The following is a 57,671-nucleotide window of genomic DNA, read 5'->3' as shown; positions in this document are numbered from 1 at the left end:
AACTTTTATGGTATCGGCTAATACAAAACCACTTTCCGAATTTAAGACAGGAGAGTTTGTACAAATTGAGAAGATACAATTAGAAGGAACTATGAAACGACGTTTATTAGATTTAGGATTTATCCCTGGGGCAACGATTAAAGTATTACAACGCAGTCCACTTGGAGATCCTGTCGCTTATCAAGTAAGCAACACCACTATTGCACTACGCAAGGAAGAAAGTTCCCTTATTTTCGGGGTATTAATAGGAGATGATTTCAGATGAGCAAACATCGCATTGCTTTAGCTGGCAACCCGAATACCGGGAAAAGTACATTATTTAATACTTTAACAGGCTTAAAACAGCATACTGGAAACTGGACGGGAAAAACTGTTTTAAAAGCTGAAGGGGAATATGAACATAACGGAAGTAAATATACATTAATTGATTTACCTGGAACTTACTCACTATATTCAAATTCTGCGGACGAAGAAGTAGCGAGGGATTATATTATATTTGAAAAACCAGAAGTAACTGTAGTTGTTATAGACGCAACTGCTATGGAGAGAAATTTAAATTTAGCACTCCAAGTGATGGAAATGACGAGCAACGTAGTCATTTGTATTAACTTAATTGATGAAGCTGAGAAAAAAGGCATCGTTATTGATGAAAAAAAATTAGCCAAATCACTCGGTGTACCTGTAGTTAAGATTTCTGCTCGTAACCGAGTAGGCATTGGACATTTGCTAAATGTGATCGCTAAAGTAGCAAATAAAAAACTAATTCCAACACCAATTAAAATTTCTTACAGCGAAAAAATCGAAAGCATGATTCAGGAATTAGAACCGCAAATTTATAAAGTGTTCGGTGATGCGTATCCAGCACGTTGGATTGCGTTACGTATATTAGATGGAGATAAAAATTTCTTAACTACACTTCAAAAACACCATAATGAACCACTTGTAAGGGAGGTCGTAATAAATGGAATCTCACTCAGCCAGTAAAGCTCTTCCATTGGACTATATTATTCAACATGCACAAGCACTATCAAAAGACGATATACGAGATGATATTGTCGGAGATATTTATCGAACATCTGCAAGCATATGTAAAGAGTCTGTTCAATATACAAATACTGATAAATTGTATCGTTCTGAAAAACTAGATAAAATTTTCACATCTCCCATCTGGGGATTCCCAATTATGCTCGGTATTTTATCTATTATTTTTTATCTTACAATTGCAGGCGCTAACGTACCCTCTGATATGATTGCTGAGTTCTTCGGATGGGCCGAAGGGTATTTAACATCTTGGTTCCAGGCAGCACATGCACCCGAATGGTTACATGGCATTTTAATACTTGGTTTATTCCGCGGTATCGGTGCTGTTATTAGCGTTATGTTACCACCTATGGCAATCTTTTTCCCTATGTTCGCACTATTAGAAAACTACGGATACTTACCACGTGTCGCTTTTAATATGGACCGCTTATTCAAACGCTCCGGTGCACACGGCAAACAATCTTTAACAATGGCAATGGGGTTTGGTTGTAATGCAGCCGCTATTATGTCAACACGTATTATTGAATCACCACGTGAACGAATGCTTGCAATTTTAACAAACAACTTCGTTCCTTGTAACGGTCGCTGGCCTATGTTAATTTTAATGGCTTCATTATTTATGGCTGCTGGTTATACAGGTAGTATGCAAACATTAGTTACTGCTGGCGTTGTAGTTGGAATGGTTGTAATTGGTGTTATTATGACATTAACTGTTTCTTGGGTACTATCAAAAACAGCTTTAAAAGGCGTGCCAACTCACTACACTCTTGAGTTACCACCGTACCGTAAGCCAAAAGTTTGGAATACAATTGTACGTGCAACACTCGATAAATCAATTTATGTTTTAAAACGAGCTATCGTTGTAGCTGCCCCTGCGGCTGCATTAACTTGGTTACTAGCTAATATTTTCATCGGTGACACAAGCTTACTTATGTATTTTGTAAACTTCCTAGATCCATTCGCTAAAATGTTAGGACTTGATGGATTTATTTTAGCTGCGTTCATTCTTGGACTACCAGCGAATGAAATTGTTATCCCGATTTTATTAATGTCTTACTTATCAACCGGGGCTTTAACTGAAATAGATGATTTTAACCAAATTAAAAATCTATTCTTAGAAAATGGCTGGACTTGGTTAACAGCGTTAAACACAATGTTGTTCTCACTTCTTCATTTCCCATGTGGAACAACACTGGTTAACATATATAAAGAAACAAAAAGTGCAAAATGGACATTCTTATCGTTTGCAATCCCTACCGTTATCGCCATTGTTGTAACATTCCTCTCTACACAATTGGTACATTGGTTAGGGCTTGTATAAGCAAAGCATACATAGAAGGTATCCCCCTTCACATATGCTTTGCGCGAAAGAAACCTGAGATTATTCAGGTTTCTTTTTTTGTATATCAGTATTCCAAGGCTGTGCTCCATACGTTGTGAGTTTCTTATGAATAAAGTATATTGCTCCCGGAAGAACCGCCATTAATATCGTGCAACTAATCCCTAATCCAGTAAACAACTTCCATCACCTTATTTCACTTTCTTTGGTAAAGCTGAACCTGAATGTTCAATTGTTGGATCAACATGAACGTGAATTTCAGCATTACTAAAATAATTCTGGCCTTGATCCCAATTTTTACTTATTTTTTTCCACTCTTTATAATTATGCCTCTTATATACCTCTCCTAATTCCAATACATCTACCTTATATTTTTTTTGAACAAGCTGTATAGACTTTTCAATACGCTTCGTCATTTCCTTTGAAATCTCTTTCTTTAAAAGTTTTTCATTCATCACTTGTTTCGGTTCATTAAAATGTAACTCAGCTAATATGCCTTCTGTGGACAAATGAATATCAAACTTCGGTTTTGTAGCATTTTCAGTAGAAACCTGGATCTTTCGGCGCAACTTATGAATTTCATATGTAATGAGCTGATTCTTTTTACGAACAGTAAAGAAACCCCCAATTTTTTTACCTATTATATAGTTCATTCCTAATGTTTGTTCTCCACTCAAAGTTCCAACGCACTTATTATCCTTTCCACGAACCAATGCCGCTCCTTCCATTTGCACACCTTGTTTTGTTAGCCCTAAAAGAGGTAATGCAAAACTTCGATTTGCAATCATTTTCCCCTGCACTTCACCAATTCTCGCCGCCTCAATCATTTGAGCGTTTTTCGGAGGATGTTCAGCTAACATATCAATATACTGTGCCGGTAAATTTTCAGGTTTTGCACTCTGTTTTAAAATAGATTCTGCATCTTTCTCAGAAACAAACAAACGAATATTTCTTCTCATTTCATGATCACGAATATATACATCTAACGTATTTTGCAAAACATACGGATTCGCCAGTAATTCTTCCGAAAAAATAATCACTTGTATATGTGGAAAAAATAATGTTCGACTAATTTTTTTAGCAATAATTCGGATTTGCTCAAAGACACTATCTGCTTTTGCACTCACATTAATATAATTTTCACTACCTCCATCGCCCTGTCCACCTTGTTGTGCTAACTTACTGGGAAGTACCATCTGATACGTCCCTTTCATAATCGGATTTGATTTCTTTTTTTTCACAATATCGTAAGCTGCGCCTACTACAAATCCTCTTTCTTCTATTTCTTCTAGTTCAGAGCACCCACTTATAGATCCAGCTAAAACCATAACCATTATAATTTTAAGAAGGTGTTTCATTTCTACCATTCCTTCTTTTTATTTTATATACAATCAAAACTAACAAAGGAGCTAATACGACAAACCCCATATCTATCCACGCTAAATACGTTCCGTAACTTGATAACGTATCTAAATTACCAGGGAGCATATTCACCATAAAAATAATAGGAGCACTTACGAAAATAAAAATATGTTTCTTCACTTTCGGAAACATAGCACAAAACAATAAAGATGCGACGTCATAATACATTGCTGTCGTGTTATAAATAGTAATAATCCAAGTCGTAAAAAAAATCGCATCAAATCTTTCTAAAAATCCCCCACCAATTTCAATTTCTTTCCCTAATTCAATCGTTGGATATGTCAATCCACGAGTTGTCATATACGTAAAAACACTAATACAAGTTACATAAATTAAAATGTATGAGAGCACATTTACTATCACGGCTTTTGCAACTGCCATTGGTGCCTTTTTCGCTGTCTTATCATTCAACAACACAGCATAAAACAGAGCTACCTCAAATCCAATAAATGTGAATATAGAATTTTTAACCCCAACAGCGTATTGACTTACTTTCGTTTGAAAAGCTGGAAATAAATTATTTATTTCCATTAAATTTATATTTAATAAAGAAAGAAGCATTATCGCAATTAAAACAATAGGTAAGAACATAACATTTAATCGTAATAAAGCTGCTCTCGATCCTGCTATTCCATAAATAACAACTAATAAGAAGAAGAAAGATAGTAGCTGTACCGGCGTATCACTAAATAAATACGTTTGCGAAATAATTGCAATCATTCGCGATTCATATGCAGTCAAAGCAGCAAACGTCAATACTAAAATACTACTAATTGTGTATGCAACAGGCTTCGTCAAATGTGTACTTGTATATTGAACAAAGTTTTGTTTCGGAAATAAAATAGCCACCCTCGTTACAAACCAGCCTAAAACTGCACATATCAATCCACCCAAAAGCAAAATAATCCAACCATCTGAAAATAAAGTTTGGTTGGCAATATCCCTCGGCATAGATAATGCGCCTATACCAATAATGGTCGATGATACCGCAAACCCAATTTCCCGAGATCCAATTTCTTCATCGCCATACTCAAATGGTTTCAATTATTCTCCCTCCTTTGGACGTATTGTAGAATCTTTCGTTTGTAAATACTCTGGTCTATCTTTCAACATCGATTTTGGCATGCGAATAAACTCTTCTTTCCAATCTTTATAAAATGCAGGAGCAATTGGAGTTGTATACGGTACACCAACACTTGTTAAATTTGTAATATGAACAGCAAGCGCAATAAGAGCTAGAATGATTCCATACAATCCAAAAGCAGTCGCCGCTAAAACAAAGACAAAAAGTAAAATCCGAAACGTAATCGTAATACTATATACAGGCAGTGAAAATGTAGCAATTGCAGTAACTGCAATAATAATTACTAAAAATGGATTTACAATCCCTGCGTTCACCGCAGCTTCTCCAATTACAAGACCACCTACAATCCCAATTGTTTGTCCCATCGGTTTTGGCAACCTAATTCCCGCTTCTCGTATTAACTCCATCGTTAATGCCATCATTAACGTTTCTATATAGGCGGGAAACGGAACACCTTCCCTTGCCCCAGCAATTGAATACGCCAGTTTAGAAGGGATAAGTCCTTGGTGATATGATACGAGAGCTACATACATCGCTGGCATTAAAACTGCAACTATTCCAGAACCCATCCGCAAAATTCTTAATAAAGTCCCAATTACCCACCGCTCATAATGATCTTCCACAGATTGAAAAATATCAACAAATACTAGCGGAGCTATAAGCGCAAACGGTGATCCATCCACCAAAATAGCTGCCTTTCCTTTCGCTAATGAGGCCACAATATTATCAGGCCTTTCCGTATTCAAAAACTGCGGAAACGGCGACAAATTATTATCTTGAATTAATTGCTCAATTGTACCCGTCTCAAAAACGACATCTGTCACTATTGATTGAAGACGCCGATCTAGTTCTTTTACAATGTAAGGATTAATAATGTCTTCTATATATACTAAAGTCACTTCTTTTTGGGATCTCTTCCCCATAATATAAGATTGAAATCTCAGCTTCGGGTCACGTAAACTACGGCGAATTAACATTTTATTCACGTTAATATCTTCATTTAATCCAATCCTCGGTCCACGTATTAAATCTTCTGTTACTGGCGGTTCTAAACTTCTTTTTTCCCAAGCTCTACTATTAATCACGATAGCGGTTTGAATATTATCGATTAATATAACTGTATCTCCTGCTAAAATCGCATTTATAATATCCGGAAACGTTGTCTTCTTACCAACTTCTGCAATAGAAATAAAACGATCCAATAACGTTTGAACAACAGCTGCTTCATTTGAAACTTCTTCATATTGCAGTGTACGAACGACGTATTTATAAACATTATCCTTATCTGTTAATCCACATAAAAACACAACCGCACAACGTGTAAGACTACCTGCAAGAGCAACTTCCCTAATTGTTAAATCATTAGGCGAACCTAACTCATCCCTAATTTCTTTCATAATTTCAAATAAGTTACCTTTTAACTCTAACAATTCCCCCACCTAACTTCCTTTTCAACAAGTTTTTAGTTAGATTCCGCTATTAGAAGGAAATATATACAAAAAAGAGCTATCTCTTTTTTGTAGATAGCTCTAATACAAGGATTACTTTTCTACTATTATATTGTCTTTCTTTATCGATACACTTTTCGTGAACCAACTAACGATAAACATCACAATCATATTCATTAACAATGCGACTATGCCTACATTTAAATCTTTTATATATTGAGGGAAAGCTGGAAACATCGTAGCTATAGTTGAACCAGATAAAGTAATATATGCGACCACTAACAACCCAATCCCCATTCCTGCAATTGCCCCTTGCTTCGTAATAACTTGACGTGGAAACAAACTACATACAAGTGCAGGGAAAAGTTGTGTCACTATACTATATCCCATTAAAAGAAGTGCCCCTATCGTTTCTCCACCTTTAAAAGTGAACAAAACAGCTACAAGCGTTACTACAGGAACAAATAATTTCGCAGCTTTTGCAACTTGTCGATCCGAAGCAGATGGGACCATTGTTCGGTAAATGTTTTTTGCTAATAAAGTCGACGCCGCCATAACAAGCATGGAACCCGGAACTAATGCTGTTAATACTCCTGCACTACCAATAATCCCAATAAACCATGGATCAAATGTTTGAAGAGCGAGACGGAATAACGAAAGGTCTACATCCCCTCCCTTTAACCCTGGAACTTGCAGTATAGCAGCAAAACCTGCAAAGAATACGAAAAGCAGTACTAAAGAATAAAGGGGCATGATAGCCGCGTTTTTCCTAAATACTTTTTCATTTTTTGCAGAGAAAGCAGAAGCAAATGTATGGGGCCACATATAGAAACCGAGAGCTGTTAATACAATAGTAGAAACAAACCAAGAAATGCTCATCCCTTCATCAGGTAAAGATAAAAATCCTGGTTTCGCTGCTTCTACCGCTTCAAACATCGGCTGAAATCCCCCATAATAATGGTACGGTAAATATATACCTAAAAACATAACGATAAACAGTATCATAATATCCTTCAAAGCGGCTGTCCAAGCAGAGCCGTGTATACCTGAAACCATTACATATATCGTTATAACAATTGCACCAATCCACACTGCAATAACCGGTGATACCCTTCCGTAAGATGCTTCCGAAACGATAATTCCTAGTCCTTTTAACTGTAAAACAAGGTATGGAATAATCGAAATAACCCCAATGACAGAAACGATAATGCCAAGTGTCTGACTCTTATATTTCTTCACAAAAAAATCTGGCTGCGAAACAAGATTATGTTCTTTCGCATACTTCCAAACTGGTGGCAATAAAAAGTAAGATAAAATATACGCTAGTGCACCATAACCTAAAATATAGAAAGTAGGCGCTCCTTTACTATACGCCCATCCACTTCCGCCTAGAAATGTGAAAGTCGTATAAATTTCACCTGCCATCAGTAGAAAAACAAAAATAGTGCCAAATCCTCTTCCACCAACTGACCATTGCTCTAAATTCATATCTTTTCCATGTTGTGCCCGAATTCCTAAAAATAGTGCGAGAAACAAAAATAATATGATGATAAGTAATGCGGTCATTTCACATCCCCCTTATTAGCAGGATCAAATACGTACACAAGTCCCATACAAAGAGACGTAATGAGCACCGATAATAATACCCAAAATAATAAGAATGGCATCCCCAATACGTAAGGAGTAACTGAATTAGCAAATACGGGTCCAATAACTAAACAAAAAACTGGAATAAGCGCTAATACGTGTATTTTCTTCATCTCATTCTCCTTTACTTATAAAATTCATAATGGATGACACAAAGACTTCCACTCCAATCGGTAATGCATCTTCATCAATCGTAAAACGAGGATGATGATGAGGATATATAATTCCTTTCTCGTTATTTCCCGCTCCGATAAAAAAGAATGTACCTGGCGCCTTTTGTAAAAACGCTGAAAAATCTTCTCCAGCCATCGTCGGCTGTAAACGAGTAACTTGCTCTCTTCCATAAAGCTGTAATGCTGTTTGCTCAATAATCTCTGTAACTTCATAATCATTTACTACTGGTCGATATCCATATTCATAAGAAAATGTATATTTCGCCCCGTAAGATTCCGTCACATGCTTCACAATCCATTCAATCCTTTTCTCTGTTTCTTCTCGCAACTCATGTCTTAAACTCCGCACTGTCCCTTCAATCTCCGCTTGTTCTGGAATCACATTATGGGTTGTCCCAGCATGAAATTGCGTAACAGATACTACAAGGGGATCTAACGGATTCGTGAGGCGAGATACAATGTGCTGAAGTTGCGAAACAACTTGTGTACCGATTGCAATACTATCAACCGTTTCATGAGGAATTCCAGCATGTCCACCTTTTCCTTCTATCGTAATTTTAAAAACATCTGGGGCTGCCATTGCAGGACCATAAATTACACCTATTTTACCAACCTCTAACGATGCCCAAAGGTGAGCACCAATAATATAATCCACACATTCCATTACACCCGCTGCAACCATTTCCTCTGCACCACCAGGAAAGTTTTCTTCTGCATGTTGGAAGAGAAAACGAATCTCTCCTTTAATCTTCTCTCTTTTTTCTACTAACTTATGTACGACCCCAAGTAATATCGCTATATGTCCATCATGGCCACATGCATGCATCACACCTGGATATGTAGAAATAAAATCAAACTCATTTTCTTCATGAATAGGAAGAGCGTCCATGTCAGCACGAACCGCGATGGTTTTACCAGGTTGCTTACCAATTAACCTTGCCATTACACTATATTTAGTAGGTCTTGACACTTCTAAATATGGGATTTTTCGAAGTATATCGAATACAAACTTTGATGTTTTTTCTTCTTGAAAAGATAACTCTGGATACCTATGAAAATGCCTTCTCCACTCAATTAATTGATTTTTCGATAAAACCAGTTCCTTTGCAACATCCATTTCTCTTCGCCCCTTCTTCACCAAGTTAAATGTTATTATAACGTGAATTGTTAACTTTTAAAAGAATCTTCTGAATTTTCCGTTATAATAACTTAAAAATAAAAAGCCATCAAAAAGATGACTTTTTCAGTATTATAAAATAGTAATCGCTTGTTTCCCCATTTGCTCCCAAGCTTTCTCAAACTCTGCTCGCGGAACAGCAAAACGCGGATTGTTTTTAAGTGGATCATTTACATATACAAAGTTTTGATCATACCCAACTATTACTACACTATGTTCATAATATGTAATTTTCACTTCGCCAGATCTTGTATTCCATGTTTCAAAACTACTCTCGGCTAGTGGCTTAAACGTTGTATTAATAATGACCCATACTGGCGAACCGGAACTAACTACTTTATACATATCTTGCACGTCTCTACCTGTTAAATTAACTACTTTTTCAGGAGCATATTTTTCTGCTAAATTAAAAATGGGTTGATTATATACACCATATCCTGGCTCTGTCTTCGTATAAATATTTCCAACGAACCCCTCATAAGGATTTCCACGTAAACCATTTTGTTCAAATGGAACACGATGAATTTCGCTAGCAAGTTGCATCTTATCTACTTGTATACCTTTATATTGTAGCAACATAGCCAAACTTGTAACTTCACATCCACGAGGTAATTCTGGTAACTGCTTTATAAACGGAACATTTTCAATCATAGTCGCTTCTTTCATTTCAGATAGAAACTCTAAACGGAACACTTGCGCCTTTTGTATAATTTTATCTTTCCCTATAAAAAACGCAGCAGCAAATATAATTCCAAAAACAAAAAGATATTTTAACTTTTTCATTTTAAACAAAACTCCATTAATTATTATTTTACAGACATACCTCTTATCATTGTACCTTTCTTCTTACTAGTTTGCTAGAAAGATTCTATGAATTATTGTTCACACTTTCATCGTTATAAAATTCTAATTATTTTTAATAAAAAGAAAAAACAATATACTTTTCTGAATATTTTTGCTAAAATCAAAATAATTAACATAGTGAAGATATCACCTTGTTAATAAAAACATTCTTAGAGTATTTAGTCATAGTTCGCATTTTTACATACTCCACTCATTTCATAATAAATAAGCCGAGTATGTGTCACATCCCCCACTAATGATTAAAAACTCGGAATGAAAATCAATTCATACATACAAGAAAATAACGAGGTGAGGGGCATATGAATCAACAAGTAGAACACACAGATTTAAAACGAACAATGAAAAGTAGACACCTATTTATGATTGCACTTGGTGGTGTTATCGGAACTGGCCTATTTATGGGATCTGGTCAAATCGTCCATAACGCCGGTCCTGGTGGTGCTATTCTTGCATTTTTAGTCGGTGGATTTGTTATGTATTTAACGATGTTATGTCTTGGTGAATTATCAGTTGCTATGCCAGAAGCAGGTTCATTCCAAAGCTATGCAAGCAAATTTATTTCACCTGGTTTTGGATTTGTTGTCGGTTGGATGTATTGGTTAAATTGGGCTGTTACAGTTGGGGTAGAGTTAACAACTGTAAGTATTTTAATGAAACGTTGGTTTCCAGACGTTTCTTCGTGGATTTGGTGTGTTACATTTGCAGCAGCACTCTTTCTTGTAAACGCATTATCAGCAAAGGCATATGCAGAAGCAGAATTTTGGTTCGCAAGTGTAAAAGTCGCAACCATTGTTATTTTCATCGTACTCGGTGGTGCAGTTATGTTCGGTCTACTAGACTTTAATGGAAAACCAGCGCCAATGCTTCACAATTTCACTGAAAATGGCGGATTATTTCCAAATGGTGCATTAGCTGTTCTTCTTACGATGATTACAGTAAATTACTCCTTCCAAGGAACAGAATTAATCGGAATTGCTTCAGGAGAAAGTGAAAACCCTGAAAAAACAATTCCAAAAGCGATTAAAAATACCATTTGGCGAACTCTCTTCTTCTTCGTCCTAGCAATATCAGTTGTTGTAGGTTTACTCCCATGGCAAGAGGCTAATCTAGTCGAAAGTCCATTTGTACTTGTATTTGATGTAGCCGGTGTTCCATATGCAGCTGACATTATGAACTTTGTTATTATTACAGCAGTATTATCCGTAGCCAATTCTGGTCTATACGCAAATTCTCGTATGCTTTGGGCGATGGCAAAACAAGGAATGGCAAGTCCAGCTTTTACGAAGTTAACTAAAAAAGGAGTGCCACTAAACGCATTAATTTTCAGTCTAATTTTTGCAAGTTTGTCTCTATTAACAAGTATATTTGCGGCAGATACTGTCTTTTTAGTTTTAACATCTATTGCAGCTATGGCCGCTGTCGTAGTTTGGATGTCAATCGCAGCTTCACAGTTTTTCTTCCGTAGAAATTTCTTAAAAAACGGCGGGGACATTAATGATTTAAAATATCGCACACCGCTTTATCCAATCGTTCCAATCGTAGCATTCTCACTCAATTTCATTACATTTGTTAGTTTAGCTTTCATTCCAGATCAGAGAATTGCTCTTTATTGTGGTATTCCATTTATGATTTTTTGTTACATTTTATACCAATTAAAATATAAAAAAGTTGTCACATTTGAACAACAAATAAATCTAAAAAAAGAAGTAAACTAAATATACAAAATATTCAGCTATCTTCCTTATCATAAGATAGCTTTTTTCTATTTCTTGGATATCTTGGTATAACTTTATTTATCTTAAAATTTCCACAATCACGTTTTTCACTGGAAAATGGTTTACAATGTTATCAAGTTACAAATGATATTCACCTTAAAAAGTGTGCATTTGTGTCTATTTTTTAACAATATCACAAAAACTATTGCCATCTATAAATTAATAGGTTTATATTGTTTTATTGGCATAGTTTCAATCCAAGGAGAAAGGAGATTTTCAATCGTGCAACTAAAGAAAACGTTTTGGAAGCTGGCTTCGCTTCTTCCGTTATCATTACTTCTGTTCCTCGGCGGCTGTGATAAGAAACTCGCAGTATTAAATCCGCAAGGACCTGTTGCAAAAGCACAGTATGATTTAATTGTTTGGTCATTCTTGCTTATGTCATTAATTATCGCAATTGTATTCATCTTGTTTACAGTCATCTTGATTCGTTATCGTGAAAAACCAGAGAATATGGACTACGAGCCACCTGAACAACACGGTAACACATTATTAGAAATTATTTGGACGCTTGTTCCTGTTATTATCGTTATCGCATTATCGATTCCAACAGTAAAAGCAACTTATGCTTCGGAAGAGGTTCCGGCAGAGTCCAAACATATTAAACCAGTTGAGATTTATGTTACATCTGCAAACTGGAAATGGTTATTCAGTTACCCAGAGGAAAAAATTGAAACCGTTAACTATTTAAACATCCCAGCCGGTGTACCAATTCAATTCAAACTGACTTCTGTCGGTCCAATGAATGCTTTCTGGGTACCAGAACTTGGTGGTATGAAGTACACTATGGATGGCATGATTATGGATCTTTATTTACAAGCTGATAAGCCTGGTTCTTACCTAGGCCGTAGTGCGAACTTCTCTGGTGAAGGATTCACACATATGGAGTTCGAAGTTGAAGCAAAAACTAAAGAGAAATATGACAAGTGGGTTAAAGAAGTACAACAAACTGCTCCTAAACTAACAGAAGATAAGTACAACGAAATTGTTAAACCTGGTGTAGTTGGTCGTATGACATTCTCTAGTCACCACTTAAGTTATGTAGATCCAAAATCACTTGAATATTGTGATTACAACTACTACAAAAACAAAAAATAATAGCTATTATTCCAACAGATTGGAGTGAACACAGTGAAGCTTGATGAATTCTTTGTCACAGGTGACCCGATTATTTACGGTGCAGACGCTTCTATCGTTCTTGTGACATTAGCAATCATTTTCGTACTAACAAAGTATAAAAAATGGAAATGGCTTTGGGACGAATGGTTAACAACTGTTGACCATAAAAAAATTGGGGCCATGTATATTATTTCTGCGGTTATCATGTTATTCCGTGGTGGTATGGACGGTTTAATGATCCGTGCACAGTTAACATTCCCAGAAACAACTTATTTAAATGCTGAACATTATAACGGAATCTTCACAACACACGGTACAGTTATGATTCTTTTCATGGCGATGCCATTCGTTATGGGATTAATGAACCTTGTAGTACCATTACAAATTGGTGCTCGTGACGTTGCATATCCGTTCTTAAATGCTTTAAGTTTCTGGTTATTCTTTGTCGGAGCAATGTTATTCAACATCGCTTTCGTAATCGGTGGTTCTCCAGACGCTGGGTGGACTTCTTACTTCCCAATGGCAGGTACAGAGTTTACTTCTGGTGTAGGAAATAACTACTACGCAATTGCATTACAGATTTCAGGTCTCGGTACGCTAATGACCGGTATTAACTTCCTTGTTACTATCTTAAAAATGCGTACACCTGGTATGACTTTAATGAGAATGCCAATGTTTACTTGGTCAATCTTAATTACAACAGTTATCATTATTTTCGCTTTCCCAGTATTAACAGTTGCTCTTGCATTAATGACATTTGACCGTCTATTCGATGCTCACTTCTTTACGATGGCGAGCGGCGGTATGCCAATGTTATGGGCCAACCTATTCTGGGTATGGGGTCACCCTGAAGTATATATCGTTATTTTACCGGCATTCGGTATTTTCTCTGAAATCATTAGTACATTCTCACGTAAACGTCTATTCGGTTACAGTGCGATGGTATACTCAATGGTTGCAATTTCTTTACTAAGTTTCGTCGTATGGCTTCATCACTTCTTCACGATGGGTGCAGGTCCAGCGGTTAACTCATTCTTCTCGATTTCGACAATGGCGATTTCGATTCCAACCGGGGTTAAGATCTTTAACTGGTTGTTTACACTGTATAAAGGACGTATTCGTTTTACAGTTCCAATGCTTTGGTCATTGGCATTTATTCCAAACTTCGTAGTCGGTGGGGTTACAGGGGTTATGCTTGGTATGGCAGCAGCTGATTATCAGTACCATAACAGCTACTTCCTAATTGCTCACTTCCACTACGTATTAATCGCAGGTACAGTATTCGCTATGCTTGCTGGATTCACATTCTGGTATCCAAAAATGACTGGTCATATGTTAAACGAACGCCTAGGTAAATGGACATTCTGGATCTTTATGAGCGGATTCAATATCTGTTTCTTCCCAATGTACTTCTTAGGTTTAGACGGTATGACTCGTCGTATGTACACTTACTCTGAAAGTCTTGGATGGGGATGGTTAAACCAAATTGCATCTGTTGGTGCGGTAATGATGGGTATTGGTTTCCTAATTCTTTGTTACAACGTAATTTGGAGTGCTCGTCACGGTGAACGTGACACAACTGGAGATCCATGGGATGGCCGTACACTTGAATGGGCAACTCAATCTCCTGTACAACATTACAACTTCGCGAAACTTCCTGAAATCAAAGAAGCTGATGCTTTCTGGTACATGAAAAAACGCGGAGAAACAGTTACACCAGCAGCAGAAGATATCAAACCAATTCACATGCCAAGTAACTCTGGTGTGCCTATTATTGCGTCTTTATTCTTCGGTCTTGCAGGTTTCGCATTAGTATTTAGCTGGTTCTGGCTTGCAGCAATCGGTGGCGTTGGTATTTTAGCTTGCTTAATCTATCGTTCATTCGATTATGATGATGGCTACTACGTAAGTGTTGATGAAATTAAAGAAACAGAACATATAGCATGAGAGGTGAAATGATATGGCGGCTTTAGATAAAAGCTTACCTTTGGAATATCAATCCGAGCAAAGCAGATTGAATATCCTAGGATTTTGGATTTTTCTTGGGGCTGAAATTATGCTGTTCGCAACACTTTTCGCCTCTTATCTAGTACTTGCTGGTCGTACGGCAGATGGCCCAACTCCAGCGCAACTGTTTGAACTTAAAACGCTTTTAATTCAAACATTACTACTTTTAACAAGTAGTTTCACATGTGGTATCGTAATTCACGAAATGCGTAAGCACAACCAAAAAGCAATGCTTGGATGGTTCATCCTTACATTACTTTTAGGTGCAGGTTTCCTATTCTTTGAAATCGAAGAGTTCATTATGTACATCGGTGAAGGCGCAACAATTCAAACAAGTGCTTTCCTATCTGCATTCTTCGTTCTTCTTGGAACGCACGGAGCCCACGTAACAGGCGGTATCATTTGGGCAATTTGTGTTATTATCCAAATTTTAAAACGAGGTTTAACACCAGTTACAGCTCGTAAAGTATTTATTATCAGCTTATACTGGCATTTCCTTGATCTTGTTTGGGTCTTTATTTACACACTAGTTTACTTGAACGGGATGGTGGCGTAAATGGGTCAAAATAACAACCAAGCAAACGGGCATGCGCATAGCGGATTCCCTTGGTCACACGTTTTCGGATTTATTTTATCGCTTGCACTAACGTTTCTAGCGTTATACGTGGCACTTTATACAAACTTGCCACTTTCAACAATCTTAACAACTATTATCGTAATGGCTGTTGCGCAAGCGTTGTTACAATTAATTATGTTCATGCATTTAAAAGAAGGAGAAGGAAGAGTTCAAATTCTTACTATGATATACAGTTTCTTCGTTGCAACTGCAACAGTTGGTTTAACTGTATGGATCTTCTTCTCAATGTAATGTACATGAAAAAGACTGCTGAGATTCCTCAGCAGTCTTTTTTTATCCCGCATTAACGAGCAGTAACCCACTGATTAAAGTCTCACTTTATCCCCTCCCCTATCACATCCACATTACGGCATCAACAGCAGAATCATGAAAAATATACTTATTATGACAAATGTTAAGAAAACTCTTTCTTTATGAAATCGAATCCATATGCGTTGATTTTCTACCTATTATATGGCTAAATAGGTACTATATTTATTTGAAGGGAGAGAACGCAATGGAACATCATACTTCTGTTCTATCACTTATGGTTGTAGTTGCAATCGCGTTTTTCGTTCCCCTTTTGTTACAACGCTTTAAATTAAAAGCACTTCCTGTCGTTGTTGCAGAAATCATCGCAGGAATCTTTGTAGGTAAAAGTGGGTTTAATATTATTGAGCCAGATATGTGGCTTCAAGTCTTATCGACACTAGGATTTATCTTCTTAATGTTCTTAAGCGGTTTAGAAATTGATTTTTCTATCTTTAAACAAAAAGGGAAAAAGAATACGACAAACGAACCAAACACATTCCAAGCAGCAAGCATTATCTTTTTATTTATTTTCATCTTATCTTATGCCCTATCATTACTATTCGTATGGCTAGGATTCGTAGATAATGCAATGTTTATGACTTTAATTATTTCCACTATTTCTTTAGGTGTTGTTGTACCAACATTAAAAGAAAATAACTTAGGAAAAACGGCAATCGGCCAAATCATTTTATTAGTCGCTGTTATTGCAGATTTAGTTACAATGATTTTACTCGCTGTATTTGTCGGATTAAATTCCGAAAGCGGTCAAAGCATGTGGCTCCTTCTTCTTCTATTCGGCGCTGGTATTGTTATTTACTTCGTTGCAAAACGCTTTAAAAACATTCCATACTTAGATAGCTTAAAAGCTGGTAGTGTACAAATTGATACACGAGCTGTTTTTGCACTCATCTTAATATTAGTTGGGTTATCTGAATCTGTTGGAGCTGAAAATATTTTAGGTGCCTTCTTAGCAGGGGTACTTGTATCGTTATTATCACCAAATGAAGATATGGTTGAAAAACTGGATTCCATCGGATATGGTTTCTTCATTCCTATTTTCTTCGTGATGGTTGGTGTAAACTTAGAGGTTTGGTCTATTTTCAAAGAACCTTCTAGCATGCTAATGATTCCAATTTTAATTGTGGGACTCTTTATATCAAAACTGCTACCATCACTCGTTTTACGAAAATGGTACCCACGTAATATCGTACTGGGAAGTGCCATCTTATTAACATCGACACTTTCTTTAGTTATTGCAGCCGCACAAATTGGTGAAAAACTAGGGATCATCAGTCCAAGCTTATCTGCTTCCCTTATTTTAAGCGCAGTTATTACTTGTATTTTTGCACCTATATTATTTAAAAAAATGTTCCCAAAAGTAGAAACACCAAAACCAAAAGTTTCTATTATTGGCGCAAGCAGAATTACCCTTCCGTTATCACTTGATTTAAAACGAGAAGATTATGACGTAACACTATATATGATGCGTCAAAATAAAATAAATGATGAGGAAGCGAAATCGCATGACTTCCCTATCGTGAAATTAGATGACATCACAATTGCATCATTAACTGAACAAACAGCGTTTCATGCAGACCGCGTTGTTGTTGCAACAAGCGATGATGAACAAAACTTATTATTAGCAGAACATGCAAAAGAGCTAGGTGTTGAACATGTTATTGCAAGTGTAGAAGATCCACTTCTACAAGAAAAAGCAACGCAAGAACATATCGCCGTATTCTCAACAATTAACTCTACACGTATTCTATTACGTGCACTAATTGATAAACCGAGTCTCGTTCGCTTAATTACAACAGCAAACGAAACAGTCCGTGAAGTGGAACTACGGAGTAATAAATATAACGGCGTTGCACTTCGTCGCCTTCCATTTTTAGGCGATGTACTCGTCATTCAAATTTATCGTGGGAATAAAGCATTAATCCCACATGGTGATACAAGCCTACAACACGGCGATACATTACTTGTAACTGGCTCAAAAGAACACATCGATACACTAAAAAGCATATTAGAATAGAAAAATGCCCCTCACATAATTGAGGGGCATTTTTTTCCATTTTATATGGTAAAATGTTACTATCATATATTATGAGGATGGATCACATTATGTCTATTGTAACTTTAGCTCTCTTATTATTAGCGGAAGTACTCGTTGCCATTATTCTCATCGGTGTTAGCATTGAAATTTGTAGTTACGGATGGAAAAAATCAAATGGAATAAAATACTCTTGCCTCCTACTTTCACTCCTTCTCGGAACTGCTAGCATACTCGGACTTTTCGCCGCACCTGCCTATTTCTTTATACAACTAACAGAAAAAGCCTTATAGGAAAGGATGTTAATATGATTACTGTGAAAAATATTGATGGATCTAAAACTTACGTATTACGTCAAAAAATTTTACGCCCGAGTCAAACGTTAACAGATTGTAAATACTCTTCCGACTATGAAACAGATACCTTTCACTTAGGCGCATTTATAAACGATGAACTTATTAGTATCGCTTCCTTCTCAAAAGAAATATACCCTGACTTACCAGCAGATATGCATTATCGTCTACGAGGAATGGCAACATTACCTGAGTTTCGCAATAACCGTGCTGGAAGCTCATTAATTCAGAAGGCGGAACAAATCTTGCAAGAACGTCAAGCAAATATTTTATGGTGTAATGGCCGAGTTACTGTAGCTGACTATTACAAGCGCTTAGGCTTTCAGGAACATGGTGAGATATTTGAAATTGAACCGATTGGCCTTCATAAAGTACTGTATAAAAAGATATAAGAAAAGCTTTCCGCAATATGGGAAAGCTTTTCTTATATTTCAATCTTCACTTTTTATTTTTTTCATATATATGTATATAAACAAACTAGGAACTAAAAAACAAGCAAACATAATAAGCCCTGTCATACTAATTTCCTTTATCGAAATATCTGGTGTTACAATAATACAAATAGCTAAAATCCCAATAACAATACCTACTGGAATGAATAATAACTTCATAAAATAACTGCGCGATACTCCCCCTGTATGCTCATACACTTCCACTGAATTTTTCAGATTTAAAAAGTTTATAACTATTATCCCGCCCATAAATACCATTAATAAATCCGAAACACTTTCATATCCTGCACCTTGCAAAACGTAGCGATAAAAAACAATACCTAGTATGATAATATTTTGTAAGATAAAAACTAATCTAATATGTTTTAGCCCCTCAATCATTAAACGTTCATCTTTCACGATTTTCATCCCCTCACTCCTTGTCCTCCCAAAACAAATCATTCAATGTTTTATCTACCGCATAACAAATTTTTAAACATAAATCTAAAGACGGGTTGTATTTCCCCTTCTCAATTAAACTAATCGTTTGCCTTGTAACGCCTACTTTTTCTGCTAATTGTTGCTGTGTTAAATCTAACTGAACACGCGCGACTTTTATTTTACTTACAGCCATTCATGTTCCTCCTCTACTCTTAGTGTAACATATATATTCCATTAAGTAATTTATAATTTACGTAATTGATTTAAGTTTCACTTTATTATACACAAAAAAGGAGCCTCTCATAAGAAGCCCCCTCTCCTATATCTATATTATAAGAATAAATGACATCCAAATAAAATTGTAAATAAGTATAGTAACGGATGTACTTCCATCCCTTTCCCTTTCACAATTTTTAAGACTGGATACACTAAAAATCCAATCGCAATTCCATTCGCAATACTAGACGTTAACGGAATACCAACGAAAATTAAAAATGCTGGTAATGCATCTTCAAATTCATTCCAATTAATATCACGAAGACTTTGCGCCATTAAACTACCTACAATAATTAATGAAGGAGCTGTAATAGCAGCTACACTTGATAAAGAAGCAATCACAGGGCTGAAGAATGCCGTTATAATCGTTAGGCCGACTACTACAATACCTGTTAATCCTGTTTTACCACCCGCAGCAATACCCGCTGATGATTCAATCGTCGCTGCTGTTGGGCTTGTTCCAAAGATAGAACCTGTAGTCCCACCAATTGCATCTGCAATAAACGCTTTACCAAAACGTTTCTCTGTATTATCTGTAATTAAACCCGCTTGTTTAATTAAACCGAGTAATGCACCTGTTGTATCAAATAACAGTACAAGTAAAAATGAAAATACAACACCATATAATCCGTATTCAATTACATCTGAAAAGGCATTGATTGGGTTTGAAACGATAATTCCCTCTGGTAAATGAGGCATCGCAACAATTTTATCCGTAAACTTCAGTTGCCCTGTAAAGAAGGCGATAACTCCTGTCACAATCATACTAATAAATAATGCACCGCTCACACGTAATGCCATTAATACCGCCGCTAATATTAAACCAATTAAAGTTAAAATAACAGCTGGAGAATGGAAGTCACCAATCGTAACTAAGTTAGATGGATGATCAACGATAATTCCAGATAGACGTAATCCAATAAAAGCAATAAATAACCCAATTCCACCTGCAATCGCATGTTTTAAACTGTCAGGAATTGCGACAATTAGCTTTTGCCTAAATGAAGTGAAAGATAATAAAAGAAAAATAATACCTGTTACAAATACTGCTGAAAACGCAATGACATATGTAATCCCCTCTGCCTGTTGAACAACAGAATAAGCAAAATACGCATTCATTCCCATAGCTGGAGCAATAACAATTGGATAGTTAGCTAAAAATGCCATACATAGCGTCCCTACAACCGTCGCAATAATAGTTGCCGTAAAAGCTTGATCAAATGGTACACCTGCATCAGATAATATTTTCGGATTGATGACAAGAATATACGCAAATGTAAAAAAAGTTGTGATGCCAGCTAAAAGCTCTTGCTTCACGGAAGTGTTATATTTTTGTAATTGAAACATGGTTATGTACCCTTCCTACATCTGAATTATTATCACACATTCTTTTCTTACTAGTATGTGAGAAAATATAATACTTAATCTTAACAATCAATAAAAAGAAGAGTCAATATATTCACTAATAGTTCGAATTTTAAGTTTAAGTCTGACAAGTACAGATGTAGTACAGCTCGTCACGATTATTTTTGTAGCATAACAGATAAAAATGTTTTATAATTTGAAATAGTTAAATATTTAGGTAGCTCATTCTACAAGGGGGATTCTTCTTATGCAGCACACAAACAAATCTGGAACTTTAAACCGTGGTTTAAAAGAACGACACATTACTTTAATGTCACTAGGTTCAGCTATTGGCGTTGGACTATTTTTAGGATCTGCTTCTGCTATTAAGCTAGCTGGCCCTTCTATTCTACTAGGTTATATGATCGCTGGACTCGTTATTTTTTTCATTATGCGAGCACTCGGAGAAATGGCAATTGAACAACCTGTTGCCGGTTCTTTTAGTAAATATGCTTATGATTACCTTGGACCACTAGCTGGCTATATTACCGGTTGGAACTACTGGTTCCTATGGGTTGTTACTTGCATGGCTGAAATTACGGCAGCTGGCATTTACATGCAGTACTGGTTCCCAGATATCCCACGCTGGACTTGGGCTTTACTCGCTCTATTATTAATGAGTGCTTTTAACTTCTTATCCGTAAAAGTATTTGGGGAACTTGAATTTTGGTTCGCTCTCATCAAAATTGTCACAATTATCTGTATGATAATTGTTGGAGCTGGTATTATTTTATTCGGATTCGGAAACGGCGGTATCGCTACCGGCATTTCAAACCTTTGGTCACATGGTGGCTGGTTCCCAAATGGTTTTTCTGGGTTACTGCTCTCTTTACAAATGGTGTTATTCGCTTATTTAGGCGTTGAATTAATCGGTGTTACAGCGGGTGAAGCTCAAAATCCGAAAAAAACACTCGCAAAAGCAATCGATAACGTATTTTGGAGAATATTACTGTTCTACGTTGGGGCTCTATTCGTTATGATGGCAATTTATCCATGGAACGAACTCGGTGAGAAAGGAAGTCCATTTGTATTAACATTCCAGCAAATCGGTATCGCAAAAGCAGCAGGTATTATTAACTTTGTCGTATTAACAGCAGCTCTTTCTTCTTGTAATGGCGGTCTATTTAGTACAGGCCGTATGCTATTTACATTGGCACAGCAAAAGAAAGCACCTGAAAGATTCGGTCGTTTAAATAAAAACGGTATTCCGAGTCAAGGAATTGTAGCAACTGCTATCGTTTTACTCATTGGCGTTATATTAAACTATCTCGTACCTGCAAAGGTATTTACATGGCTTACTAGTATTTCAACTTTCGGGGCAATTTGGACTTGGGGGATTATATTAGTCGCTCAAATTAAATTCCGTAAAGGATTATCAACTGAGAAAAAAGACAAGCTAACGTATAAAATGCCTTTACATCCATTAAGCTCTTACTTCTCACTTGGCTTCCTTGCACTTGTACTATGTATAATGGCGTATTCAGAAGATACACGAATTGCATTAATCGTTGGCCCAATTTGGCTTATTGGCTTAGCTATCGTGTATTATATGAAAGGATTTCATAAGATTGATGAAACACCTAATTCAAAGATTAGTTAAACAAGCTATCCCTTCCTTATTAATTGGAAGGGATTTTTTATTGTCTATATAAATATTTCTCAACAAAATTCACGGTATTTTTACAATTTTTTAATATTTTTTACGTTTTCCGTCTTTATTTTTTCAGAAAAATAAATTACATTATTAAAGCACATATATTTATTATTAGGGGGATTCTTCTATGAAGAATAAAAAGTGGATTACATTTTCTTTAGCAACAGCAATTACACTTAGTATGGGGAGTTCGTTCATACCGTCTACTTATGCAGAAAGCTCTGTAGACCCAGCTCCTGAAATTGCTGCAAAGGTTGTAAATCAAAATAGCGGGAAGAAAGTATTATTCGATAATACACACGGTCAAACGGCCGGGACTGCTGACTGGGTTATTGATGGTGGCTTTTCTGATTTCGGAAACGGCATTGCCCAAAATGGATATCATGTAAAAGAACTTCGTAAATCAACACCTATTACATACGACGACTTAAAAAATTACAACGTGTTTATCGTTCCAGAGGCAAATATTCCTTACAAAAAATCTGAACAAGATGCTATGCTACAATACGTGAAAAATGGCGGTAGTATCTTCTTCATTGCTGATCATTATAATGCAGATCGTAATAAAAATCGCTGGGACTCTTCTGAAGTATTTAATGGATACAGACGCGGTGCTTGGGATAATCCTGCAAAAGGAATGTCTAGTGAGGAAGTAAATTCACAAGCTATGCAAGGAGTAGAAAGCTCTGATTGGCTATCTGACAACTTCGGTATTCGCTTCCGCTACAATGCAATCGGTGATGTTGCAGCTAAAAATATTGTGTCGCCTGAACAATCATTTGGAATTACAAAAGGTGTTTCATCTGTAGCAATGCACGCTGGTTCTACTCTAGCAATTACAAACCCAAAACTAGCAAAAGGACTTGTTTATCTTCCAGAAAATCCGTCAAAATGGAATAACGCTGTTGATAGTGGTGTTTATAACGGCGGTGGCGTTGCAGAAGGTCCATATGCTGCAATCGCAAAAGTAGGACTTGGAAAAGCTGCCTTTATCGGTGATTCTTCTCCAGTTGAAGATGCATCGCCAAAATACGTTCGTGAAGATTCTGGCCAAACAAAGAAAACTTACGATGGATATAAAGAAGAAAACGATGCTATCTTACTAGAAAATATCGTAAATTGGTTATCGAAAAAAGAGACATTTACAAGTTTAGATCAAGTTAATGGTTTACAACTTGATCTACCTACTGCTTTACAAACATTCGAACAACCAAGCTTATCAACAGAACCACAACCTGAACCTTGGAGTGCACCAAACGCGGGTTACCAATGGTTTAATACAAATACATTTAAATCTGGTTCATACGGATATAACGGCGCCGTAACAGCAAATGATTATGTGATTACACGCCCTAGCATTCTACCAAACAATGAAGTGTTCCAAATAAAGATTCAAGTAAACAACTTATTACCTAATACAACTTATAATAACTATTCTTTAGGTATCTTCTCGACTGGTGGAACACAAGTAGCAAAAGTCCAAAATACAAACGGCACTTGGCCATCTACTTTCGGATATAGTAGCGCCTTCTCATTCACAACAAACAGCTTTGGTTCTGCTGAAAAAATTGTGAACGTACAACTTGATTCAAATACAACTGGACAAGCAACACTTCGTCTACGCCAAAATACAACAGCGAAATATAGTGAGGCTGTAACGATTAATAAGAAATGATGAAAAAGGCAATCCGCATGCGGATTGCCTTCTTCTCACTTCTCTTCTTTCGAGAAAAACATTCTTGAAATAACGATACCTATACTACCTACAATTAAGAATAACACAGCCCTGATCATCATCGACACTTCTGGTAAGTCCAGAAGGAATAGCTTCCCTATCGTTACGACTAACACGACTAAGCCGGCATACAATATTTCATTCATATTTTTATTCCTTCCAAGCCAAACGGCAAATAATGCATATACCATCCATAATAACGATACAGATACGCTTATTATACTTCCATCTGTAGACAGCACTTCACCGACTCTAGTAATTGCAATAAATACGATAACCATAAACCAATAGAGTGCTATAGAATAAACATATTTTCCAAAGCTCATTAACACATCTTTCGCTTGTTTCATGCAGTAATAAAATGTACCTATTAAAATAATATGAGCAACAAACCCAGCTGAAACCAAATGATCGAACGGGCTAAAAATAGTCTGTATCATTCCAATCGCGTAAATCGTCGCGCTAACATATAATTTTATTTGTTGTTTTACTTTAATAGCAGTCACCATACCGAGGAAACCTTGTAATAATAATACAATCGCTGCATTCACTAAACTATACTCATATAAAATCGCTAAACTAAATGCACCCATTGCGAAACCAAATAAAAGATTTGTAAATGTAGAATGTCTATTCTTCCTATATTCAAACATGAACATAGTAGCGTGCACGAGTGCGCTAATCATTAATCCCCATGTTGTAAATTCAGGTATTTTTGAAATGGCTAATATAAAGAGAACTGCATTCGCACTAAATATCGCCAAGCGTGGCTCTAATATAAAACTTCTCTCCATAAACATATGCCAAAATAATAGTAAGTGAATCAAACCATAAACAACCGTTAACTGTATTTGCAAATCCTCTACTAACATTGACATAATAGCAAAGAAGACAAAAAGGACAATAGCAGCAACAGCATAAGAAATCATATATAAATACTGATAACGATTTTTCAACGCATACCATAATAAGCTAAGTGTTAGTATCGTCTCATATCCAAAGAAAATATATGGATTAGGAGTCGTACTATTTAATAAGAATGGCACGAAGAAAGCTCCTACGGCTACGAATATAGTAAGATATTCCGATTGATACCTCTTCGCTACATAAATACCTAAAATGACCCATGCAATATTACATACAAACGCAACACTTGCTGGAATAAACCCATATAAATAATGCGCCGCAAATGTTGTTAAAACTATACCCGTAATACTTCCTCCTGCTAATACTAAACCCAACGCTTGCCGCTCTCGTTTAATTTGAATATCACCTATATAATAAAAACCGATTGATAGGACAATACCAAACACAATTCGTATTGCAGGTGTTAATAACCCAGCATCTACCCCTGCTTTAAATAACCAGATTACTCCAAGTAACATAATGCCAACAAATATGCGTGGTAACCAAGTTTGGCAAAACTTAATAATATTAAATGGTTCTGGTTTAAAAGCAGATATATCCACTTGTTTTACCTCACGTTCTTGCACAGGCTCTTTTATTGTAACTACTTCTTCTTTTGGTTTTTCCTCCATCACCGTTTCAATATATTCTTTCTTTTCTTTACTAACATGTCGCTGAGCATTTTCTACTTCTATTTCTTTTTGTTTTGCTTTCAATTCAAAAAGCGCTTCTTGAATTGTTTCAATTGCCGTTTCGAGCGCTTCTATTTTCTTATTTAAATCCTCCTTCATACGCTCCCCCCTCATCATTCATTCAAAATCTATATATTACCAATTATCTTTATCATACTCTTAGTCTATTCATTTTCAATACCATTTTTCCAAAAAAAGAAAGGTATTTTCCAAAATAGGAAAACACCTTTTTACTCATTTATTCTTATTTAGAACGCTACTCACGATAACGCCTATACAAACACCTATAATAGCTGGAAAAATCCACCCAACACCTTCTGTATAAAACGGAATGTATTTCAATATTGGCGTCCACTGATTCATCATCACATTTTTATTGAAAATATCAATTGCACTAAATACCGCTACAATCCCAACTGTTACTGCATATACGTATGCATACTTTCCAATATACTTATGGAATAACCCTAAAATAATAAGCGTTAATGCAACTGGATAAATAAACCCAAGAATCGGTACTGATACTTTTAAAATTTGTGTTAATCCTAAATTAGCTAAAATCATACTAACAAAACTCAATATAAATGCCCAAACTTTATACGCTACTTTCGGAAATACACTTGCGAAAAATTGACTACAAGACGTAACAAGTCCGATTGACACACATAAACACGCGATCGTAAAAATAAGACCTAATAAAACGACTCCGCCTTGTCCAAATAATGTAGTCATCACTTGCGCTAACACGTTCGCCCCATTATCAAATGTACCTAACGAACCGCTAATTGAACCAACATATCCAAGTATGACATAAATAATAGATAATAATAGTCCTGCACCAATTCCAGCAATACTCATATATTTCGCTAAACCTTTATCATCTTCAACACCTTTTGCACGAAGAGCATTTGCAATAACAATCCCAAAAATTAAAGCGGCTAGCGCATCCATCGTTAAATATCCATCTAAAAAGCCTTGGAACATAGGAGCTTGTCCATAGTTTCCAGCAGCCTCTTTCACACCGCCTACTGATGTAAACATACTCTTTATAAAAATAAGGGCAATCATACCTAATAATAACGGTGTTAAAACTTTTCCGAACAACCCCATTAATTTAGACGGTAATAAACTTAACCAGTACACAATACTAAAGAAAATAACCGTGTAACATAATAAAACTACACTTCCCGATTCTGTGAAGAACTGACCTGGTCCCATTTCAAAAGCTAAACTTCCTGCACGTGGTATACCAAGACCTGGTCCAATAAATAAATACACGATACAGGGGAAAATAATGGCGAATGAAGAATGAACCCTACCCGCTAACGTTTGAAAGCTTCCCGCTTTCGCAATAGCGATAACACCCAATATAGGAAGACCTGTTGCTGATATAATAAATCCTATTAATGAAATCCACACATGTTCTCCTGCTTCATACCCAAGGAAAGGTGGGAATATAAGATTCCCTGCTCCAAAGAACATCGAGAATAACATAAGGCTAATCAGTAAAATTTCTTTTTTCTGTAACAATTTCATTTGTTTCTCCTTCTTTAATTTCATCTTTTATGAAATCAATTTCACATATAAAAAAGTGCAATAATCCGCTTCCTAACAAAGAAAACATAGTCCATAGTCTAACATAAAAGAAACACCCATTCTATAGCTATCCCTCTTTTCCAATTTCTTCTGAAAAATCAACCTTTATTGACTTATAATAGTTAATAAGGTAAAATATTAAATGTACAAAATTATTAACTTTGTTTTTGTTTGTGTCAGGAGGAAAATAACATGGAATCAACGATACAACTAGAAAGAGAACAACAAAGAAAAAAGAAACATCCTCCAGGTTTATACTTACTCTTCTTTACAGAAATGTGGGAAAGATTTAGTTACTATGGATTACGAGGATTATTAACATTATATTTAACGACAGCTTTAGTAAGCGGTGGTCTTGGGTTTAGTCCTGCGTGGGCACTCTCCATTTACGGATTTTACACTGGAGCCTGTTATTTCACACCAATGATTGGTGGATACTTAACAGACCGGTTCCTAGGTAGACGAAAAGCGATCACAATTGGTGGTATAACAATGGCAATCGGTAACCTTACACTATTTGCCATGCAAAACCAAGTCGGCCTATACCTCGGATTAGCGCTTATTATTATCGGTAACGGATTCTTCAAACCGAACATCTCTACACTGGTTGGGGAATTATACGAAGAGAACGATCCAAAACGTGATAGTGCATTTACCATTTTCTATATGGGTATTAACGTCGGTTCATTTTTAGCTCCACTCGTTTGCGGATTTTTATCAGAAAATTTATTCAAAACAACAGTGGATGGCGTTGTTCACTTTGGATTCCGTTACGGTTTCTTAGCCGCTTCCATTGGAATGATTATTGGACAAATTTTATTTACAACATTATCAAATCGCTTCCTTGGTGATATCGGTAAAAAACCAACTCGTGATTTGCAAACAACAGATGGACAACCATCAGTAGGAGATACACCGTTAACAAAAAAAGAAAAACAACGTACCGCAGTTATCGTCATTTTAACATGTTTCGTTGTCTTCTTCTGGGCTGGCTTTGAACAAGCTGGTAGCTCATTAACATTATATACAAACAAATTTGTAGACCGCTCTGTGTTCGGATGGGAAGTTCCAACATCTTGGTTCCAATCGGTCAATCCATTATTTATTATTTTACTTGCTCCAGTCATTTCAGCATTATGGGCAAAACTTGCAACTCGCAAGCGCGGGGATTTAAAAATCCCAACTAAAATGGGACTTGGTATGATCTTGCTTGGTATCGGTTATATCATTCTCGTTATCGCTACATTAAAAACAGGTAGTGATGAACATAACATTACAGAAAAAGCAAACTTACTATTTATCGTCTTTACGTATCTTTTCCATACGTTAGGTGAGCTATTCTTATCACCTGTTGGACTATCAATGGTTAGTGCACTTGCCCCAGTAAAACTTGCTTCTTTATTAATGGGAGTATGGTTAGCAAGCTCAGGAATCGCCAACATTTTAGGTGGACAATTGGCAAGCTTCACAACTTCACTTGGATATGCTGAAGTATTTACAGTAATCGGAGCTGTAGCAATTGTGTTAGGTTTTGTTTTATTATTAATTTCTAAGAGATTAGTGAAATGGATGGATTAAAAAAAGATGAGGGATTCCCCTTATCTTTTTTTATGCATTCTTACCTTTTTCTATCGCTTGTTCGTACAGCTCTTTATGTTCTTTATATTCACTTGGCACAAAATTCTTATAGAAGAATGCAAGCCAACTGTCTCCTTTTTTATATCCTTCTTCTCTAATTTCTGCTGCTTTTGTATTTGATTTAAATCCTTCAATAAACCATTTCTTTAACGATTCATTTTTTTCATACTTAGCAGGAACTTTCAAATTATAGTTTTCAAATGCATACTTATAGCCAGCCTTTTCTACTGCTTTTTTTGTAGACTTATAGCCCTTTTCATAAGCTGTTTCATACGCCTTCACATACACATCGTTCTCTCTATTTCCAGGTTTCTTTCCAGCTAGTTCCTTACCTGCCTTTTCCCCTAGTTCAGCTTGCTCTTTTTCAATTTTTTCTGTTCTTTCTTTATTCCCTACTTGGAAACCTTCTGCAAAGTTCGGCTTAAACTCCGGAGCAATTTGACTATCTTCCATCGTCTCTTGTGCTAAACCTTGCTCTTTTCCTTTTTCAAAATGCGTTTTCTTCTGCTCTTCTAAAGACCAAGATGCAACATATGCAGTTTTGAATGCTTCTTTATATGTATCTGATTTTCCAGCTAAATGTGATTCCGCATCATTTTTCCCTGCTTTAAAATCAGTCTCTCCACTTTTTTGTCCCTCAAGCTGCCCTTTTTCCATATCAGCTTGACGCTGTGCTTCCTCTCGCTTACGTGCCTCTTCTGCTTTTCTTTGCTCTTCAGCTACACGTTGTCTCTCTTCCTCTGCTTTTCTTTGTTCCTCCGCTACACGTTGTCTCTCTTCTTCAGCTTTACGCTGCGCCTCTGCGGCACGTTGTTTTTCAGCCTCAGCATTGCGCTGCGCTTCTACTTGTCTTTCGGCTTCTACAGCACCATTATCATTTGGGCTAGGAGCTGGACTCGTTGCACCACTACTAGAAGCTGGCTTATTGTGATAATGATATTCCCCGTACTGTAATCCCCATTTTTCACAATTTGTCCGACACGTATGTCCCCCATTAGCATCTGTACGCCCTGGATGCGCATAGGCTGAAATTGGAGCTACCAATAACGCTACACTTGTTGTTAAAAGAAGTTTCTTCACCTGTTGTTTCACTCTTGTTCCTCCCAAAATCTTGAATTCTAACTTTATTATACATAAATAGAAAAATACTTAAATACTAACTAAAATATTCTATTATTTCTCAACATTAGTAAAAAAGAAGGTCAACTCTTTAAAGAGTTGACCTTCTTTTTTACTTCTTCGCCTTCATTCCTACTAAATCACCAGCAACAACGTAACGTTTAGAATTATCTTTCACAGATACACATGTAATAAGCGTTATCTCATCTTTCCCATGATCCTCTACAACTTCCCATTTATCAGGAGTTACTTCAGATACACCAGTAACCGCATATTCATATTCATTTTCATTATCATACAAATAAATTTTGTCGCCTTTTTTTAAAGAGGCTACATCACTAAATAAAACACCTTTTTTAGACATGTTATGTCCCGCTAATGCATAATTCCCTTTTCCCATTACTTGATTTTCTTTTACTGTTGCTGCACCTGATAATAGGTTTTTCTCAGTAGAAGATTTTAAAACAGGAAGTTCTAATGAAACACTCGGGATCGAAATACGACCAATTACTTGTTTCTTATCTAATGATGCACTCGCTACTTCTGCCAAGTCTGGTTGATCAATTTTCGAAGCATCTACAAATGCCGTCTCATGTTTTTCATAATCCATTTTTTGAACAGCCTGTACATTTTCAGTCTGTTTCTTTTCAGCCTGATATCCATCATAAAATGGCTTTCCGATTAACACACCACCTACAACAAATAGAAGGATTGCTACTATACTATAAATTCTTTGCTTATTCATATACAATTCCTTTCCCTTACAAAATCTTACTCTATATAAAATGATAAGATAATATTGCTATATGTACAAGTGTAAGCTGAAAAGAAACCTTCTTGCCGATGCAAGAAGGTTTCTTTTCAAGCGATTTTATTTCGATATAAGGATACGTGAAAAATCGTCATTTCAATAAAGAAAATACTAAATGCAATATATATTGGATATGCAGGAACATATAGATTAGCAATTGGAGAAAGAGTTAAAAAACCAATCGCACAAGGCAACACGTACCATAGTGACATAAATGTAGTACGACAAGCCTTTTCTGTAATTGCCTTTTCTCTCTCATCCTCTTGAGGAAATAATAGTGGAAACATCCAATACGAGAGCTCTTTATATTTTTTCTTTTGAATTTTATAAAGAACAGTCGATACAATACCAAATATTAAAAGTAATCCTAGCGGCATTAAACTCAGTGAAATTTCAGATGGTACTCTCTCCGTTTGAATAAAATTAGCGACTTCAATAGTAAAATAATATAACTCAATAAACGCCCAACCTGCTAATACCATTAAAAGTACATTTAGCATATAAGAAAATACGAGTCTATTCATCCTCTTTCCCCTCCTTATTTAAAACAAACACATCTTCCATCTTTAACTGAAATACATCGCAAATCGTAAGTGCTAATAACAGTGAAGGGACATAATCCCCTTTTTCAATTGCAGCGATTGTTTGTCTCGTCACTCCAACCCTTTCTGCTAATACACTTTGCGAAAAATTAAACCGAGCTCTTAATTCCTTCACTCTATTTAAAATGGTCAATTTTACCACCTCTCATTGTTATTGTATGATAAACTTAACAAAATGTAAACTCAACTTAACATTATTTTTACAAAAAAATCCAACTTCACATATTGTAAAGTTGGATTACGTATTAGTTTAAAATTGTAAGCTTAACATTTTTTCTGCCCCACTTACTAGACGAAGCTTTATCTGGCATTAAAACATCAATTTTGTGACCTTTAATTGCGCCACCAGTATCTGCTGCAATTGCTTCTCCGTATCCTTCAACATATACGCGAGAACCTAATGGAATAACAGATGGATCCACCGCAATTAATTTCATTCCTGGGTTTGCAGTTAGATTATAGCCTCCCCATGCAGAATATACTTGTTGACCTGGTCCATAACCATTTTCAGCTGGGTCTGCCGTATAAGCTGTTGCATGTACATAAATTTCTCTTCCACCAGCAGTTGGCTTAGAAGGTTGTGCAGGTTCTACACTTGAATTATTATTTTTAGTTTGAGCTGGCTTACTAGCTTGCTCTTGCTTTTGCTTTTGTTTTTCAGCAACATCTGCCTGTGCCTTAGCTAAAGCTTCTTGCTCAGCTTTTGCAGCCGCTTCTGCTTTTGCACGCTCTTCTGCTGCAATTCTTGCCGCTTCTTGCTCACGAGCAATTGTTTCTTGAACTGCTTTCATATTTGACTCAATTTTAGCTTTTTCTTCTGCTGCTAAATTAAGTTGGCTTGCAACCTGATTATATTTAGCTTGAACTGTTTGTAAGTTATCTTGACGCTTTTTCAAGTTATCCTGCAACTCAGCTTGTGCTTTTGCTAATTTTTGTTTGTCTACTACTAAAGATGCTTCTTTTTCATCAATTGTTTTCTTATCCTCTTCAATTTGACGAAGGTCTTGTTCTTGTAGACGTAAAATTTCTTTATCAGCTTCTAAAATAGTAGAAACTGCGTTCATACGTTGTAAGAAATCTGCAAAGTTTTTTGACTCTACTACAACTTCCACTACTAAACTTGTATTTGAACTGTTTTGAACAGAAACCATACGTTTTCTCATAATATCCTTACGAGCAAGGACTTTATCCTCTAAAACGACAATTTCATTCTTTTTTTGCTCAATCTGCTTATGTGTTTCATCAATTTTACGTTGAATAGCAGCTTGATCCTCTTTATTTTTTGCAATTGTATTATTTAAATTATGTAGTTCGTTTTCGATACCTTTAATTTCTTTACTAACAGCTTGCTTCTCTTGCTCTTTCTTTTGCATATCTGCATCGTTTTGCTGCAATTGCTGTTGCATGTTGTTAAGTTTCTCGTCGTTTGACTCTGCTTTTACAGCGACTGTACTAGAAAGACCGATAATTCCTGCTAATACTAGACTACTGATTCGCTTAAAATAGTTCATAATCCGACTCCCTTCTTATACAGTTATACATGATTTATTTTACAGTTTGTTTACAATACCATTAAATACAGTTTATTTTTCATGACGAAAAAAAGGGAATTATGCATAAAATGTAATAGATTCTTAAATATTTAACAATTCCTATATTTAAAAATTATAAAAGATGCTAAAATCCAAATATAGAGAAAATATAACTTCTAAAGGCGGTTGAAATAAATATATGTTTACTCAAAAAAAATCACTTCTACATAAAATTGATCAATTAGAAAATCGTATACAAGAACTAGAAGCAGAATTAAAACAAAAAGATACTGAAAAACAAGTGATCATTTCTTCTATTCACGACCGTGTGCAAAACGTCGTTCAAGAGCATCAACTTGTAAATAATCAACACCATACACTTCAAAATTTAGTTCAACAATTAAACTCATGTTTCGAAAATGTTTCAACTCGTACTACACATTCCAATGAATTGAATAACGAAATGTTACAAAAAGAACAAAGCTTAATTCAATCTATTGAAGAAATTATTGACTGTTCTAATGAAGGAAAAGAATCTGTTCACCGTTTACTTATTGTAATTAACAAATTAGGTGAACAATCTCAGCGTACGTCTAACAGTATGAATCATTTAAGTGAACGTTCAAAAGAAATCGAGCAAATTGTAGAAGTCATTCAAAACATTGCAGCACAAACGAATTTACTTGCTTTAAATGCGAGTATTGAAGCTGCGCGCGCTGGAGAGCATGGTAAAGGATTCGCTGTCGTTGCTAATGAAGTAAGAAAGCTAGCGGAAAGTACAGCGGAAAGTACAAAAAACATCGGCAACTTAACGAAAAAAATTCAAGAAGAAATTGAAAAAGCATACGATAACACAAAAGATAATTTACATTTAGTCGATGAAGGTGTAGAAATGAGTGCCGATACAAACGCTAGAATTGAAAATATTTTAATTATGATTCAAACGTTACAAAATGGTGCTACAAATGTTATTAAAGCTATCGAAAACCAAAAATCTTGTAATGATGATATATTACGAGAATTCGCTAATACACAACAAATGTTCCAAAAATTAAATACTACTATTATGAACCATATTCATGATGCCGAAAAAGTCGATGTTCAATTGACTAAAGGTCTTCAAGAAACAGCGGCTTCTCATTAATAATAAAAACCCCTTATAGCGCGCTATAAGGGGTTTTTATTATATTTTGAATATTTATTTCTTCTCAATATTCATCCGTATCTTTGTTATAATGAACAAGTTGTTTCTTTCGACTAATAAACAAGGAGGTTTTTATGGAACAATTTCATTACATTTTAAAATATTTAATTCTTGGTCTGTTCCAAGGACTAACAGAACCAATTCCGATTTCTTCAAGCGGTCACCTCGTTTTAGCACAGCATTTGCTAGGACTAAAAATAGAAGGGTTTAGCTTCGAACTACTTGTTAATTCAGCTTCATTATTAGCTGTATTACTTATTTATAGAAATGATTTAATTCGTCTAACGAAGAATGGTCTATCTTATATATTCACAAGAGCAGAAGACGCAAAATCAGATTTCTTCTTTATTATTTATCTTGTTATTGCGACCATTCCAGCAGGTGTTATTGGTGTTTTATTTAAAGATTACATCGATCAGTACTTAAAAGGTGTGAAGATGGTTGGGATTTCCCTCCTTATTACTGCTGTCGGCCTTTGGATTATTAGAAACTTGCGTGGGCGTAAAAATGATGGCGACCTTTCTATGAAAGATGCAATCATCGTCGGATTAGCACAAGCTTGCGCACTAATTCCTGGAATAAGCCGATCAGGTGCAACAATCGTAGCAGCGATGCTACTTGGTATGAAGCAAGAAACAGCCCTTCGTTTCTCATTCTTACTATATATCCCTGTTAGCTTAGGTGGTTTATTACTAAGTATTACAGACATTGCAAAAGATCCAAATCTAGACACATTATTCGTACCATATGTCGTTGCATTTATCGCAACATTTATTATGACGTATATTTCGTTAAAATGGTTTATGAACATTATGGCAAAAGGAAATTTAAAATATTTCTCTTTCTATTGCATTATCGTAGGTGTACTTACTCTTACTTTCTTATAAAGTGAAACTTACAAAGCGAAAAGCGAGTCATTCTATTAAACTAGGATGACTCGCTTTTTTATATCTTTGCCCCTCTTATGCGTATACTTTCTTTTCTTGACAATACAAACGAATAACATGTTTATTTTGTTGAAATACATCATGCGTTAGGCGGATAATAATAAAATTTCGTTTTGTTTGATCATCATGAACAAAGATCTGTTCTCCCTCTTGAAAACGCCACGCACTTTCAAAAGTTGTAATATGATCCCCACTTACAGAAAAAAGCTCATATCGCATATCTTGTACCCTCTCTCAACTTATAATAATCATAATATCCTTATATTAAATTTAGTATAGCTTAATTCCGTTGAGATTTGTAATTTTTTCTATTTCGAAATATTTTAATTTTGTTTTTAGACTCTTTTAACGTTATAATGATAAACGAATTTTCATTGAAAGGAGCTTCATTTTGACTGCATATTTATTTCCAGTAAAAACAGCATTTATTTTATTTCCTATTTTAGCAATGTTTCTATTAATCCCTTTTTTAATATTTAATTATCGTAAATACGGTTATTTGAATAAATGGCGTTCATTTATTTTATATTCATTATTACTTTACTTATTAAATGCCTATTTCCTTGTGATTTTGCCGTTACCACAAACGTATGATACTTGTAGCCTACAACCGGCTAATACGCAACATATGCAACTATCACCATTTTATTTCATACAAGAGATTAGTAATCATACCTCGGCGATTTTAACGAAGCCAGCTACCTACTTCTATTTATTAAAGGAATCTGCGTTTTTACAAGTTGCTTTTAACGTTCTACTAACCGTTCCGTTCGGTATGTACTTACGTTATTACTTCCGACGTAGCTTCTTACAAACAGTGTGCATTTCTTTTTGCCTTTCACTGTTCTTTGAGTTAACACAAGTAACTGGATTATATGGTATTTATAATTGTGCCTATCGCTTATTTGATATTGACGATTTGTTTTTAAACACGCTAGGCGGCGTAATTGGTTTTATCATTGCACCAATATTTACGTACTTCCTTCCGAAAACAAGTGAATTAGATATTCATATTGATTTAGAAACGAAATCAGTTGGATTTATTCGTCGTCTCATCGCTATGCAAATTGATTGGATTTTCTTATCTATCGTTGTACCTTTCATTAAAAATAAAGGAAATTCACTATTTATTGCTAACATCCAATCTTATACAAATGTATACGAACTCCTTTTCATTACATGTTCGATCTTAATTTACTTTATTATCATTCCATACTTTACAAATGGAAGAACAATAGGAAAAGCGTTGCTTCGGATTTATATTAAAGGACAAGCAGAGCATATTACACTAAAAGAATTATTCATTCGTTACGGGATATTCTATTTCATTTTAGGCGGAATCAATTATATTCTTTCGAGTAGCTCTATCTTAAATCATACAGAGCCTTTAGTATTACTAGTTATACTATTATTCCAATTTGTAATTAACGGTCTATTTATTATTCATGTTTTATTACATGTATTTAGTCGTGATAAATTACTATTTTACGAGCGTATTAGTCAAACAAGAAATGCGATCATACTAAAAAAAGCTGACAAGTAATACTTTGTCAGCTTTTTTTCATAATCGTAAATAATTTTTCTGTGTAAGGGTTTGAAAACATTTCTGCTTCATCTAATAACTTCCTCACCTTTAGAAACGAATGCAATTCTGGATATATACTTTGTAATTTTTCGTACGTTAACGTATGCATTTTCCCCCAATGCGGGCGTCCCTCATACTTTAGAAAAATTTTCTCCACCTCACCAAAATAAGCCGCATACTTCATACCTTTATACATATGAACAGCAATATACGCTGAATCCCTTCCATACGCTGGACTGAGCCATATATCATCCCTTTTCACATAACGGCATTCAATTGGGAAGTGCACTTTATACTTTTTCTTTTCAATAAGGTTTGAAATTTCTTCTACAACGATCCGCATATACTTTGAAGGAACGCTATACTCCATTTCATAAAATGGAACCGCACGCGACGTAGCAAATACTTCATAACTCGGACCAACTATCTTTGTATTCGGTACAGCTTTAGCCGATAATCGACTTACTCCTTTACTTATAGAAGGAAACCATTTACATCCTTTAGATAGCAAAGAAAACATCTTATTTTCAAGCAACTCTACCTTTAGTTTATGCCATTTCAAGTCACCTTTTTTACCCGTTGTTTCGTTTGTAAATTTCACTTGCACTTCATCTGAATAAGGAAAAACGAAAAATTCAAAATGGCGATTTTTTTTATATTCTTCTAGCTTGTTCATTACAGTAGATAATGACTGTTTTTCACTTTTATAAACGAGTGAATAGGCTGGAATGACCTTCAATTTTATTTTTACAATGATACCTAACATTCCAAGCGACAACTGAAAGGCTCTCCAATATTCCACATTCACAGTTTCCGAACAAACTATACTCTCACCTGTAGATAAAACTGCGGTAATCTCTATAACTTGTGTTGATAAACTTCCAAAGGTAATACCCGTTCCATGAGTCCCTGTACTAATCGCTCCTGCAATCGATTGCAAATCAATATCCCCTAAATTTTCTTGTGCATAACCTTTTTCTTCAAGCAACTTCCCTAAATCATGTAACTTTGTTCCTGCCCATACTTCGGCAACCATCTTCTCTGCATCCATATCCAAAATACCTTTCAATTCATCTAAAGAAACTAAAATTTCTTCCGTTTGCACAAGAGGTGTAAACGAGTGTCCTGAACCGACAACACGAATTTTCTTCCCTTTTTTTCGAGCAAGCCCTACAACTTCTACTACATCTTGTATACTTTCTGGATACATCGTATAATGCGGCGTTCCTTCTACATTCCCTGTCCAATTTCTCCATTTTTGTCCCTTTATAGAAAGCATTGACCATCCCCCCGATATGTTGAATACTCCCCAACAATCTCTCCTTCTTTCACACGATATAAAAAAGGAAAACGCTCACATAACTCTCCAGCTTTACTATGGCGAAACAAGATAGAATCTCCTATCTCTACTCGTTCCTCACCGTTATAAAAAATCGGTGTTTGCACTTCGCCAGCGCCTTCTAAAGCTAATAGTTTGGCACCATTTGGTCTCCAAATCTCAGGTTCTTTATCTTTCCCGATTGCACCTGAGGCAATATATCCACCACCTAAACAAGTGTAAATAAACGGGGCTGGTTTACGCACAACTGGTAAAGCAAATCCGACAGCTGGATGAAATTGCACCTCTTTATAATAATCAAACAGCTTCGGGGCATAAAAAGCAGAACCTATTGTAATCTCTGAAACTGAATTATCTTGCCCAGTTGTTTTTATACTTCCTGTGCCTCCCCCATTTACAAACCTTAGTTCAATACCTAGGTTTTGTATTTCTTTTACGATATGTCCTCTTCTTCCTTTAACTTCTAACACTGACTTCTTCTTTAAATACGAAATCACTTTACTTTTCACTCGTTGATTTGGTATGTTGTCTCCTACCCCAGCAATTTGGGCTTCATATCCCATTACACCATCTAGTATTAAACATGATGATTCTTTTACCCTTCTCACTATTTTCAAAGCACTTTGCACATCTTTTACTGGTGATCTTTTGACCCCAAAATGAAATTGAAAAAAATGACTACTCATATCAATATCCAAACAAACACGAAAACACCCTTTAGACTCCTCAGCAATTTTTTCTAAATAAACAATATGATCTTCACAATCCACCATACAAGTTATAATAAGCCCTTTCTTGGTTAGTAAACTTATTTCATGTAAAGCTCTTTCATCATAAACAGGATATCCGAGCAATAAATCATTGAATCCTTGTTCAATTAAAAACAAAGCCTCTCTAGGTGAAAAACACATAATACCTTGAAATCGATCATTTGTAGCTAAAATCTTTTGCATAACTGGAACAGAACGTAACGATTTACTCGCTATACGAATCTTCTTATTCCCACTTAATTCTATAATCGATTGAATATTTCTATCTAAAGCCACTTCATCCAAAAATGCACACGGTAATGGAACCTCTTTAAAAATTCCTCGATCCACATTTTTCTCTCCTCTTTTCAATATGTCTTATACATATTGGAAAGAAAGTTGAAATTTCCTCTACAAAATAAAAAAGTTTCTTCCTATTAAGAAGAAACTTTTTTAGGACTATTTCATAGAAATAGTTGCCTCTACTGGATAATGATCAGAGTAATCATTATATGTATATTTTTTAAGCCATGATGTAACAGTCCATTGTGGAGATTTCGGTTGTAATACTTTATTCTCTATAAATGACGGATTCGCATGGTCTTTACTTGCGATAATATAATCTAAATACTCGGCAGGGCTATCAGGGAAATTATATTTTGCTATACTGTTTGTCGTAGCATCCCAAGTTGCTGTATGTCCTGTATAAGATGGAATAGAAGCGTGTAATGTTTTGAACATGGATGCGTACTCTGAGTCACTATTGTTCTCTGCATTTATTTTATTCACGTTCATATCACCACCAAATAGGACGTACTCGTCATTTGGTATATTCTTATTTTTAATAAAGTCTTGAATTTCTTTTAACTGATTTGTACGTACAGATGCAGGTGAAGTTTTTCCGCACATACTATCTTCAGCCTGCAAATGCGTCCCGATTACATGAACGAAACGATCATTTTTCTTAATTTTCGTGTATACAAATCCTTTATTCGATAAATTATCTGGCCCGCATCCTTTTGCAAATACATATTGAATCTTTTCAACAATCGGCCATTTACTCACGATTGCAACGCCCCCATCTTCAGGAGTTGAAGATGAATAGCTACCTAACGTTTTATCCCATTCATTTCCGTTACTACGACCTAATACCGCTGTTTGATTTGGATATTCTTTCTTCAAATTCCCTAACAAACGATCTGATGCGCTATTATCAAACACTTCATTTAATATAACAACGTCTTGATTCTTTATATAATCTGCCGCCCCAATTAAATCAGCACGCTCACTTTGTCCCCAGTTCGGATATAAATTTGTTGATAGCATGTACACATTATGTGTCATCACTTTCAAAGTATTATTTTGATTTGTAGACGTTTCTGCTTGAGCTGAAGATCCTCCGTATAAAACTCCTAAACCAATCCCAAAGCTAAGTACACCTTTTAGCAATTTTCCTTTCACGTTTCATACCTCCATGTATTAGTTATAAAAAGGCCAAATACTCTATTGTGAGATTTGACCTTTTTTTTAATACTTAACGATCTCCGTACGTATCAAACCAAAGCTGAATGTATCCGGCAGTAACACGTTGTGCATCCATTAATCGCTTACCTGTCATTGTTGTAACTTCAGCGCGCCATTTATCTGCATATTCTTGTGATACAGCTGCTTTTACGAACCAATCTTTCGTATTATCATTTACAATGCCAGCGTAATCTTGTTTCGCTGCTACTGCCGCTCCGTGAATCCACTCTTCTGGATTTGTACCTTTCCAGTTCCAATATCCATTTCCATCCGTTACTTTATAATTATCTTTTATCGTATCTACAAAGTTTTCATATTTAGAATGGAATCCTTGTGGGTACGAAAGATTTGTAAAGTTTGCCGCATGCATCGGTTGGTTTACATCTCCTAAATAATGAAGAGATAATCCTAAATAGAAGAATGCTTGTTTCATATCTTTATTTTCATATGATTCACCAGCTAATTTAAAATATTTAGCGCCAGTTTCTTTTGCCTGCTTTGCAAATGGAATATATGTTTTTCCATTGTCTGGATCATAGAAATGCGAAGCAAATGTGCTATTATCATAATAAGGATTTTCATAGTCAGCAGCATAAATACCATTTTCTAATTCCGTACGCCATTCATTTAATTGTGCAACTCGATCTTGTTTTACAAGTGTTGTATTGCGAGACATAATATCAATGGCGCGGTTTACAATCCATAAATGAGAGTTTACGCCTTCCTTATGTTTATCTTCAGCAGACCAGCGATGAACTATTTTTATTTTACTTCCCCCATCGTTTTCATGAGCAAATGCAACACTTTGTAACGGCGCTACTAATGTAATAGCTGCTGCTAAAGCAAGTACTTTCTTTTTCATCTGAAATCCTCCATTTTATAATTGAATTATTGTAAACTTTTGTTAGGATCCTATGATATCGTCCGGTTAACCTATGACTAGAATATCCCACCTTTCATGAAATTTCTATCAATAAATTAAAATATGCAAATGTTCATATCATTATAACTTTATACATAGTGAATATAATGAATAAATGCACTTATATTGTAATAAAGTATTGTTAAGCTACTACAAATGATTGTCTAAACTAATGTAAAAAAAGAGTAAAGCATCCACATGCTTTACTCTTTTTTTCTATTCGATAATATACTTGGTAGTTGTACATTAACTGCCAACTTATGAATAAATCCAAACACTAATCCAATCCCAATAAAGATATATAAGATTGTAAATACCTTTCCGAAATCAGTTTGCGGACTAAAATTCCCATCACCGACAGTCGTCAACGTGACCACACTAAAATATAAAGCGTCAAGAGGACGTAATCCTTCAACTGTACTATAAAAAATCGTACCAGATGTTAATGTTAAAAATGTTAATACGAATAATACTTGAAATTCTTTATCTTTCCACGCTCGTAAACAAGCTTTTAGCATTCGTTTCAATGTCAACATAAATGAAAGCATTAGACTTCCCCTTCCAAACAAAATACCTGTAGTTAAAGGAAAGTCTATCACCTTTCTGTATAGAAAAAAAGTAGCCCTCTTCTATTTCTAGAAAAGAGCTACTTTTTACTATTCTCTATTATTTAGGTGAAACAAGAATTTTCACTTGTGTTTTATCTTTTACAAGTGCTTCAAATCCTTCTTCAACAACTTGATCCACTGTGATTTTTTTCGTAATTAATTTCTCTGCTTGAATTTGGCCAGAGCTAATTAATTTAATAACAGCTGGGAAGATATGACGGTATCCAAGAATACCGATAACTTCTTTTTCTTTTAGTACAAGGTTGTTTGGCGTAATTGTCGCATCTTTTTCCCACACACTAACAATTACAGTTTGTCCTTCAAAGCTTGTACTTTCAATCGCTTGACGAAGTACTACTTCGACACCTGTTACTTCAAAGCTCACATTTACACCTAAACCATTTGTTAAGTTACGAATTTCTGCTAGTACATCTTGAGTAGCTGGATTTAATACATAATCCGCACCTGCTAATTTTGCTAACTCTTGACGTTCTTTAGAAAGTTCTACTGCAATCACAGGAGTTGCTCCTGCTGCTTTAGCTGCTTGAATGACAAGAAGTCCAATTGGACCACAACCAAATACTGCTACAGCTTCCCCTTCTTTTAATTTACTTTGACGTACTGCATGAACTGCTACCGCTGCTGGTTCTACAAGTGCACCTTGTTCATACGTCATTTCATCAGGAATATGGTGGACCATATCTTCTGGTACTACTGTATATTCAGAGAAACCGCCGCCGTCTCCGCCAAGACCGTGGAAAACAAGTTGTTCACAAACATTGTAATGTCCATGTTTACAAGCTTCACATTTACCACAAGAATAAATTGGTTCTACAACGACGCGATCTCCCACTTTATGAGAAGTAACGCCTTCACCGATTTCAACTACCTCACCACTAAACTCATGACCTAAAATAACCGGTGCTTTTACGTGTGTTAATGGGTGCTCTTCTGTTGGAATAAAAATAGGTCCTGCTAAATATTCATGCAAGTCTGTTCCGCAGATACCACACCATTTCACTTTAATCTTAACTGCTCCTGGTCTTACAGTTGGTTCTGGTACTTCTTCTACTCGTACATCGCGTTGATTATGCCAAAGTAATGCTTTCATTTTATACATCCCTCTCTACGTATATACTTAACCTGGTGAAGTTTACAAATCTATTATAATACTTCTATCCATATATTTCAAAAAAACAATCTCATTTCCACTAAATTTTAACAAATAACGTTCAATATTTTGTCACTTTGTACTTTTTTCCACATCTGTGAATGCTAATTTCATTGCGGTTGAAATTAGCATTATGCCATAATAGCATAGGAGAGGTGAATATCGCTTGAAATATTTTATTTACTTTATTGTTATCGTAGCGTTTCTAGATACATTTTCACAATTACCTATTATGAGTACGTTCGCTCAAAGTCTTGGAGGATCTCCCCTTATTATTGGGCTAGTTGTCGGTATGTACTCATTCGCTAATATGATCGGTAATATTATTGCTGGCGCTGCTGTCGATAAATTTGGTGCAAAAAAAATACTTTATATAAGCATGGGACTTACGAGTTTCATAGTCTTGTTATACACCGTTGTTCAAAGTGGTGGACAACTATTAGTTGTGCGCTTTATGCACGGCTTTAGTGACGGATTTTTAATTCCTGCTGCCTTTACGTTTTTATCAAAACAAACAAATTCAGCAAGACAAGGTAAGGCAATGGCTCTATCTGGTGCTGCTGTTGGAACAGCGGCAATTGTAGGACCGGCTTTCAGTGGAATTATGAAAGCAACTGCTGGTATAGAGTGGGTGTTCATTACCATTTCTATTTTAATGGTCCTTGGTACAATCGTATCTCTATTCTTCTTACCAAATAACGTATCAAGAAAAGATACTTCAAGAACACAAATGATGAACAAAGAGGATATGATTGAACTATTGAAATCAGAACCGTTATTGCAAGCATATATTGGTGCTTTCACGCTAATGTTTTCACAAGGAATTGTCACTTATATGCTACCAGTGAAAGTTGAGGCATTAGCACTTAAAGCATCTACAACAGGCATGATGTTAAGTGTATTCGGCATTACCGCCATCCTCTTCTTCTTGCTGCCAACAAACCGTATTTATGATCGATTTAATCGTTCAAAACTCATGCTAATTGGTATTGCAGTAATGGCATTCGCGTTATCTTTACTTGGATTATTCGCAACAAAAGGTATGCTCTTTATCGTTATGATGATTTATGGCATTGGATTCGCTATCCTTTTCCCATCGATAAATGCATTACTTGTTGAAAATACGACAGATGATAAGCGCGGAAAAGCATTCGGATTGTTTTATGCTTTCTTCTCATTAGGAGTTGTTGCTGGATCCTTTACAGTTGGTGCAATCGGGGCATCCCCTAGCGTCAGCTTCGTTATCGGAACTGCATTCTTATTAACATTCGCTGGAATGATTTATGTAAGAAGCAAAATAAAAAGTAAAGAAAAAAGCAAAGTAAAAAAGACAATGATGGGTTAATTCCATCATTGTCTTTCTATGTATAGCCTTTTAATTTATAATTTCAACATATGCTGGATTCGCAGTTATATAATTTCCAGATTTTAATTTATACATTTTCGAACCATTCACAGTTAATGTTTCTACAACAGTAAACACATCTCCCTGTTTCACAGTCCCTGCTTTTGCATTCCAATCAGGTTGGTTATAATAGTATAATTCAGGTGCCTTTACACGAAGTAAGAATGTTTTCTTTTGTAAATTAAATGATTTTACTAATCCATTTACATGTCCTCTTGCAAGCTGCTCTCTGAAATCCGCATTGGCAAGCTTTGCAGCATCCTCAGCTCGATCAATAAATCCATTTTCAGTCAATATTGCAGGCATATTTGTCTCTCTTAACACATGAAAATTACTTGTTTTCATTCCTCGATCAACAAAATCAGTTGTTTTCATAATTTCTTGATGAATCAATTGGTGATACGTTGTAGTAGGAGCACCTACATTCGGATAACTGTAATCCTCATAGCCTGTTCCTCCACCACTATTGATATGCACAGATAAGAAGAAGTTTGCTCCCCACTGATTAGCATCATTCGTTCTTTGTGCTAATGTAGGATACACATCACTTGTACGGCTCATTCTAATCTCATGACCTGTATACTCAGAATTTAAAATATTACGAATTCGCAAAGCAATATCTAATGTTAAATCCTTCTCTTTCAAACCATTTCCAATAGCACCTGTATCTGTTCCCCCATGCCCTGGATCTAGATAAATTTTAACTGTTTCTGCACTCGCATTTGTACTTGGCACAATAAAAAACATACAAGTTAAACATAATAAAAAGATACTACTTTTCATAACAAACGATACATTTTTCCATGCTTTCAATTACTTTACTCTCCCTTTACTTACAAATTAAAAATTTACTACGTGCTACTTTTCTTTTTCCGAAAGAATATTACATTAAACTACTAAACTATTATCTTATTAATTCCCTATGAATTTTACTTAAAACAAAAACTAAAAGCAATATATAATTTTATTTTTTTTAAATAATTAAATTTCGACACCTTAAATTAGTAAAACCTTGAAAAATATGTATTTACTTTTTTTCCAATTAGAACATTTACCATATTAAAATAGTTAATTCCCATCCGATATACTGAAAGTTCTTCGAGTCAATTCTCATAAAAAACAAAGAAATCCTTTCGACAATTTCCTCGGAAATACTTCTTTTCCCCACATAATTTGATACACTACACATAGATAAATTAATACCTTGATGTACAAAGAAAAAGCACATCCTTCGAATGAAGAATGTGCTTTTATTTTATCTCGCTATTTGCGGACAGTAAGAATCCCGCCTCGAAATTCGACGAATACGAGGAAGTGTGTGCTAATAATCATTGGGGATGAACACCTCCGACTGATTAAAGTTCCATTTTATTAACGCTTAATCCAAACAGCACCTGCAGACTTATCATCCGCTTGTCCAACAACTTGGAATTTAAGTCCAAGGTTTGGAACTTTTCTTCCTGCATCTGCAATTTGTTTGTTACTATATACTTTTGAATCATCAAATGTTGTAACACCTTGTAATCCAGAATAGTTAAACTGTCCACGTGTTAATGAATTTGCACTCCATGCTGGTGTTTGATCAAATGAAAATGCAGCATCTGCAATTTGCATACCTGTATTACCGTAAGTTGGTCTTCCGTTTAAATTGCCAACAAATGCCTCTGGATGCGAATCCACAACACCAATGAATCCTTCACCTGGATGCACCCCAACCCAGTTATCTTTGAAGCTATCATCTGCATACCAAACGACAAGACCTGTATTATACACTGGACCTTTTCCTGCTTTTAATCCATTATCTGATCCCGCATAGTTTCTCCACTCTAAGTAGTAATAATGAGCTTTCTTTTCTGTCCCATCAGAAACAACAAAACCATTTAAATTCATTTTAGCCTGTCCTTCTGTATCATCAGAAAATACAACTTGTCCATCAACAGTTACATTTACATTATCCATCGCGAAACCTTTATATGTTACAGCCGGATCTGTAATATAATCGAATTGCAGTTTCACTTTCTTCCCTTTAAATTGACTTAAATCATATGATTTATCCATCCATTTTCCATCTGTTGTATCTTTATCTTCTTGGACTACTTTTTCTCCAAGTCTATCAATTAATGTTTTCGTTCCATCTTCTGTTACTGCATGCACTTCGACAAAATCGCACTCTGCTTCTAACTCATAATTTGCTTTATAATCGAATTTTGCATTTGTTCCTTTTGTTAAATCAAAGAATGGTGTCTCTAGTGTTGTATGCATATCATCTCCTCTTGTACTATAATATGCATGCTTTCCAAACTCCGGTTTAATCGTTTCAACACTTTTACCTGGTAAGTTAACACGTACAACGCCTGGACGATTGGATTTCGTAACACTTTGATCAATATATGTAGGAACTCCTACTCCACGCTTAATTTTATCGTAATCTACTTCTAAAATTTTTGCCCAGTTGCCACCCATATTCTTTTGTAAGAAGTCTTTATTTTGTGGTGAGAAACTAGTTGGCTCTGTTCCTGCAATTTTCCCTGTCCAACTACCTCCACTCATTAATGACCACGCTTCGACAGGTGAACCAGTTCCAGTATATTTCGTATCATATTCATCTGGTAAGCCAAGATCATGTCCAAATTCATGCGCAAATACACCTACTGCTCCATCTTCTGGTTCAATTGTATAATCATGCGCCGCTACTTTTCCACCAAAGTAATCTACCTTTGATTTTGTACCTTCAACCGCTACTGGATCTATTGCTAATTTTGAACGATGTGACCAAATTGCATCATCGCCTAATTTACCGCCACCAGCTTCTTGACCGACACCAGCATGGATTACCATTAAATGATCAATTACACCATCAGGTTCATTTTGATTTCCATCACCATTTGTATCATATCTATCAAATTGATCAAATTGAGATAAATCTAACCCTTTCTCAGCGGCTGCATGTAAAGCTTCTTTCACTAAATCACGTGCCCCTTTTGGTCCTTTATTATCGTGACCACTACTACCATCAGCACCGTAGTCAGACGCTTTTCCTGGAACAGTTAGCCATTCCGTTACATATCCATCTGTCGTATAACTACCGCCAGATTGCTCTTCATAATATTGTTTAAATGTTTTTACTTTCGAACCATCAAATAACGTGTACGGTTCATTACCAAATAACATTTTTTGATAATGCTCTCTACTAAAGTCATTCGAATACATATACCCTGGTGTTTGATCAATATTATTATGTTTATAATCACTAAATTCAACGAGTAATACTAATACTTTATCAGTTCGAATAGATCCCTTATAAGGCGCTTGCTTTGCTTTAGAAGTTGGGACTTGTCCATTCAATTGCTTTTTATTTGGTTCTGGTTTTTGCTCAGGACTCACCTTTTTTTCAGGTTTCTTTACTTTCTCCTTTTCCTCCATTTTCTTCTCTTTTACTTTTTTCAAGAAATCAGATGCCTCTTTAGCAGTATCCGCTGGAAGAATTTCTTTATTTGCCTGATCGCCTTGTTTCTTTTCAATATACTTTTCTACAGCTTTTTTCGTTTCTTCTTTAGAAGATGCTGGATTTATTGTTCCTCTTTCCTTCAGCGCTTCCGCCAAACGATCTTCTTGAATTAAATTGTAATCAATTGGTGTTGTAGATACATTGTCTTTCTCTTTTGCTGGCGTTTCTGCGTATGCTAGCGGAGCACTCATTACAGATGTGCATCCGATAATTGCCGCAATTGCTAATGATGATAACACTTTAAATGGCGCTTTTCTTCTCATTCTATTTCTCTCCTTTTATAAAACTTAAAATTCAGATAAATAAGTGCATTTAAATCAAAAGCTCTCCTTTCTGCCCTCCCTATATACAGTGAAACTTTAATCAGTGGGGAGTTTGTCCATCCCCACTGATTATTAGCCCACACCAATCGGGCATTTACGGGCAGTTGATTTCCCACCTAACTTCTTTGCTCTAGCTGAATTTTGAGGTGGGAATCTTACTGACCGTTAATGCGGGACAAAAAGGCATAATTCTATAAACGTTAAACTTTCTGTTATAGAATCATGCCCTCCAGTTTTCTGGTCAGACCCTCTATCTTCTTATATCAAAATATGAAAAATAAAGAGTGATTTGTATATATTAAATAGTTTATATAACAAATTTAAAAGACAATATGCAAAATTGCATGAAAATTCTTTTAAATAAAAAAAGAACCCTAGTCAATTAAACTAGGATTCTTGATTTTCTATTATTTCTCTTGTGTTTTTTCCCAATCAGCTAAGAACTTCTCAATTCCTTGATCTGTTAATGGGTGCTTCACTAATGAAGCAATTACGTTTGCTGGGATTGTTGCAATATGTGAACCGTTTAATGCTGCTTCTGTTACGTGAACACTGTGACGTACAGATGCTGCAATGATTTCTGTTTCAATGCCGTGAATTGCAAAGATTTCTGCGATTTGGCGGATTAAGTCCATACCGTTATGACCGATATCATCTAAGCGACCTAAGAATGGTGATACATATGTTGCACCAGCACGAGCTGCAAGTAATGCTTGAACTGCTGAGAATACTAATGTAACGTTTGTACGAATTCCTAAATCAGAGAATGCTTTTACTGCTTTTAAACCTTCTGTTGTCATTGGTACTTTTACAACAACGTTTGGAGCAATCTTCGCTAATTCTTTTCCTTCTTCAATCATTTTATCAGCTTCTAAGCTAATTACTTCTGCGCTTACAGGTCCTTCTATAAAGCTGCAAATTTCACGAATACGCTCATGGAAATCTACGCCTTCTTTTGCTACAAGTGATGGGTTTGTCGTTACTCCAGCTACTACGCCTAATGCATTTGCCTCTTTAATTTCATTAATGTTTGCTGTATCAATAAAGAATTTCATTTATTATTCTTCCTTCCTAATTTTCATTTTATATTTATTTATTTTTCTTAATAAGCTCTAATTCAATCGGAATAGATTTGTCCACTTTTTTACCTTGCGTGATCTCTTTTGCTGTTTGCATCGCCTTCTCTCCGATTAATTCCGGTTTTTGAGCAACTGTTGCAGCCATACGCCCATCTTTAACCGCTTTTACAGCATCTTCTGTTGCATCAAACCCAACAACGACTACATCCGTTTTTCCAGCAGACTTCAATGCTTCAAGTGCCCCTAATGCCATTTCGTCGTTATGCGCAAACAAAGCTTTAATATCACCATTTGCTTGCAAAATGTTTTCCATAACAGATAATCCTTTTGCTCTATCAAAATCAGCCGCTTGTTTTGCAACTACTTTTAAAGACTTATCCGCTACGTTATGGAATCCTTTCCCACGCTCGCGAGCAGCAGAAGAGCCAGGGATTCCTTCTAATTCAGCAACGTTTGCTCCCCCGCCAACTAATTCACGAATGTAATCACTAGCCATTTGACCACCTTCAATATTATTAGAGGCAATGTGAGAAACAACTTTACCTGAATTTGCGACGCGGTCTACTGTAATAACAGGGATATTCGCTGCATTTGCCGCACTTACTGCTGAAGCAACAGCATCTGAATCGGTCGGATTAATAACAACTACATCGACACCTTTTTGAATTAAATCTTCAACATCGTTCGTTTGCTTTGCTGCATCATTTTGTGCATCAACAGCAATCAACTCGATGCCGCTATCTTTTGCTTTCTTTTCTGCACCCTTTTTCAAAGTTACAAAAAAAGGATTGTTTAAAGTTGAAACAGAGAATCCAACTTTAATAGTTTTATTTCGACCTTTATCGCTAGAATCCTTTGCCCATTCTGGTGGTTCCATTGAACAACCAGCAGTAATGACCATAATACATGCAACGAGTATAAGTAACCATTTCTTCATGAACTGTCCCTCCATTACGCTTCTTTTCGACGATCAATTAATACAGCTAGTAAGATTACAAGTCCTTTTACAACTTGTTGGAAGAAAGAAGATACACCTAATAAATTTAAACCGTTATTTAGTACACCGATAATAAGTACCCCGATGAATGTACCAACAATCCAACCTCTTCCCCCAGAAAGACTTGTTCCACCTAATACAACTGCTGCAATTGCATCTAGTTCGTAAGAAGTACCTGCAGTCGGCTGTGCAGAATCTAGTCTTGATGTTAAGACAATACCTGCAAGCGCTGCCAAAATTCCGGAAAGACCATAAATCATTACTTTAATTCTCGTAACATTAATACCTGATAATGCTGCTGCTTCTTCATTTCCACCAATTGCAAATGTACGGCGACCAAATGTCGTTTTCTTCAAAATGAAGTACAGTACTGCGAAAGCGACCATCATTGTAACAGCTGGTACCGGAATACCGAGAAAATAACCGCGGCCAAACATTTGGAACATTAAATGATCACCAAGACCAGTGATCGGACGTCCGTCCATATAAACAAGCGTCAACCCGCGAAAAATAGTCATTGTTGCTAAAGTTGCAATAAATGGAGCTACTTTTCCCTTCGCTATGATGATACCGTTTACAATTCCCATTACAAGACCAGCTAATAATCCAACTGCCATCGCAAGGAACGGGTCCATACCACTTGCCATCATTCCAGCAACAAGTGCACTTGATAATGCTAAAATAGAACCTACCGATAAGTCAATACCCCCTGTTAAAATTACAAAGGTCATTCCGAATGCAATAAGCGCATTAATCGATACTTGACGCAGTATATTAAATAAATTTGGAATCTCAATAAATGCTGGATTTAAAGCTGTAATTACGACGATAATTAATACTAAACCGATTAAAGAACCGAGTTGTTGTAATACATTCCCCTTCTTAGCCATCCTTACTCTCCCCCTGTAGCTAGTGCCATAATAGACTCTTGTGATGCCTCACCTTTCTCTAAAATGCCGCCGACCTTCCCTTCATGAATAACAAGAACGCGATCACTCATTCCTAAAACTTCTGGAAGCTCAGATGATACCATAATAACGGCATCGCCTTGCTCAGTAAGCTTATTCATAATAGAGTAAATTTCTTTTTTCGCTCCAACATCTACACCCCTTGTTGGCTCATCTAAAATGAGTAACTGCGGGTGGATACCTAGCCATTTTGCAATAACAACCTTTTGCTGATTTCCACCAGAAAGAGATTTCACCGTTTGCTCTCCACTAGCTGCTTTCACATTAAGAAGTTTCATCATATCCGCTGTAAACTGTTGTTCTAGTTCGTTACTAAGGACACTTCCCTTTGAAAGACTTTCTAAATTCGGTAAAGCTAAATTTTCTCGAATTGAGAAATCTAACACTAACCCTTCAGATTTTCTATCCTCTGTAATGAAAGCTATTCTTTGTCTAATCGCATCTATCGGACTATCAATCTTTACTTCTTGTCCATTTATAAAAATTTGGCCAGAATCTAAAGGTTCGTATCCAAATATCGCTTTCATAATATCTGTACGGCCAGCTCCCATCAAGCCAGCAACACCAAGGATCTCACCTTTTCTCACTTGAAACGAAACATTTTCAAACTTCCCTTTTTTCGTTCCGTTACGCATCTCAAAAATGACATCGCCAATTTGACTATTTCGCTCTGGGTAACGTTCACCAATGCTGCGCCCCACCATCATACTCACTACTTCATCAAATGATGTTTCCGGAATAAGTCTCTTTCCTACGTATTCCCCATCACGTAAAATCGTAATGGCATCACATATTGAAAAAATTTCTTCCATTCGGTGTGAGATATAAACGAACGAAACACCTTCTTTACGTAATTTATTAATGACAGTAAACAACGTTTCAATTTCGCGTTCTGTTAATGCAGCTGTAGGTTCATCCATAATAATAACGCTCGCGTTTGTCATTAACGCTTTCGCAATTTCGATAATTTGCTGTTGTCCAACCGATAACTCTCCTGCAAACATAGCGCCTTTTACATGTAACCCTAACTCCGCTAGTTGCTGCTGCGCAATCGCGTTCATTTGACGCGTACGCAAAATACCTGTCTTCCCATACATTAACTCTTTACCGAGAAACATATTTTCAGCTACTGTTAAATTCGATAATATGTTCAATTCTTGATGTATAAATGCAATACCGTACTCTTCTGCTTCTTTCGCATTTTTAAAAGTTCGTTCTTGTCCATCAATCGTGATTGTTCCACCATCTTTTTTGTATACACCTGTTAAAATTTTCATGAGCGTTGATTTGCCCGCTCCATTTTCCCCCATCAATGCATGGACTTCCCCTGTTTCAATCATAAACTGTGCATTCTTCAAAACAGGATTACCATTGAACGCCTTTGAAATATTTTTCATTTCAATACGCATTCCCATCACTTCCTTTTATTAAAAAATCACGCCCGCATGTAAAATTACATTGGCATAAGGAGTAGCCTCTCCTGTACGAATAATCGCCTTCGCTTTCTTCGTGTGCTCTTTAAATTGTTCATGCGATACATATTCAAACGCTGGCTCTATTAATTTCAGCTCAATTTCTTTATTTACTTCCGCATTATTGTTAATGACTTCTTCTGCTAACGTTACTTTTTCAATTGCCATATCATCAGATACCACTTGCAATACGTCTAAAAAGCTAGGTTTTCCAATCTCAACAGCTAAATCAATTCGTTTTACTCCGTCAGGAATTGGTAGCCCACAGTCTGCGATTACAATCGTATCTGTATGTCCAAGTGAAGCAAGGACTGATGCAATCTCACTGTTTAATACACCGTGCTTTTTCATCCGACAATCACCTGCACTTCACGTACTCTATCTCTCGTTGGCATACCGCCCTGTGCTCCAAGTTTCGTTACAGAAAGACCACCAGCAATATTCGCAAAACGAATTGCTTTTTGAAGTGTTTCTCCTTCAGAAAGCGCAACTGCTAATGCACCATTGAATGTATCACCAGCTCCAGTCGTATCTACTACATCAACAGCAATGCTAGGAACATGTACAATCTCCTTACCATTATGGAAACGAACACCGTTAGAACCTTCTGTCATCAATAGTTTATTTGGATATTTAGCCAGTAAATCTTCAATTGGCGATATGAAATCATCTAATACGATGCGGCACTCATGTTCATTTGGTGTAATATAAGTTGCTTTTTCTAAAATATCTTCTGATAACACTTGTGCTGGCGCTGGATTTAACATAACCGGGATTTTGTGTTCCTCACAAATAGCTAATACGTATTTTACTGTTTCAAGTGGAATCTCTAGTTGAAGAACAACCATATCTGCTTTTATAAGAAGATCTTTTGAACGATCTACAACCGACTCATTTACAAGAGCATTCGCCCCTTGCACAACAACAATACTGTTATCCTCTTCTGCTAAAACGATATGAGCAATTCCTGTCGCCGTATCTGTAACCGGTACCACATAGTCGATAAAAACGCGTTCGTTCTCTAAATTGTTCTTAACTACAGTTCCATAATTATCGTTTCCAACCGCTCCAACCATCGCTACATTTGCGCCTAATCTAGCTGCAGCAACTGCCTGGTTGGCTCCTTTCCCTCCTGGGATTGTATGAAATGCTTCACCAATTACTGTTTCTCCTGCTTTCGGACGTTTTTTTGAAACAGCCACTAAGTCCATTGAAATACTACCTACCACTGCAATATTTGGCATCTGTTTCATCTCCTTACTTTGTTGTATTTCGTTCTATAATTTCAATCGGTAAACGATAGTGTTTCTCTTCTAATACGTTTCCTTCCATCTGCTCTAATAACAGCTCTGTTGCAATTTTCCCCATTTCATAAATTGGCTGTGCAACAGTTGTAATAGATGGATACATCATTTCTGTTAAAGAAATTCCATCGAATCCGATAATTTGTAAATCATCTGGAATAGAAATCCCCTTTTGGAGTGCAGCCTTTACAATACCTATTGCGATTAAATCATTTCCAGCAACAATTCCATCAATATGTGGGTATTCTTCTAATAATTCCACTGCTACACGCTCACTATTAGCTGGATCAAATGTACTCTCTGCAATCATATAAGAAAGATTATTTTGCGTAATAACGTCTACAAAACCTTCAAAACGTTCATTAGCCGTGCTTACGTCACGCGGTCCGCGAATATGCGCAATATGTTTACAGCCTTTATCTATTAATAGATTTGTCGCTGCCTGACTCCCTGCATAGTTATCTGCATATACAGTAGGGATACGCTCATTAAACATACGGTCAATTGCAACAACTGGAACAGACAACTTCATGTAATTAACACTATTTTGTGGATTCGTTGCTACAATAAATCCATCCACATTATTTTGCCTAAGTACATCAATATATTGCTTTTCTTTCTCTAAACTCTCATCAGAGTTACAAAGGACAACTGTGTATCCTTGCTTATGCGCTACATCTTCTACGGCACGTGCAACTTCTGGAAAGAATGGATTCACGATATTTGGAACAACTAAGCCAATTAAACGAGATTTTTTATTATACAATGAACGCGCTACTGTACTAGGTTTATAATCTAGCATCTCAATCGCTCGTTCTACTTTCTTTAATGTATCTTCATGAACATATCCATTTTTATTTAACACTCTGGAAACGGTAGCAACAGATACTCCTGCTAATTTTGCAACGTCTTTAATCGTACTCATTCTCTTCCCTCTCCATTTCATGTAACCGTTTACAGAAAATAATATAACGTATTTCTAGAAATACGTCAATCATTTCTCACGAAAAAGCTTTTAAGGTTATACTCAAAAAAAGCACCGCCATAAGGCGATGCTTTTTCATTACGAATATGATACAGTTTGTTCTTTTTCCTCTGTAGCTGGCTCTTCAGCATCTTTTTTACGATCTGACAGTTTAATCTTCTGTAAGAAAATCGTAAAGATAGCGCCTACTACGATAAATACTAATCCTGTTAAGAATACAGTATGAAGTGAGTCTATTAAAGAGTTTTTCAAGATTGGTACAATGCTGTTAGCGAATGCTTCTGGCATTTGTTTTAATGCTTCTGGACTAAATAGCATCGAATATAAACCTTGTGGATCTGTGTGAATCATATCTTTAAATTTCGTTACCATTTGACCCGCCTCTTTCGGGAACGTATCTAATACAGGTACTAATTTATTTGTTAATGTTGTACCTGAAGTGTTATTCATGATTGACCCTAAAATTGTAATACCAAATGTTCCACCGATTTGACGGAAGAACTGACTTGATGATGTTACGACTCCAAGATCTTTTTTCGGGAAACTTTCTTGTAACGCTAATGTTAATGTCGGCATAACAAGACCCATTCCTAAACCGATAATACTCATATAGAAAGTAGCAGTAAGTTTAGTCGTGTGCATATCCATCGTTGTTAATAACCAGAAACCACCAGCCATAATAAGCATCCCTGTAATAATTTGTGGTTTCACACCAACTTTTAATACAAGTTGACCACCGATAATACTCATCACTATCATTGTAATCATCATCGGTGTCATAATTGTTCCTGATTCAGCAGCACTTACTCCTACAATTCCTTGCATGAAGAATGGTACGAACATAATCGCACCGAACATTCCGATACTCATAAAGAAACCAATCGCATTCAGTATTGTAAACGTGCGATTTTTAAAGAAATGCATCGGTAAAATCGGTTCTTCTGCTTTCGTTTCAACGATAACAAAGCTAATAATACCAATTAGAGCTAATGCAAATAAACCGATAATTTGCCAAGAATCCCATGGATAATCTTTTCCGCCAAACGTTAATGCAAGTAATAAACTTACAACACCGAGAATCATCGTAAAGATTCCAGCAATATCAATTTTGATCGGTCCTGTTTGTTTATGTGACTTTAATCCCATTGCAATAAAGATTGTTGCTAAAATACCAACTGGTAAGTTAATGTAGAATACCCATCTCCAGTTCACTGCGTCTACAATCCAGCCACCCACTTGTGGTCCAATTACAGAAGCAAGACCGTATAACGCACCAAAAATACCTTGCCATTTCGCACGTTCTTTTCCCGTAAACATATCTCCGATAATAATCATAGCCATTGGCATCATAATACCGCCACCAAGACCTTGAATACCACGGAAAATAATTAATTCTGTCATACCATTTGCCATACCACATAACGCCGAACCAACCATAAAGATAACTAGTCCTGTAATATATACGTTACGACGGCCAAGTAAATCCGCTAATTTACCTGCAATTGGTACAACTGTCGTTGATGTTAACATATAAGCTGTTGTTAACCACGTCATTAAACTTAATCCGCCTAGTTCACCGACGATACGCGGCATTGCTGTACCAACAATGGTTCCATCTAATGCAGCAAATAGCATCGCGATTATTAAACCAATTAACAGCAACTTTCTATTTATGTTTTCTTGTTGCTCCATGTAATCTCCTCAATTCCTCTTAGTGATTCTCTTTTTTCTCTTGTGTCCCGCAAATAATTGTTTCTAATTTCTCAAAGAGGCGTAACAAATCTTCTCTTTCTTGTAATTCTAAATGTGAGAAATATTTTGCAATATGCTCATTACGAGCGGTCATTGCCTCTTCTACTCTAGCTTTCCCCTTTTTTGTTAACTCAATGATGACAACACGACGGTCATCTTTGTCGTGATAGCGTTCTACAAGCTCTTGGTCAATTAGGCGATCAATCATCACTGTAATTGCACTAGGCTTTACATACATCTTTTTTGCTAATTTTGTCGCTCTTGAAGCACCGTAATGATCTAAAATCTTTAAAATATAAAACTGCGGTGGTGTAAGTCCTGTTGCTTGCATTTGTTCTAATAACTCCGTCTGCATTTTCTTTCCAATCGAAAAGGCAAGAGCTTGAATTTTATCGATATGCGTCATATCATTTGGCATGTTATCCACCTCTTATTTAAGCAATAAAATATTTAACGTATTTAAATATTAATCCCACAAACAAAATCCGTCAACACTTTTTATTTATAAAAACGTTTACATTTCTGTCACAAAGTTGTATAATTTTCGACGAAGTTAATATTG

At 35.9% G+C, this 57,671-nt stretch carries 53 protein-coding genes and 1 pseudogene; 18 read left to right on the top strand and 36 right to left on the bottom strand.

Annotated elements, in window-relative coordinates:
* The first annotated feature begins 7 nt into the window (after positions 1-7).
* From JDS82_RS22080 to JDS82_RS22070, 3 genes are read left to right on the top strand one after another with little or no spacing between them, the layout of a single operon-like run.
* Positions 8-265 (top strand): FeoA family protein, encoded by a 258-nt coding sequence (locus tag JDS82_RS22080; protein WP_000252989.1) that lies wholly within the window; start codon positions 8-10, stop codon positions 263-265.
* Positions 262-984, top strand: a complete 723-nt coding sequence (locus tag JDS82_RS22075) for a FeoB small GTPase domain-containing protein (protein ID WP_000033853.1) — start codon at positions 262-264, stop codon at positions 982-984. The genes JDS82_RS22080 and JDS82_RS22075 overlap by 4 nt, the downstream gene beginning before the upstream one ends.
* Positions 962-2,362, top strand: coding sequence for a nucleoside recognition domain-containing protein (locus JDS82_RS22070; protein WP_000443584.1), 1,401 nt, complete (start codon positions 962-964; stop codon positions 2,360-2,362). The genes JDS82_RS22075 and JDS82_RS22070 overlap by 23 nt, the downstream gene beginning before the upstream one ends.
* A 60-nt stretch (positions 2,363-2,422) precedes the next feature.
* Here the strand turns inward: JDS82_RS22070 and JDS82_RS22065 are convergent, their stop codons facing one another.
* The 8 genes from JDS82_RS22065 to JDS82_RS22030 form a co-directional block, all read right to left on the bottom strand.
* Positions 2,423-2,560 (bottom strand): hypothetical protein, encoded by a 138-nt coding sequence (locus JDS82_RS22065; RefSeq protein ID WP_075310821.1) that lies wholly within the window; start codon positions 2,558-2,560, stop codon positions 2,423-2,425.
* 11 nt (positions 2,561-2,571) lie between these two features.
* Positions 2,572-3,738, bottom strand: a complete 1,167-nt coding sequence (gene gerLC / locus JDS82_RS22060) for a spore germination protein GerLC (protein ID WP_060486958.1) — start codon at positions 3,736-3,738, stop codon at positions 2,572-2,574.
* Positions 3,722-4,846 carry a spore germination protein GerLB gene (gerLB, locus tag JDS82_RS22055; protein WP_098816098.1) on the bottom strand — a complete coding sequence of 375 codons (1,125 nt, stop codon included), beginning with the start codon at positions 4,844-4,846 and terminating at the stop codon, positions 3,722-3,724. The genes gerLC and gerLB overlap by 17 nt, the downstream gene beginning before the upstream one ends.
* Positions 4,847-6,325, bottom strand: a complete 1,479-nt coding sequence (gene gerLA, locus JDS82_RS22050; protein ID WP_098057591.1) for a spore germination protein GerLA — start codon at positions 6,323-6,325, stop codon at positions 4,847-4,849.
* A gap of 102 nt (positions 6,326-6,427) precedes the next feature.
* Complete coding sequence (locus JDS82_RS22045; RefSeq protein ID WP_098057592.1) at positions 6,428-7,900, bottom strand: sodium:solute symporter family protein; 1,473 nt, start codon at positions 7,898-7,900, stop codon at positions 6,428-6,430.
* Complete coding sequence (locus JDS82_RS22040) at positions 7,897-8,094, bottom strand: DUF3311 domain-containing protein (RefSeq protein ID WP_087983279.1); 198 nt, start codon at positions 8,092-8,094, stop codon at positions 7,897-7,899. The genes JDS82_RS22045 and JDS82_RS22040 overlap by 4 nt, the downstream gene beginning before the upstream one ends.
* Position 8,095: 1 nt before the next feature.
* The gene (locus JDS82_RS22035; RefSeq protein WP_098057593.1) at positions 8,096-9,271 is read right to left on the bottom strand and encodes an amidohydrolase; all 1,176 of its coding nucleotides are present in this window, start codon (positions 9,269-9,271) and stop codon (positions 8,096-8,098) included.
* Between the two features lie 132 nt (positions 9,272-9,403).
* A complete protein-coding gene (locus JDS82_RS22030) occupies positions 9,404-10,114 on the bottom strand; it encodes a C39 family peptidase (protein ID WP_098057594.1) in 711 nt (236 codons plus the stop codon).
* Positions 10,115-10,494: 380 nt separating this feature from the next.
* On the opposite strand from JDS82_RS22030, the gene JDS82_RS22025 reads away from it, so the two are divergent.
* The 8 genes from JDS82_RS22025 to JDS82_RS21990 all read left to right on the top strand — a co-directional run bounded on the left by JDS82_RS22025 (position 10,495) and on the right by JDS82_RS21990 (position 18,822).
* A complete protein-coding gene (locus JDS82_RS22025; RefSeq protein ID WP_046953778.1) occupies positions 10,495-11,910 on the top strand; it encodes an amino acid permease in 1,416 nt (471 codons plus the stop codon).
* 282 nt (positions 11,911-12,192) lie between these two features.
* Entirely contained in the window at positions 12,193-13,068 is an 876-nt protein-coding gene (locus JDS82_RS22020) for a cytochrome aa3 quinol oxidase subunit II (protein ID WP_046957295.1), read from the top strand.
* A gap of 33 nt (positions 13,069-13,101) precedes the next feature.
* Positions 13,102-15,036 carry a cytochrome aa3 quinol oxidase subunit I gene (gene qoxB / locus JDS82_RS22015; protein WP_000762383.1) on the top strand — a complete coding sequence of 645 codons (1,935 nt, stop codon included), beginning with the start codon at positions 13,102-13,104 and terminating at the stop codon, positions 15,034-15,036.
* Positions 15,037-15,049: 13 nt separating this feature from the next.
* Complete coding sequence (qoxC, locus tag JDS82_RS22010) at positions 15,050-15,652, top strand: cytochrome aa3 quinol oxidase subunit III (protein ID WP_000729313.1); 603 nt, start codon at positions 15,050-15,052, stop codon at positions 15,650-15,652.
* Positions 15,653-15,964 (top strand): cytochrome aa3 quinol oxidase subunit IV, encoded by a 312-nt coding sequence (gene qoxD / locus JDS82_RS22005; protein WP_000531382.1) that lies wholly within the window; start codon positions 15,653-15,655, stop codon positions 15,962-15,964. It abuts the gene before it with no gap.
* 265 nt (positions 15,965-16,229) lie between these two features.
* Positions 16,230-18,059, top strand: a complete 1,830-nt coding sequence (locus tag JDS82_RS22000) for a monovalent cation:proton antiporter family protein (protein ID WP_000399985.1) — start codon at positions 16,230-16,232, stop codon at positions 18,057-18,059.
* 53 nt (positions 18,060-18,112) lie between these two features.
* Positions 18,113-18,370, top strand: a complete 258-nt coding sequence (locus tag JDS82_RS21995) for a DUF4022 family protein (RefSeq protein WP_071743379.1) — start codon at positions 18,113-18,115, stop codon at positions 18,368-18,370.
* 14 nt (positions 18,371-18,384) lie between these two features.
* Positions 18,385-18,822, top strand: a complete 438-nt coding sequence (locus JDS82_RS21990) for a GNAT family N-acetyltransferase (RefSeq protein ID WP_199713953.1) — start codon at positions 18,385-18,387, stop codon at positions 18,820-18,822.
* Between the two features lie 39 nt (positions 18,823-18,861).
* Here the strand turns inward: JDS82_RS21990 and JDS82_RS21985 are convergent, their stop codons facing one another.
* The 3 genes from JDS82_RS21985 to JDS82_RS21975 all read right to left on the bottom strand — a co-directional run bounded on the left by JDS82_RS21985 (position 18,862) and on the right by JDS82_RS21975 (position 20,925).
* On the bottom strand, positions 18,862-19,290 hold the full coding sequence (locus JDS82_RS21985; protein ID WP_000706642.1) for a hypothetical protein: 429 nt from the start codon (positions 19,288-19,290) through the stop codon (positions 18,862-18,864).
* A 4-nt stretch (positions 19,291-19,294) separates the two neighbouring features.
* Positions 19,295-19,495, bottom strand: coding sequence for a helix-turn-helix transcriptional regulator (locus tag JDS82_RS21980; RefSeq protein WP_000301180.1), 201 nt, complete (start codon positions 19,493-19,495; stop codon positions 19,295-19,297).
* 137 nt (positions 19,496-19,632) lie between these two features.
* Entirely contained in the window at positions 19,633-20,925 is a 1,293-nt protein-coding gene (locus tag JDS82_RS21975) for an NCS2 family permease (protein ID WP_000487208.1), read from the bottom strand.
* A gap of 265 nt (positions 20,926-21,190) precedes the next feature.
* Here JDS82_RS21975 and JDS82_RS21970 point away from each other — a divergent pair, with 265 nt between their 5' ends.
* Together JDS82_RS21970 and JDS82_RS21965 are read left to right on the top strand one after the other, a co-directional pair.
* Positions 21,191-22,582 carry an amino acid permease gene (locus JDS82_RS21970; RefSeq protein ID WP_001164902.1) on the top strand — a complete coding sequence of 464 codons (1,392 nt, stop codon included), beginning with the start codon at positions 21,191-21,193 and terminating at the stop codon, positions 22,580-22,582.
* Positions 22,583-22,763: 181 nt separating this feature from the next.
* The gene (locus JDS82_RS21965) at positions 22,764-24,311 is read left to right on the top strand and encodes a DNA-binding protein (protein ID WP_199713952.1); all 1,548 of its coding nucleotides are present in this window, start codon (positions 22,764-22,766) and stop codon (positions 24,309-24,311) included.
* Positions 24,312-24,346: 35 nt separating this feature from the next.
* On the opposite strand, the gene JDS82_RS21960 is transcribed toward JDS82_RS21965, so the two are convergent.
* Together JDS82_RS21960 and brnQ1 are read right to left on the bottom strand one after the other, a co-directional pair.
* Positions 24,347-26,068, bottom strand: a complete 1,722-nt coding sequence (locus JDS82_RS21960; RefSeq protein WP_199713951.1) for a DUF2339 domain-containing protein — start codon at positions 26,066-26,068, stop codon at positions 24,347-24,349.
* Positions 26,069-26,203: 135 nt separating this feature from the next.
* A complete protein-coding gene (gene brnQ1 / locus JDS82_RS21955) occupies positions 26,204-27,505 on the bottom strand; it encodes a branched-chain amino acid transport system II carrier protein BrnQ1 (protein ID WP_199713950.1) in 1,302 nt (433 codons plus the stop codon).
* Positions 27,506-27,757: 252 nt separating this feature from the next.
* Between brnQ1 and JDS82_RS21950 the strand changes: the two genes are divergently transcribed.
* Positions 27,758-29,143: a peptide MFS transporter gene (locus tag JDS82_RS21950; protein ID WP_046953787.1), complete on the top strand. Its 1,386-nt coding sequence runs from the start codon at positions 27,758-27,760 to the stop codon at positions 29,141-29,143.
* Between the two features lie 30 nt (positions 29,144-29,173).
* On the opposite strand, the gene JDS82_RS21945 is transcribed toward JDS82_RS21950, so the two are convergent.
* From JDS82_RS21945 to JDS82_RS21925, 5 genes are all read right to left on the bottom strand, one after another.
* Complete coding sequence (locus JDS82_RS21945) at positions 29,174-30,295, bottom strand: YHYH domain-containing protein (RefSeq protein WP_199713949.1); 1,122 nt, start codon at positions 30,293-30,295, stop codon at positions 29,174-29,176.
* 139 nt (positions 30,296-30,434) lie between these two features.
* Complete coding sequence (locus tag JDS82_RS21940; RefSeq protein WP_199713948.1) at positions 30,435-31,067, bottom strand: class A sortase; 633 nt, start codon at positions 31,065-31,067, stop codon at positions 30,435-30,437.
* Positions 31,068-31,183: 116 nt separating this feature from the next.
* Entirely contained in the window at positions 31,184-31,657 is a 474-nt protein-coding gene (locus tag JDS82_RS21935; protein ID WP_048562922.1) for a hypothetical protein, read from the bottom strand.
* Positions 31,650-31,868 carry a helix-turn-helix transcriptional regulator gene (locus tag JDS82_RS21930; RefSeq protein WP_048562921.1) on the bottom strand — a complete coding sequence of 73 codons (219 nt, stop codon included), beginning with the start codon at positions 31,866-31,868 and terminating at the stop codon, positions 31,650-31,652. The genes JDS82_RS21935 and JDS82_RS21930 overlap by 8 nt, the downstream gene beginning before the upstream one ends.
* Positions 31,869-31,980: 112 nt before the next feature.
* Entirely contained in the window at positions 31,981-33,246 is a 1,266-nt protein-coding gene (locus JDS82_RS21925) for a 3D domain-containing protein (RefSeq protein WP_199713947.1), read from the bottom strand.
* Between the two features lie 646 nt (positions 33,247-33,892).
* On the opposite strand from JDS82_RS21925, the pseudogene JDS82_RS30405 reads away from it, so the two are divergent.
* A pseudogene (locus JDS82_RS30405) lies at positions 33,893-34,411 on the top strand (methyl-accepting chemotaxis protein); the annotation flags it as partial.
* Positions 34,412-34,545: 134 nt separating this feature from the next.
* Positions 34,546-35,358 carry an undecaprenyl-diphosphate phosphatase gene (locus JDS82_RS21915; RefSeq protein ID WP_199713946.1) on the top strand — a complete coding sequence of 271 codons (813 nt, stop codon included), beginning with the start codon at positions 34,546-34,548 and terminating at the stop codon, positions 35,356-35,358.
* A gap of 75 nt (positions 35,359-35,433) precedes the next feature.
* On the opposite strand, the gene JDS82_RS21910 is transcribed toward JDS82_RS21915, so the two are convergent.
* On the bottom strand, positions 35,434-35,637 hold the full coding sequence (locus JDS82_RS21910) for a hypothetical protein (RefSeq protein ID WP_001268332.1): 204 nt from the start codon (positions 35,635-35,637) through the stop codon (positions 35,434-35,436).
* Positions 35,638-35,809: 172 nt separating this feature from the next.
* On the opposite strand from JDS82_RS21910, the gene JDS82_RS21905 reads away from it, so the two are divergent.
* A complete protein-coding gene (locus JDS82_RS21905; protein ID WP_199713945.1) occupies positions 35,810-36,961 on the top strand; it encodes a VanZ family protein in 1,152 nt (383 codons plus the stop codon).
* Positions 36,962-36,968: 7 nt separating this feature from the next.
* On the opposite strand, the gene JDS82_RS21900 is transcribed toward JDS82_RS21905, so the two are convergent.
* From JDS82_RS21900 to bdhA, 6 genes are all read right to left on the bottom strand, one after another.
* Complete coding sequence (locus tag JDS82_RS21900) at positions 36,969-38,282, bottom strand: D-arabinono-1,4-lactone oxidase (protein WP_199713944.1); 1,314 nt, start codon at positions 38,280-38,282, stop codon at positions 36,969-36,971.
* Complete coding sequence (locus JDS82_RS21895; protein ID WP_199713943.1) at positions 38,270-39,442, bottom strand: alanine racemase; 1,173 nt, start codon at positions 39,440-39,442, stop codon at positions 38,270-38,272. The genes JDS82_RS21900 and JDS82_RS21895 overlap by 13 nt, the downstream gene beginning before the upstream one ends.
* A 108-nt stretch (positions 39,443-39,550) precedes the next feature.
* Positions 39,551-40,552, bottom strand: a complete 1,002-nt coding sequence (gene sph / locus JDS82_RS21890) for a sphingomyelinase C (protein WP_000676775.1) — start codon at positions 40,550-40,552, stop codon at positions 39,551-39,553.
* Between the two features lie 73 nt (positions 40,553-40,625).
* Positions 40,626-41,477: a phospholipase CerA gene (cerA, locus tag JDS82_RS21885; protein WP_199713942.1), complete on the bottom strand. Its 852-nt coding sequence runs from the start codon at positions 41,475-41,477 to the stop codon at positions 40,626-40,628.
* 263 nt (positions 41,478-41,740) lie between these two features.
* A complete protein-coding gene (locus JDS82_RS21880; RefSeq protein ID WP_000948239.1) occupies positions 41,741-42,085 on the bottom strand; it encodes a potassium channel family protein in 345 nt (114 codons plus the stop codon).
* Positions 42,086-42,203: 118 nt separating this feature from the next.
* Complete coding sequence (gene bdhA / locus JDS82_RS21875) at positions 42,204-43,256, bottom strand: (R,R)-butanediol dehydrogenase (protein ID WP_000645832.1); 1,053 nt, start codon at positions 43,254-43,256, stop codon at positions 42,204-42,206.
* 226 nt (positions 43,257-43,482) lie between these two features.
* Here bdhA and JDS82_RS21870 point away from each other — a divergent pair, with 226 nt between their 5' ends.
* Positions 43,483-44,661 (top strand): MFS transporter, encoded by a 1,179-nt coding sequence (locus JDS82_RS21870; protein WP_000873256.1) that lies wholly within the window; start codon positions 43,483-43,485, stop codon positions 44,659-44,661.
* A 30-nt stretch (positions 44,662-44,691) separates the two neighbouring features.
* Here the strand turns inward: JDS82_RS21870 and JDS82_RS21865 are convergent, their stop codons facing one another.
* From JDS82_RS21865 to JDS82_RS21815, 11 genes are all read right to left on the bottom strand, one after another.
* The gene (locus JDS82_RS21865) at positions 44,692-45,468 is read right to left on the bottom strand and encodes an N-acetylmuramoyl-L-alanine amidase (protein ID WP_048567124.1); all 777 of its coding nucleotides are present in this window, start codon (positions 45,466-45,468) and stop codon (positions 44,692-44,694) included.
* Between the two features lie 624 nt (positions 45,469-46,092).
* On the bottom strand, positions 46,093-48,492 hold the full coding sequence (gene inhA2 / locus JDS82_RS21860) for a M6 family metalloprotease immune inhibitor InhA2 (protein ID WP_199713941.1): 2,400 nt from the start codon (positions 48,490-48,492) through the stop codon (positions 46,093-46,095).
* 467 nt (positions 48,493-48,959) lie between these two features.
* Positions 48,960-49,607 (bottom strand): fructose-6-phosphate aldolase, encoded by a 648-nt coding sequence (fsa, locus tag JDS82_RS21855; RefSeq protein ID WP_000667669.1) that lies wholly within the window; start codon positions 49,605-49,607, stop codon positions 48,960-48,962.
* A 34-nt stretch (positions 49,608-49,641) separates the two neighbouring features.
* On the bottom strand, positions 49,642-50,568 hold the full coding sequence (gene rbsB / locus JDS82_RS21850) for a ribose ABC transporter substrate-binding protein RbsB (protein ID WP_048562911.1): 927 nt from the start codon (positions 50,566-50,568) through the stop codon (positions 49,642-49,644).
* Positions 50,569-50,582: 14 nt separating this feature from the next.
* Complete coding sequence (locus tag JDS82_RS21845) at positions 50,583-51,518, bottom strand: ABC transporter permease subunit (RefSeq protein WP_001074645.1); 936 nt, start codon at positions 51,516-51,518, stop codon at positions 50,583-50,585.
* A 2-nt stretch (positions 51,519-51,520) separates the two neighbouring features.
* Positions 51,521-53,005 carry a ribose ABC transporter ATP-binding protein RbsA gene (gene rbsA, locus JDS82_RS21840; protein ID WP_001217678.1) on the bottom strand — a complete coding sequence of 495 codons (1,485 nt, stop codon included), beginning with the start codon at positions 53,003-53,005 and terminating at the stop codon, positions 51,521-51,523.
* 18 nt (positions 53,006-53,023) lie between these two features.
* Positions 53,024-53,419 carry a D-ribose pyranase gene (rbsD, locus tag JDS82_RS21835; RefSeq protein WP_000716164.1) on the bottom strand — a complete coding sequence of 132 codons (396 nt, stop codon included), beginning with the start codon at positions 53,417-53,419 and terminating at the stop codon, positions 53,024-53,026.
* Positions 53,416-54,312, bottom strand: a complete 897-nt coding sequence (gene rbsK, locus JDS82_RS21830) for a ribokinase (RefSeq protein ID WP_001132877.1) — start codon at positions 54,310-54,312, stop codon at positions 53,416-53,418. The genes rbsD and rbsK overlap by 4 nt, the downstream gene beginning before the upstream one ends.
* 13 nt (positions 54,313-54,325) lie before the next feature.
* A complete protein-coding gene (gene rbsR, locus JDS82_RS21825; RefSeq protein ID WP_000104030.1) occupies positions 54,326-55,297 on the bottom strand; it encodes a ribose operon transcriptional repressor RbsR in 972 nt (323 codons plus the stop codon).
* A gap of 138 nt (positions 55,298-55,435) precedes the next feature.
* Positions 55,436-57,049 carry an MDR family MFS transporter gene (locus tag JDS82_RS21820; RefSeq protein ID WP_000437638.1) on the bottom strand — a complete coding sequence of 538 codons (1,614 nt, stop codon included), beginning with the start codon at positions 57,047-57,049 and terminating at the stop codon, positions 55,436-55,438.
* A 19-nt stretch (positions 57,050-57,068) separates the two neighbouring features.
* Positions 57,069-57,527, bottom strand: a complete 459-nt coding sequence (locus JDS82_RS21815; RefSeq protein ID WP_199713940.1) for a MarR family winged helix-turn-helix transcriptional regulator — start codon at positions 57,525-57,527, stop codon at positions 57,069-57,071.
* Positions 57,528-57,671 lie beyond the last annotated feature (144 nt).

Source organism: Bacillus cereus group sp. N14, assembly GCF_016483555.1.
Classification (GTDB): Bacteria; Bacillota; Bacilli; order Bacillales; family Bacillaceae_G; genus Bacillus_A; species Bacillus_A wiedmannii.
The sequence above is the reverse complement of the archived record's forward strand: the minus strand, read 5'-3'. Positions and strand labels throughout refer to the sequence as shown.

Bases quoted from the DNA above. Each gene is read 5' to 3' on its own strand.
- JDS82_RS22080 (WP_000252989.1), top strand. From the start codon at position 8: ATGGTATCGGCTAATACAAAACCACTTTCCGAATTTAAGACAGGAGAG.
- JDS82_RS22075 (WP_000033853.1), top strand. From the start codon at position 262: ATGAGCAAACATCGCATTGCTTTAGCTGGCAACCCGAATACCGGGAAA.
- JDS82_RS22070 (WP_000443584.1), top strand. From the start codon at position 962: ATGGAATCTCACTCAGCCAGTAAAGCTCTTCCATTGGACTATATTATT.
- gerLC (WP_060486958.1), bottom strand. From the start codon at position 3,738: ATGAAACACCTTCTTAAAATTATAATGGTTATGGTTTTAGCTGGATCT.
- JDS82_RS22045 (WP_098057592.1), bottom strand. From the start codon at position 7,900: ATGACCGCATTACTTATCATCATATTATTTTTGTTTCTCGCACTATTT.
- JDS82_RS22040 (WP_087983279.1), bottom strand. From the start codon at position 8,094: ATGAAGAAAATACACGTATTAGCGCTTATTCCAGTTTTTTGTTTAGTT.
- JDS82_RS22035 (WP_098057593.1), bottom strand. From the start codon at position 9,271: ATGGATGTTGCAAAGGAACTGGTTTTATCGAAAAATCAATTAATTGAG.
- JDS82_RS22030 (WP_098057594.1), bottom strand. From the start codon at position 10,114: ATGAAAAAGTTAAAATATCTTTTTGTTTTTGGAATTATATTTGCTGCT.
- JDS82_RS22025 (WP_046953778.1), top strand. From the start codon at position 10,495: ATGAATCAACAAGTAGAACACACAGATTTAAAACGAACAATGAAAAGT.
- qoxC (WP_000729313.1), top strand. From the start codon at position 15,050: ATGGCGGCTTTAGATAAAAGCTTACCTTTGGAATATCAATCCGAGCAA.
- qoxD (WP_000531382.1), top strand. From the start codon at position 15,653: ATGGGTCAAAATAACAACCAAGCAAACGGGCATGCGCATAGCGGATTC.
- JDS82_RS22000 (WP_000399985.1), top strand. From the start codon at position 16,230: ATGGAACATCATACTTCTGTTCTATCACTTATGGTTGTAGTTGCAATC.
- JDS82_RS21995 (WP_071743379.1), top strand. From the start codon at position 18,113: ATGTTACTATCATATATTATGAGGATGGATCACATTATGTCTATTGTA.
- JDS82_RS21990 (WP_199713953.1), top strand. From the start codon at position 18,385: ATGATTACTGTGAAAAATATTGATGGATCTAAAACTTACGTATTACGT.
- JDS82_RS21985 (WP_000706642.1), bottom strand. From the start codon at position 19,290: ATGAAAATCGTGAAAGATGAACGTTTAATGATTGAGGGGCTAAAACAT.
- JDS82_RS21980 (WP_000301180.1), bottom strand. From the start codon at position 19,495: ATGGCTGTAAGTAAAATAAAAGTCGCGCGTGTTCAGTTAGATTTAACA.
- JDS82_RS21975 (WP_000487208.1), bottom strand. From the start codon at position 20,925: ATGTTTCAATTACAAAAATATAACACTTCCGTGAAGCAAGAGCTTTTA.
- JDS82_RS21970 (WP_001164902.1), top strand. From the start codon at position 21,191: ATGCAGCACACAAACAAATCTGGAACTTTAAACCGTGGTTTAAAAGAA.
- JDS82_RS21965 (WP_199713952.1), top strand. From the start codon at position 22,764: ATGAAGAATAAAAAGTGGATTACATTTTCTTTAGCAACAGCAATTACA.
- JDS82_RS21960 (WP_199713951.1), bottom strand. From the start codon at position 26,068: ATGAAGGAGGATTTAAATAAGAAAATAGAAGCGCTCGAAACGGCAATT.
- brnQ1 (WP_199713950.1), bottom strand. From the start codon at position 27,505: ATGAAATTGTTACAGAAAAAAGAAATTTTACTGATTAGCCTTATGTTA.
- JDS82_RS21950 (WP_046953787.1), top strand. From the start codon at position 27,758: ATGGAATCAACGATACAACTAGAAAGAGAACAACAAAGAAAAAAGAAA.
- JDS82_RS21940 (WP_199713948.1), bottom strand. From the start codon at position 31,067: ATGAATAAGCAAAGAATTTATAGTATAGTAGCAATCCTTCTATTTGTT.
- JDS82_RS21935 (WP_048562922.1), bottom strand. From the start codon at position 31,657: ATGAATAGACTCGTATTTTCTTATATGCTAAATGTACTTTTAATGGTA.
- JDS82_RS21925 (WP_199713947.1), bottom strand. From the start codon at position 33,246: ATGAACTATTTTAAGCGAATCAGTAGTCTAGTATTAGCAGGAATTATC.
- JDS82_RS21915 (WP_199713946.1), top strand. From the start codon at position 34,546: ATGGAACAATTTCATTACATTTTAAAATATTTAATTCTTGGTCTGTTC.
- JDS82_RS21910 (WP_001268332.1), bottom strand. From the start codon at position 35,637: ATGCGATATGAGCTTTTTTCTGTAAGTGGGGATCATATTACAACTTTT.
- JDS82_RS21900 (WP_199713944.1), bottom strand. From the start codon at position 38,282: ATGCTTTCTATAAAGGGACAAAAATGGAGAAATTGGACAGGGAATGTA.
- cerA (WP_199713942.1), bottom strand. From the start codon at position 41,477: ATGAAAAAGAAAGTACTTGCTTTAGCAGCAGCTATTACATTAGTAGCG.
- JDS82_RS21880 (WP_000948239.1), bottom strand. From the start codon at position 42,085: ATGCTTTCATTTATGTTGACATTGAAACGAATGCTAAAAGCTTGTTTA.
- bdhA (WP_000645832.1), bottom strand. From the start codon at position 43,256: ATGAAAGCATTACTTTGGCATAATCAACGCGATGTACGAGTAGAAGAA.
- JDS82_RS21865 (WP_048567124.1), bottom strand. From the start codon at position 45,468: ATGTTTTTTATTGTGCCAAGTACAAATGCGAGTGCAGAAACAGTTAAA.
- inhA2 (WP_199713941.1), bottom strand. From the start codon at position 48,492: ATGAGAAGAAAAGCGCCATTTAAAGTGTTATCATCATTAGCAATTGCG.
- fsa (WP_000667669.1), bottom strand. From the start codon at position 49,607: ATGAAATTCTTTATTGATACAGCAAACATTAATGAAATTAAAGAGGCA.
- rbsB (WP_048562911.1), bottom strand. From the start codon at position 50,568: ATGAAGAAATGGTTACTTATACTCGTTGCATGTATTATGGTCATTACT.
- JDS82_RS21845 (WP_001074645.1), bottom strand. From the start codon at position 51,518: ATGGCTAAGAAGGGGAATGTATTACAACAACTCGGTTCTTTAATCGGT.
- rbsA (WP_001217678.1), bottom strand. From the start codon at position 53,005: ATGCGTATTGAAATGAAAAATATTTCAAAGGCGTTCAATGGTAATCCT.
- rbsD (WP_000716164.1), bottom strand. From the start codon at position 53,419: ATGAAAAAGCACGGTGTATTAAACAGTGAGATTGCATCAGTCCTTGCT.
- rbsK (WP_001132877.1), bottom strand. From the start codon at position 54,312: ATGCCAAATATTGCAGTGGTAGGTAGTATTTCAATGGACTTAGTGGCT.
- rbsR (WP_000104030.1), bottom strand. From the start codon at position 55,297: ATGAGTACGATTAAAGACGTTGCAAAATTAGCAGGAGTATCTGTTGCT.
- JDS82_RS21820 (WP_000437638.1), bottom strand. From the start codon at position 57,049: ATGGAGCAACAAGAAAACATAAATAGAAAGTTGCTGTTAATTGGTTTA.
- JDS82_RS21815 (WP_199713940.1), bottom strand. From the start codon at position 57,527: ATGCCAAATGATATGACGCATATCGATAAAATTCAAGCTCTTGCCTTT.